This window comes from Methanococcus voltae (assembly GCF_017875395.1).
Taxonomy (GTDB): Archaea; AGJL01; Methanococci; order Methanococcales; family Methanococcaceae; genus Methanococcus; species Methanococcus voltae_C.
Genome location: NZ_JAGGMO010000003.1, coordinates 57,672 through 115,342, shown reverse-complemented (window position 1 = coordinate 115,342; position 57,671 = coordinate 57,672). Strand labels below are relative to the sequence as shown.

Sequence of the window (57,671 nt, the reverse complement as noted above, 5' to 3'; positions counted from 1 at the left end):
TGTTTCACAACTTAAATTTTCATTGTATATTACATAGTTTGACTTATTCGGGTTTTCTTTGTTATGTACTGCATTATCTGAAAAATTACAAAATAAATTATCTTCAATATATTTTTGAATGCTTAATCCTTCAGAATTTCCTTCAGAATTGGCTATTTTTTTTGAATCATCTGATATATTAAGTTCTAAAAGTGCTTTTAGCTCTGCAAATGGCAGTTCAATATGCTCACCGCTTAATAAAAAAGCAGTTTTATAATTAAATTTATTTAAATTTCCTATTTTATTTTTAAAATCGTCTGATTTAGTTAATTCCGTGTTATTAGATAATATGTCCATATTTGCACCAATTATATTTAATATATATTTAATATAAATTTTAAATTGTATAATTCATAAATGTATTATATTTTAATAATAATGAATCGTATAATTGTTTAACAATAATGATATACTACATGATATATATAATTCTTTAAATATGTGTAATTTATAATAGAAATATAATAATTAATAAAAAATACATACAATTTAGTATAATTTACAATAACTTAAATCTTAGTAGAATATATCGTAATATTATAATACTATAATATCATATCTTGACTTATAATCTACTAATACACTTAATAAGGGATTTTATGAATTTATACATTTATCACGCTAAGCAATGTGACCCAAAACGTTGCACCGCTTTAAAAATGGGTAGGATGGGGTATGCAAAAATACTTACAAATCCTAAAAGACTACCGAGGAATGCCATATTACTTAACCCCTATGCTGAGAAAACAGTATCTTTTGAAGATAGGGATATTATCGAAAAAAATGGGATTATGGCATTAGATTGCTCTTGGAAACAAGCTGAACAAGTATTTAAAAAGACAAATTCGAAAACACAACGTAGTTTACCTTTTTTAGTTGCAGGAAATCCAGTAAATTATGGTAAACCTTGTAAACTCACGACTTTGGAAGCTACAATAGCCACTTTATATATTGCAGATTATAAAGAGGAAGCTTATGAACTTTTAAATGGTTTTAAGTGGGCTCACACCTTTATAGAATTAAATAAAAAATTGTTGGACTTTTACTGTGGTAAAACGTCTGATGAAATTATTGAATTCCAAAAAGAGCTTTTAAAGGATGTTAAATAACCTAAAAAATATAATAAATACAAATTTTTAATCAAAAATACATTTTATTAATTTTTAGCAATAATATTATTTATATATTATAATGGATAATATCTTACTAAATTAATAATATTGGTACACTTTAAGTAATACTTATATAGTACAATGGTAATGTTTAAATATCTTATGAAACAATACCTATGAAGATATTTATTATACATTATATTGCTATACAATTGTTATACAATATTTATTTATATTGGACGTGTATATTTATTATAAACAATGATAAATTATGATTTAGCATATAATTTTGAATTTTAAGTCTGAACAAAATTTAAAATTGGATATAATAATAGATATTGAATAAAACACAATTAAATGGTGAAATTATGGCATTTGACGAAGCTATAAAAAGAGTTTTTACAAAAAAGATTTGCATGAAATGTAACGCAAGAAATGCTTGGAAAGCTACAAAATGTAGAAAATGCGGTTACTCAAATTTAAGACCTAAAGCTAAAGAAGCAAGAGCATAATCGAGCTACTTTGAATATAATTACTAATTTTTATATTTTTTATTAACTATTATCATATTTGTTTACTATTTTTGATTTTTTCGTTTAATTTAATTTAGTTTATTCTACCTCAGTCGTAGTTTAAATATTAGTTTTAATTCTTTTATTTATATTTATAAATCTATAAATTTATAATAAAATAGTATTATAATAATACTATCTCCGATATTTTATTTTAGTAATATTACTATTTTGGAATTTTTATTCGTTTTGTATTATTTTTAGAATGATATTTCATAAAAATAGTGAAATTAAATAAATAATAATATATATTATTAGCACAATGTTATATTAGATGTTTTAAAACGTCGCTAATTTTTCTGTTTTGAATTTGTTATCTTTCTATGCTATGAATTTGTAATCCGGGGTGATTACAGTGGATAGTATCGAAAAATGTCAAAACAATTTCTTGAATATAGTAACTATTATAATTAAAATCTTTAGATTGCTAACTTACTTATAAGCATATGAGTAATAAATTAATCCGTATATTCTTTAATTGAAATATACTTAAGATTATTAATTTTGTTATTATTCTGAGATTTAAACTGTGAAATATTAATATTTTCGAAGTTTTAGGCTATAAAAGTGAATTTTAAACCATTAATTTAAAAAAATTCGCATTTTTGTGAATTTAAGGGCATTTAAAATATAAAAAAGAATATACTAATTAAATTTAATTTAATATTTACTTCTGAAACAAAATAGTAATATATAAAAATATCGTCCTATAAAATAATAAAAATAGAGACAATATTAAAAATAAATTAAGTTAAATAAACTAAACTATGTAACCTAGTTAAAAAAATTCTTAATATATTTAAAATAATTAAAATAATTAAAATAATTAAACTGTAAAAGATGGCGTATAATTTTTATTATTCAATTGAATTATAAATTCGAGGTGAAATGGACATATGGTATAGAATAAAGGAGGTGTAAATTTGAAAAAAGCAATAGTATTTTTTATAATATTTTTATTGGCCATAGGAGCCACAAAATACGCATTTAGTGGGGAAAGTACCGAGGACTTAAAAGCTGGCGACTTTCATCAGGAAAAAGCAATATTAACACTTATAATTTTAGTAGTTGCAGCAGCAATGTTTTTTACCGAAGCAGCACCATTGGCAGTAACCGCGATGTTAGTGCCCGTAGCGCTGAGTTTTCCCGGGATAGATATACTATCGAGTGCAGACGCATTCAGCCAATTTGGGAATAAATGGGTAGTATTGTTCATGGCAGCCTTTATATTGGGTGACGCTGTGTTTAGAACCGGCTTTGCAGATAAAGTTGGACAATTAACCGTTAAAGGTGCGGGAAAAAATAAAAATTTATTATTAATATTAGTTATGACAGCAGTCGGTGGAATGTCAGCATTTTTATCAAATACTGGAACTACTGCGGTATTCATTCCTATAGTAATGGGAATATGTGCTTCTGCAAGTATAAGGCCGGGTAAAATATTGATGCCGATGGCTTTTGCAGCGTCTTTGGGTGGTACTATGACTTTAGTAGGTACGCCACCAAACGGTCTTGTAAATAGTACGTTAGAACAAGCAGGATTGGCACAATTAAGTTTCTTTGACTTCGCACAGATGGGTCTCGTACTATTTGTTGCAGGAATTTTGTATTATGCGTTAATAGGGCATAAATTTTTACCTGATTCAGATTCTGAATCTACATTTGAGGAAGGAGATATTGTATATAGGCGAGAAAAAATGTGGGTTTCTATGCTTATATTCTTGTTTGTATTATTGGCAACGGTTTACAATGTAATTCCAATTACTACGGCATTTATGTTAGGGGCTTGTTTAGTAGTTATAACAGGCTGTATAACAATGCAAGAAGCCTTTAATAGTATTTCATGGACAACTATATTCTTATTTGCAGGTATGTTGTCATTAAGTATCGCATTAACAAATACGGGTGCGGCAGCAATGATTGCAAACATCTGTGTTGCACATATTACATCACCAATGGCTTTATTGGCGGTTACATATGTATTAACGGCAATAATTACTAACTTCATGTCGAATACTGCTACAGCAGCTTTGGTAATGCCAATAGGGTTAGCTTTGGCAGATGCGTTTGATGTAAGCGCTAAACCAATATTAATAGCAATAGCTATGGCGGCTTCAGCTTGTTTCCTTACGCCAATTGCTACGCCACCAAATATGATAGTTTTGGGGCCTGGCGGTTATAAATTCAAAGATTACTTTAAAGCAGGCTGGCCATTACAGTTAATTTGTGGAATATTGGTAATAACAGTAACACCATTAATTTGGCCGTTCTAATACCATAAATTGGTTATGGCTAATCTGAAAAATAAATAAAATAAAATATACCCAATCTTTTTTGTTATATCTATTTTAAAAAACTTAAAATTAAGTTATAAAATGATATAAAAATATATGATAAATTAATATAAATTAATATAAATTATAATAAATTAATATAAATTAAAGTAAAATAAATATTGTAAAAAAAAAGTTTATTTTAAGTTGGATTTGATTAATTGGTTATTATTATCTATCCATAAGGTGTTTTCTTGAACGTAAACTCTCGAATTCTTCGATATATTTATCTCCAGTTTTAGCAGTTTTTGGCTTGCATGTCGTGTATTTTTTCCAGCCTTCTTTTGGCTTAAATAATGTAACAACATTACCTACGATTGAAACAACTTCTGAATCTGTTGAATCCGTTATTATTTTGGCAATTTCGTCTTTTTCCATGCCTTCTATTGCACTTTTTCTGATTTTAACTTTTATAAGGCTTTTATCTTTTAATTGCCTTCTTACTTCTTCTATAACCTTCTCAACGCCTTCTTTTCCAACCCAAACAACTGGTTCTATAGCCTGGGACTGGCTTCTGAGTATTTTTTTAGCTTTTGAGGTTATAACTTTGTTATTTTCTTTTGAATCCATATTATCACCGATAAATAACTATAATTTTAATATAACTTATTATAAAAGTAATAAATTAACATATTTAATTTTAAAGTCTTAACCGCCGTTATTTGACGTATTGCAAATAACAAGTTAGATTTTAATATAATAGACATAGTATAGTAGAATTATTTCTATAATTATTTATTATATAATATATATAATATACAGTTGATACTTATAAATTAATATCAAAATAATATTATTATATAAACAATGTATGTTTAATTATATATTCTTATTGAAAATTGCGATTATTTAAAATATTTAAGTTAAACATTTATTCCAATCTATATATTATAAAATTAGTATATAAACATATAATCATATAAAAATTATATAAAATTATATAATATTATATAAAATTATATTTTTCAATTATTAAAGTTTATTTTTAGTATCTGGGAGCGGTTAATATGGCAAATAAAAAAATTAAAATAAAATTAAACGATGTAGAAAAAGAGTTGGAATCTAAGGGCTCCTTAACATTAGGAGAAATTATCGAAGGGGAGCCTTATCTCGAAAATTCGAACATAGCCATAGTTAAAGGAATTAAACAGGAAATATCCGAAAGTGCTATGAAATACAGGGTAAAAACTACAGGGGGGGCTTTTATATTAAAAGTAACTGAAGAAAGCTCAGTAGTTGACTTTTGGAATAAAAATTATAAAAAATTTGAAGATAAAAATTTACGATGGAAATCAGTTTCTGATGTAGCTTTTGGTAATATAACAATTGAGTTAGATGTAAATACGGAATCAGCGGATTTTGAACGTTGGGATGTATTATTAAGTATTTCAGGTCTTGATAAATCAGAAGGACACTTAGTATTTATGAGAAAAGATAATACTGAAGCTTATGGTCTTCACAATCCTAAATTAGGAATTTTAATCGGCGGTAAAAGACAATTGGCTAATTTGAAACCTTCTGACAAAATTATATCAATAGATTTACTAAGGGAATCAAAAGAATCTGTGGACTATGAAGTTACAAATGATTTAAGTACTATAATAGAAGATGGCTGGGAAATTTATACATATTGTGAATTAAACTTAAATGGTCCTGCTAAAACAACAGAGCACGCGCTATCTATCTTTGAAAATGGATATATCGAAGTTTCTCAAAGTTCCAATACGTTTATATCTGATTCAAGACTACAAACTTTAAAAATAGATGATTTAAATACTTTACCTCGTGAAAAAGGTACAATAACCGTTAGAAATACGGGTGTAGGTATGGGTAAGGTATACATCTACAAAGAAAGCAGAACTTCTTCATTATCTCATACAAATATTGGAAAAGTTATAAATGGTCAAGAATTGGTTAATTTCTCAACAGACGGTATTATTACAACAATTTCTAAGCCTGAACGTATTAATTTAATTGGAAAATCCATAAAAGACGCTTTAAAGGTTTTAAATGAGTATAAAATTGAATTAGAGAATAAGGAAGATTTCTCAGATTCAGATGCCGAAAAAATAATTGTGGAGCAAACTCCAAATTATACCTTAGATTTATTGGATGCCAAAAAAGTCTCCATAAAAGCAGTTAATCCTGATAATATACTTCATATAAGGATATATGATAAAGAAGCACCAAAAAGTGCCTGGTACTTTAGAAAATTAACCGGACTAACTACTAAAAGAATAGGTGTTCTCAAGACATACTTTACACACCAAGATATGGCGATGTTTGAAAGAAATTTGGAGTATGCAAAAGCTTTATTGCCTGAAAATACACCAAAAGAAAAATTAGATGGAAATAAAATTGCTATTACAAATATGGTTAAGAAATATAAGGGATATGCGGGAATTAGGACTAGTAGTAGTGATAAATATGGACCTACCGGGGAAACTTTCGAAGGTACGAACATTGTGGGCGAAATTGTGAAAAATGAAAGTGTTTTAAAAAGTTTAAAACCAAAAGATGAAATATACATATACGAGGAAATTGAATAAAATAATTATATTTATATTTATAGTTATATTTCTAATTTCTACCTTATGAAAAATTATTAATACTATTAAACATCATTTTGATATTTAATAAACATTATTTCTAAACATTAAAATATTTTTTAACTTCGCTATTATTTTTATAAATATTTAAGCTATTTTAAAATATGAAACAATAATTAAAACAATAATTAAAACACTAATTAAGTGATTGTCAAATTAATTTAAACAGTAATTGCAAGAATTGGGAGGAATTCTTTATGGAATGGAAAGCCACATGTCCTTATAATCCTAAATTAGATTTAAAGGACTGTTATTTATACGATACAACACTTAGAGATGGTGAACAAACACCGGGAATATGCTTTACAAAAGAGCATAAGTTGGATATTGCTAAAAAGCTTGATGATATGGGTGTTAAACAGATTGAAGCAGGTTTCCCCGTAGTATCTGCTTCTGAAAGAGATATTATCAAGAGCATATCTTCTGAAGGCTTAAATGCAGAAATTTTGGCGCTTTGTAGGGTTGTAAAGGATGACATCGATAAGGCTTTAGAATGCGATGTAGATGGTATTATCACATTTATTGCAACATCTCCTATGCACTTGAAATATAAATTACACAAAGAATTGGATGAAGTAGAGCAAATGGGAATGGATGCCATTGAATATGCGAAAGACCACGGACTTTTCGTGGCTTTTTCAGCAGAGGACGCAACAAGGACTCCTATTGAAGACATACTTAGAATTCATAAAAATGCAGAAGAGCACGGAGCAAATAGGGTGCACGTAGCAGACACTGTGGGATGTGCTACACCTCAAGCTATGAATTTTATATGTTCAGAATTAAGTAATACTCTTAAAAAAGCACATATTGGCGTACATTGCCATAATGATTTTGGTTTAGCAGCTATTAACTCCATATATGGACTTATGGGTGGGGCAAAAGCTGTATCAACTACCATAAATGGTTTAGGAGAACGTGCAGGAAATGCACCTTTAGAAGAATTCGTAATGACTTTAAAGGCACTTTACGAGCATGATATGGGTTTAAAAACTGAAAAATTAAAATCATTGTCTCAAACTGTTGAAGAATATTCTAAAATAAAGTTAGCAGAAAATAAGCCAATAGTTGGTAATATTGTATTTTATCACGAAAGTGGAATTCATGTAGACGCCGTTTTAGAAAATCCATTAACATATGAACCAGTATTGCCTGAAGTAGTTGGACAAGAGAGAAAAATCATATTGGGTAAACATTCTGGTTGCAAGGCAGTAGCAAGCCGATTAATGGAACAAGGAATTGAAACAGATAGGGAGCATTTATGGGAAATTGTTAAAAAAACTAAAGAAACCCGCGAAAGTGGCGTAGAAATAACAGACAATGTATTTAAGGACATTGTACATCAAATATTGGATGATAAAAAATAATTTACGTAAATTGCGAATATACTGTAAGATATTTAATATTTATTACATATCTATTTATTAAATACATTTATCATATAATATTATTATAAATAGGGGAATTAATTAAATATTATATAGAATTATCGTAATTAATATGATATTTATAAAAAGTAATTGTGATAACATGTTTGATTTTGTATCTATAATAGGAGTACTCATCGTAGCAATTATAGTTTGGGTATTATTAAGTTTATTCTTCAAAACAATGAAGCTAATGATTAAAGTTGCTTTAATTTTGGTTATTGTATTAGTTATAGCTCATTTTGTATTGGGTATTTTCTAAATTTTTTTATTTATTATTTTTATGTCATATTTTTTTAATAAGCTTATAATAACAATGATATAACAACGGCATTATAAAATTTTTTAACGAATCAAAAACTTTTAATTTATCAGATAATAGCTATCAAAGCTTAATTTATCAGATAATGGCTTATAATTTGGTGTATGTCCATTATATCTCAATTATATCAATATTATATCACTATTATTAGATGGGGGAAACTATTATATACTTGTACTACATAGTAAAACTGCTCGGTATTTAGGAAAGATTAATAATATATTTATTAGTTCTACGAATCCATGATCGTCAGCTATTCGAACGATGGATCATATTAGAAAAAGAGGTGTTTACATGGTAACAGTTTACGAAGTATCTCCAAACGAATTAATTGAAAAATTAGCAGAAGAATTAAAAGAAATGGGCGTTCAAGAGCCAGAATGGGCATTATATGTTAAAACAGGTGCACACAAAGAAAGAAGACCAGACGATTCAGACTGGTGGTTTGTAAGATGTGCTTCAATCTTAAGAAAAGTTAACATGAACGGACCAGTTGGCGTTGAAAGATTAAGAAGTGCTTACGGCGGAAGAAAAAACAGAGGATGTGCTCCTGAAAGATTTGTAAAAGGTAGCGGTAACATCATCAGAAAAGCTTTACAGGCATTAGAAGCAAAAGAGTTAATCTTAAAAGCTGAAAATGGCGGTAGAATCATTTCACCAAAAGGACACGCATTATTAGACAACGTAGCTAAAAAAGTTTCAGACGCTTCAAACGAATAATTATTCAACACTACAAAATGATTGCATTTAAATTTAAATTTTTAATTAAACATTTAAATAAACTTTTAAATTTAAAATACTGCCATAATATTAGCAAATATGTAATTACAACTTTAAAGCTTTTAATTATTTAAATGGCTAATATTATATAGTTACATAGATAATTATAATACAAGAGTTACGGTATAATTATATTAATGTAACATAATAAATTCAATATTATGCAATTATTGATTGGTAGTTGGTGATTATATGGATCCTGAAGAGATAAAAAGGCAAAAGTTAGCAGAAATGCAACAAAGAATTCAGAATGACCCTGAAGCTCAAGCACAAATGCAACAGCAACTTGAAGAACAAAGGGCACAACAAGAAATGCAAAAACAAAAGATAATGAGACAAATATTATCTGAGGAAGCAAGGTCAAGATTGGCAAGGATAAAAATGGCAAAACCTCAATTTGCAGAACAAGTTGAGTACCAATTAATTCAATTAGCACAATCTGGAAGATTGCCTATTCCTTTAGACGATAACAACTTTAGAGTTATTCTTGATAAAATTCATGAAAGCGCTAAACCTAAAAGAAGTTTCAGCATAACAAGACGTTAACTTTGTGAGACAATGGATGCAATTAATACCAATAATATGGATAGTAAGGCCCATGTATTGTTTAGCGGCGGTAAAGATAGTTCCTTATCGGCTATAATTCTAAATAATCTAGGATACGATATAGAATTAGTGACCATAAATTTTGGAGTTTTGGATTCCTATATTCATGCTCAAAATACTGCTAAAATATTAAATTATTCTCATAAGGTTATAAGCTTGGATAGCGAAATTCTTGAAAAATCTGTTGATATTATCTTAAATGATGGATTCCCATCAAATGGAATACAATACATTCACAAAGAAACATTGAATATTATTTCTGATGATTTTGAGGTTATTGCAGATGGTACGAGGAGAGACGACAGAGTCCCTAAGTTAAGCCACGCAGAAGTTCAAAGTTTAGAGATGAGAAAGAATATTCAGTATATAACTCCACTTATGGGTTTCGGACATAAAACTTTAAGAAATCTTGTTAATAATTATTTCGAAATTTCAGAAAAAGAGAGTGAAGAACTCTTAAAATCGGATTATGAAACCGAAATAAGGGCAGTATTGAGGTCAAGAGGCGAAAATCCTTTGGATTACTTCCCTAAACACATCCAATCAAGAGTGGTCGGATTAAAAAAGAGGTGAATTTTATGGCAAGCAATAAACCATTAGGTAAAAAAATAAGATTGGCTAAAGCTTTAAATCAAAACAGAAGAGTACCTTTATTCGCAGTAGCTAAAACAAAAGGTGCAGTAAGAAGCCACCCAAAAATGAGAAACTGGAGAAGAAAAAACCTTAAAAAATAATTGAATAGTTATTTTATATTTGATTATCTTTTTTATATAACTTATTTTCCAAATTATTATTATTTTTTTTATCACGTAATCTAATCTATATAGTAATGTATGATCTAATCTATATTATATCCAATATATTTAACTTATTTAGTTCATTCTAGTAATTTAGATACGTTTACAATTTTAAAAAGCGATTTTATAATATATTCTCCTTTTTTTGATAAATAGTAATTTCCTTTTTCGAATTTTTGAAATATAATACCCGAATTTTGCAGTTTTTGTAAATGGAATAATAAATTGCCAGATTTTAGTCCTGTAATGTTTGAAAGTTCTGAAAAACTATGATTTGCATATAATAGTGATTTTGCAATTTTTAACCTGTGAATGTTTGAAATTGGTTCTAATATTTCGTAGGTTTCTTTTTCCCCTATATTTATAAATTCTTTGATTTCATTTTCCGTATCTTTAACGCCTAATGATTTTATAAGTGCGTGCTGTTTTTCAAGGGCGTCACTATTTTCATAGTTACATTCTTTGTTAAATAGTGGTATTTTTTTGCTAAGTGTACTTCTATGTTTATAATGTTCTATGATCTCATCGGGGCTTTCACCTTCAAAGTCTAAAAATTTGTTTTTCTTTAAAAATTTTTTAAACTCTCCCATATACTTTTTTTTCAACTTTTCTTCATTCTGAATATTTATGTATAATTCATCGTCATTATCTTCTTTATCTTCCTTATATTCATTATTCTTAAAATCGCTTATTATACTTTTTTTGCCACCTTCATCTTCTTCAAGTGTAGTTAACTCCATATTTTCTATTAATTTATTTAATTTCCCATATAACGTTACTATATCTTTTTTAATATCTTTTATTGATTCATAGTCTGAATTGTATTCTCGTTCTTGTTTCATAGTCTACCCGAGATTTTGATATCAATTATTTTAAGTTTATTTTATTTTTAAATTTAATATTTTATTCTATAATTTTATAATATCTAATATTTTAATAGGGTTATTTAAATATACTAATCTCAAAATTGAATATTTCGCTGACAATTAAGTATATGTGTACTTCCTTGAATATATAATTCAAGTATTTGATATTTCAAATCAAGAAAATTTTAAAAATAAATGAATAATATTGAAATATAAAAAATATTTTGGTGAAATTATGGAATGTTGTATAAAGAATGAAAATTGTAATTGCCCTAACACAGAGTGTCCTCACTATGGTAACTGTAAAGACTGTATTAATGCACATTTAGAAGGCGGTACTCCCGTATACTGTATGGCAAAACTCTGCAATTGTTGTGACAATTAATTAATTACTTAACTATTGATTAATTAGTTAATTATACCATTACATGACTTACTAATATTGTTCTATACAAAATAAATAATCTATTTGTTATATTACAATATTATTAACTTATTATTTATTCCGTATTTTTAAATTTTAACTAATAGTATTTGTTTATTTAAATATACTAATCTCAATAATTTCTTTATAGTTTATCCTATTTTTTGACGATTTAATCCCTCAAATATTATCATTTTTAAAAATATATTAAAACTAACTTTATTTTAATTAAAGTACTTCTTAATAGATTTCTTTACATCCTTATTCGATATTATGTTTTCTAATGAAAATTATAAATATATTGATTACCATAATATGGGGTGCTATAATCTAAACATTAATAAATATGATTACCCTATTAAAAATCTTAATATATGAGGCCAAATATGACAGAGTCACAAGAAAATATGATAAAGCAACTTTCAGATGCCGTTTTAGAAATGGATGAAGATTTAACAGAAGAATTATCTGAAGCATATATTAAAAATGGATACGACGCATTTGAAGGAATTTCAAAAGGATTAGCAGATGGAATGAATAGAGCAGGTGTTATGTACGAAGAAGAGGAATACTTCATACCTGAATTATTAGTATGTTCTGACGCGATGTACAAAGGGTTGGATATTTTAAAACCTCATTTAAAATATTCAGAAAATGATGAAAAAATGAAAGCAGTAGTAGGTGTTGTAGAAGGGGATACTCACGACATCGGTAAAAACTTGTTTAAAATAATGTTAGAAACACAAGGTTTCGAAGTTTACGATTTAGGTAGGGATGTACCACCTATTGAATTCGTAGAGAAAGCTAAAGAAGTAAATGCAGATGTAATCGGATTGTCAACACTTATGACAACTACAATGGATAACATGAAAGTTGTTATTGACATCTTAAAAGAACAAAAAATGAAAGACAATACCATCGTAATGGTTGGTGGCGGTCCTATCTCACAAAGCTTTGCTGATAAAATTGGCGCAGACGGTTATGCTCCTGAAGCTTCAAAATCTGCAAGAATTGCAAAAGAATTAGTTTCAAAATTAAAAGATTCAAAATTAAATTAATTTTTTGAATTTATTTTTAAGTTTAAAATTGATAGTAATATTTAGCATTAGCATTTAATTTAATAATTAAGTAATTAAATCTAATTAGATTGTGATATAGATGATTAGCGACAAAATGACCCCTGCTCAAAGAGCCAAGGCAAAAGCAAACGGTGAACCAATTGATAGGTTACCTTGTAACCCAAACATTGGAAATGGTATTGCAAGAATTGCAGGGTACAAAATTTCAGAGTTTAATAGTAATTCTGATGCTTTAGCGGATGCTGTTATAAAATCTTACAAGATGTTTGGAATGGATGGTACAAGAGTTTTTACCGATTTGTTCTTAATAGCTGAAGCAATGGGTGCAAAGGTTAATAAACCTGAAGATAACACTGCAGATTTGGAAGAACCTGCAATTGACGATATTTCAAAAATAGACGATTTAAAGATAATCGACCCGTACAACGATGGCAGAATACCTGTACATTTAAGGGCCATGAAAAAAGTTAAGGATGAAATTGGCGACGAAGTTTCAGTAACGGCTTCAGTTGTTGGTCCATTTACAAATGCCTTCTTTTTAATAGGCATCGAAAAAATGACTAAAATGTTATTAAAAGACCCTGAATCAGTTCACAAGTTATGCGAAATTTCATTAAAAAGCTGCATGAAATTAACTGACGCGGCTTTGGAACAAGGCGTGGGTGTTACAATTTCAGAACCATTATCTTCTTGTACTGTAATAAGCCCTAAACACTTTAGAAATTATTCCGCACCATACCTTAAACGTTTGATTGATTATATGAAATCAAAAGGTGTAGGAAATATTGTATTACACATCTGCGGTAAAACTGATCCAATATGGGATGATTTGGTAGATATGGGTGTCAATGTATTAAGTATTGACGATATTGCTGATTTAAAACTTTGTGCTGATAGAGTGGGCGATAAAATGGCTGTAGCCGGTAACGTCGACCCTTCTGCAGTGATGTTTGCAGGAACCAAAGAACAAGTTAGAAAAGCAACTTTAAAAAGTATTAAAGAAGGTTACAAGGCTAAAAAAGGCTTTATTATAATGTCAGGATGTAGTTTACCTGTAGAAGCCCCTATTGAAAACATACAAACGATGATGGATACAGTAAGGGAAGTAGGATGGCCAGTAACTGATGAAAAATTAGAAAAATTAATGGCTATTACAAAATACGAGTAATTTAAAATCAAAAATCAAAAATCAAAATAATGATTAAAAAAATTATTGGTTTAACATATATTGTTATTATTTAAGTCTCTCAATCTTTAAATATAACATTAATACTCCTAAATATTAATTCAATAGTAATTTAAACAATTTAAATCCATATTTTACATATTTTAAATACTCCCAATAAATATCCATTCATTTAAAGAATTTTTTAGTTTTGGTTTAATTTTTAATTTTAATTTTATTTTAATTTCAATTAACAAAACATACGAAAAATTACTTACTAGTAGCATGAGGCAAACTATGAAAGATAAGATGACTCCTCTTCAAAGAGCTAGAGCAAAAGCAAACGGCGAACCAGTTGATAGATTACCTTGCAACCCTAACCTTTCAAACGGTATTGCAAGAATTTCAGGTTGTAAAATTTCAGATTTTAATAAAGATCCAAGAGCTTTGGCTGATGCAGTTATTGCAACCTATAGAAGATTTGGTGCAGACGGTGCCAAAGTATTCACCGATTTATTTTTATTGTCAGAAGCAATGGGCGCTAAAATGAAAATGCCTGACGATGATACAGTTGATTTATTAGAGCCTGCAATAAACGATATCTCAGAAATTGATAAAATACCTTTAATTGACCCTTACAATGATGCAAGATTGCCTATTCACTTAAAAGCAATGGAATACGTTCATGAAGAATTAAAAGACGAAGTTCCATGTACTGCACTTATTGTAGGTCCATTTACAAATGCTTGTTTTATCATCGGCGTTGAAAAAATGACCAAATTAATGATAAAAGACCCTGAATCAGTTCACAAGTTATGTGAAATATCACTCGAAAACTGTATCAGATTCACCGACGCAGCTATAAAAACTGGCGTAGGCATAAGCATTGCAGAACCTATGGCTTCATGTACTGTTATAAGCCCTAAACACTTCAGAGAATACTGTGCTCCATATTTATCAAAATATGTAGACTTTATAAAATCAAAACTCAATGGGGTTTCAATTCACATTTGCGGTCAAACTAAAGCAATATGGACTGATATAGCAGATATGGGTATTAACGCATTTAGTATTGATGATATAGCAGATATGGAAGATTGTGTTAACACAATAGGCGATAGAATGGTAGTAACAGGTAATGTTGATCCTTCCGCAGTAATGTACGCAGGAACTAAAGAAGAAGTAAGAAAAGCTGTTATAAAATCCGTTCAACAAGGTTACAAAGCTAAAAAAGGCTACGGAATCATGTCAGGATGTGGTTTACCTGTAGAAACACCTATTGAAAACATAGACGTTATGATGGATACTGCTAGAGAAATAGGATGGCCAGTAACTGATGAAAAATTAGAATATTTGTTAAGCATTAACAAATACGAAGAATAATTTGCAATTAATTTGATTTCAGAATGAAATTTTATGACTATATTTAATTTATTATTTTTAATTTTAATATTTTTATTAAAATTAGATTATTTTTAATGTATTTTAAAGAATTTATTTCAAATTTACTTAATTACTTAAAAGTATTCTAACTTACAATTAAAATTATGATTACAATTACAACATACCATATTATACATATATACAATATACCATACAACATGTTACGGTGATTATGTGATATCCCCTAAAGAACGATTAAAAACAGTTTTAAAAGAGAAAGAAACCGTAGATAGGCCTCCTTGTATATGTCCTGGCGGTATGATGAATATGATAGTTAAAGATATCATGGATATTACAAACATATATTGGCCAGAAGCTCACAATGACCCCCAAAAAATGGCGGATTTAACATATGGATTATATAAAAATGGCGGATTTGAAAATGTCGGCGTTCCTTTTTGTATGACTGTAGAAGCAGAAGCAATGGGCGCTAAAGTTAAAATGGGTACTGAAACAACTGAACCAAGAGTTACAGAATATCCAATAAATTCAGTAACCGAATACACGAATTTAAATGAAATTTTATCGACTAAAAACGATGAAAAAGATGAAAAAGGAAATATAAGCAGAGAAAAAGTAATATTGGACTCTATACAAATTTTAAAGAATAAAGACAAAGATGTACCTGTGGTTGCAAATTTAACTGGCCCTATAAGTGTAGCTTCATCATTAATGGAGCCAATTACATACTATAAAGAACTTAGATCTAAACCGGAAAAAGTTCATGAATACATGGATTTTGTTACAGATAATTTAATAAAATTTGGTAAAGCTCAATTAAAAGCAGGTGCTGACGTTTTGGCAATTTCTGACCCAAGTGGTACTGGTGAAATTTTAGGACCTAAAATGTTTAAAGAATATGCTATGCCTTATTTAAATAAATTGGTAGAAGAAACACAGGATTATGCTCAAACTGGTACTATAATTCACATTTGCGGTAGATTAAAAAGTATATACGGCGAAATAAAAACTTTAGAAAGTGATGCAATCAGTTTTGATTCAATAACTGATGTAAAGCAAGTTGTTGAGAATGTGCCAGGTAAAGCAATTATGGGTAATGTGAGTACATTTGCTTTAGAAAATGGTAACCCTGAATCAATAGGTAGAATGAGCAACGCTTGTATAAAATTCGGAGTAGATATTTTATCCCCTGCGTGCGGTATTGGCGTTAGGACGAAATTAGAAAATATCCAAGCAATGGTAAATACGGCAAAAAATTCGGATTCGAATTTAAAAGATTAAAATGTCACAATAATAAAAATAGAATCTAATAAAATCTAATAAAATCAAATAAAATCAAATAAAAATACTTAGATATTTAATAATTAAATATCTAATTTAAATTTTTCTATATAACTACATTTAGAGGCTTAAAATGGCAATAATTACAGTAATTAATTCAAACATTGAAAATAATGTTTTAAAATTTTACAATGGTGAATTACTGCTTAATATTCTCCAAAGTAATAGTTTAAAGGTAGAAAGTCCATGTGGCGGTGCCGGAACTTGTGGAAAATGTAAAGTTAAAATTTTAAATCAAAATGAAAACAATGTTTCAAAACCTTCCCCTGAGGAATTAAAATACCTTTCAGAAGATGAATTAAGTTCTGGAGTTCGTTTAAGTTGTTTAACTTATGTTTATGATGATTTAACAGTAGATTTACTACATGACGCTAATTTATCTAACAATGAAGAGAGTAGCTCCCATAAAATTTTAGCAGATGGATATATCCCAGAATTTAACTATAATCCAAACATTATGAAAATATCTTGTCCTATAACAAAAGATACGCTAAAAATGATGGATATTGAAAATTTAACGAATAAAAATATTAAAACTTTTGAAGAAATATTTTTAAAATTATTAAATGATACTGTTAATAATATGGATAAAAATGATGGATATTGTTTAGATGTTAATAAATTACATTTTAATTTAAATGATTTGGGTATCTTAACATCAGTACAAAGATTGTCTGAATTACTATCTAAAAATTTAAACCCTGAATCAGAAATAGCTGTTGACGTAATTTTTTCAGAAAATAACTTATTAGGAATAGAAATTCGGGATAACGAAAATTTAAACGAAAATAACTCAAAAAATATAGATTCAAATTCAGATTTAAATTCGGATTCAATTTTAAATTCTAGTTCAAATTGCTACGGAGTAGCCATAGACATTGGAACAACTACTGTAGTGTCTTCTTTAATCGATATACAAAATGAAAAAGAACTTTGTTCAGAAAGTAGAATCAATCCACAAAAACAATACGGATTAGACGTACTTTCAAGGATAGATTTTACAAAAAAGAATGAAAAAGGTCTAAAGTTATTACATGATAGTATAATTGCATGTATTAATGAAATGATAACCGATTTAGCTAAAAAACAAGGAATATCTAAAGAATATATTTACGAAGTTATAATATCTGCAAATACTACAATGTTGCATTTTTTACTAAATATTGATGCCAAAACCATTGGTAAATCCCCTTATTTACCGATATTCTTAAATTCAAAGTATTTGAAAGCAACCGATTTAAATATTGATATCTCAAAATTTGGTAACATATATTGTTTACCCGGAGTTTCTGGATACATCGGTTCAGACATAGTTGCTGGCGTAGAAGTATCTGATTTGGAAAAAACCGATAAATTAGTATTATTTATCGACATTGGAACTAATGGGGAAATAGTTTTATCAAATCATGGCGAATTATCTGCATGTTCTTGTGCAGCCGGTCCTGCATTAGAAGGTATGAATATTAGCTGTGGTATGAGGGCAGCAAACGGTGCAATAGAAGGTTTTAAATTCAAAGAAGCTGACAATAATGAGTCTAATGACACAAACGAATTAAACGTGGATATAAAAGTAATTGGGGACTGTGAACCTTTGGGAATTTGTGGTAGCGGTATTTTAGATATCATTTCTGAAATCGTAAGAGTTGGATTAGTTAATAAGACAGGACGTATAAAATCGCCAAATACTGTAGATGATATTTATAAAAATAGTATTATCGAAAAAGATGGCAAAAGAGCCATATTAATTTACGCTAATCCAAATTCAAACCATAAAGACATCTATATATCTCAAAACGATATTAGGCAAGTACAATTGGCTAAAGCAGCAATTGTATCAGGTTTTGAAGCTTTATTAAATGAATTAAACGTTTCAATGCAAGATTTAGATGAAGTTATAGTTGCAGGGCAATTTGGAAAACACCTGAGTGAAGAAAGCTTAGCGGGAAGTGGCATAATTCCGAAAGAATTAAAGAATAAAGTTCGATACATTGGTAATTCTTCCAAAATGGGTGCGCTAATGTGCTTATTATCTAAAGATTCTAGAAAAAATATGGAAAACGTAGCAAATAAAATAAAATATTGTGAATTATCTACGAAAGATGGGTATGAAGACTTATTTATCAAAGCTTTAAATTTTAACAAATAATGTATAATAAAATATAAATTAAAATACGAATTATTTAAATTAATTTGAAATTAAGGGGTGTAATATGAACAAAATAAAAATAGACGTAATATCTGGGTATTTGGGTTCTGGCAAAACTACATTTATTCAAAAATTGGTTAAATCTACAGAAAATGAACGAATTGTAATCATAGAGAATGAATTTGGGGATATTGGTATCGATGGTGATATCTTAAGAGATAAAGGTTTAGATGTTGTAGAACTTGAAAAAGGTTGTATCTGCTGTACTTTAAAATTAAACTTTTTAAAATCTCTTAAAAATATCATTGAATACATGAAACCTACTAGAATCATTGTAGAACCTACAGGAATGGGTCTTTTAAGCCAAATAATTGGGATTGTACTTGACGATAATAACAAAGAGATTCAAGATAATTGTACGTTAAATTCTGCAATTACTGTAATTGATGGTGAAAATTACCTGGATCAAGTTGAATTGTTCGGTGATTTTTTCAACGACCAAATAAAGAATGCAGACAAGTTAATTATCAGTAAATCTCAGTATATAACTCAAAATGAATTAGATAATATTGTAAATTCTTTAAAAGAAACAAATGATAATGCAATAATTATTTCTGAAAATTGGGATGATATAGACTCTGATAAGTTTTTAAAAGTCATTGATGATAGTAAAGAAACAATTTCAAAAGAACTTTATATCGGAGATGTCCACAAGGCTATGCAAGGCGTTTCAAGTGTTTTAGTTAGTTTTAACAATCCTTTAAATGTAGAATCTTTTAAAAATGCTGTAGAATCTTTAAAATCTAATGATTATGGATTAATTATGCGGGGAAAAGGATATATTAATTACATCGATGAGAAAAATCCAGAAGTTCAACGTTATGCAGAATTTAACTATGTTGGAAATAACTACGAACTTGAAAATTTAAATACTAAAAAATCTTCTGAAATTTGCATAATTGGTAAAGATTTAAACGAAAAAGAAATCATCGATTTATTTAATTTTTAATTTCATATTATCTTTACATTATCTTATATTATTTTTTTTACTTATTTTTATATTATTTTTATATTATTTTTTACTTTATTTTTTAATTTAATCAATTTTTAGTTATTAATAAATCTAATGCCCATATTATATATATTAGTTAGATATAATAGAATTACGAGAGACTTGGTGATAACAATTATTGAACCGAAAATTGATTAATCATAGCTTAATTCAATTTTGAGGTACTATTATGTTATCGAAAGAAAATATATCTAAAATGATGAAATACAGATGGGTAATGTTTGCAGTTCTTGCAATAGTTTATTTCTTTGTTTACTTCCACAGAACATCTCTTGCAGTTATGGCTGGAGATTTAATGAGCACTTTCGGCGTAGGTGCTGGACAAATAGCATTATTAGGTTCAGTATACTTCTATGCTTATGCGTTAATGCAGATACCTTCCGGTGTTTTGGCAGATAAGTATGGACCTAAAAAGGTTGTTTCAGTATTCACCTTAGTAGCTGCTATTGGTGCTTTATTGACTGGTATAGCAACAGATTTTAATATGGTAATCTTAGGTAGATTATTAATTGGTATTGGTGTAGCAGCAGTATATATTCCAATTATGAAGGTACTTGCAACCTGGTTCAGAAAAAACGAGTTTGCAACACAAAGTGGTGTGATGTTAGCTGTAGGTAACATCGGTGCTTTATCAGCAGCGGCTCCTTTAGCTATGTTAAACACTTCATTAGGTTGGCAAACCGTATTCTTAGGATTGGGTGGATTTTCAGTATTATTGGCAGTTTTATCCTACGTTTTCATTAAAGATAAACCTTCAGATAAGGGATTCCCAACAATAGCAGAAGTTGAAGCTTTAGAAAGCGGTAAAGAGGTTTCAAAACTAGCTGTAGAAACTCAAAAGGCTGAAGCACCTAAAGCTGAAGATACTATTGGTATTAAAGATGCTATGAAAATGGTAGTTAAAGAAAAATCATTCTGGGCATTAGGTATTTGGTTCTTCTTCTTCTACGGCTCTTTAATGGCTTATCAAGGTTTATGGGCAGGCCCATACTTCCAAGATGTACTAGGCTGGGATAAATTAACATATGCAGGACTTTTAATGTTTATAGGTCTTGGTCTTATCTTTGGATGCCCTGTTGCAGGTTACTTAGCAGATAAAGTTTTAAAATCAAGAAAAAAGACATTAATAATTGGTACAGTACTCTACACTGCATTATGGTTTGCAATATGGGCTTTAACTGGCGTAGATAATCCTTTGATTTACCAAGTTTTATACTTCTTATTTGGTTTCTTCGGTGGTTTCTTCGTTGTATCATATGGTCAGGTAAAATCATTATTCCCAATATCAATTGCAGGTACTTCAACAGCTATCTTAAACTTCTTCCCATTCGTGGGTGGTGCAGTATTACAACAAGTTTGTGGTGCTATAATTGCAAGTTACGGTATAACAGCAGCAGGTGGCTTTACAATAGCAGGTTACCAAACAGCATGGTTAACTTTAGCTATAGGTATGGCAATAGCAACTGTTTCAGTGTACTTCTCAAAAGAAAAGGGTTTATAATTAATGATATTTGCTAATAATATAACATGATTAAATTGATTAAAAATTAATTAAGATTATAGCAACCCCTAAATTATTTCAAATCAACCCCCCATGTTATTAATTCAAATAAATCATAATTATACCCCAAAATTTTATTTTTATTTTTATTTATTTTTTACTTAATTTTAAGTATATACGTATAAGATTAGAATTTAAACAATTAATGGCGTTATTGTTTAAGTTGGTGAAATTATGGATAATATGAATACAAATAATAAAGAAAATTCGGATTTTAAATGTATTAGTGATAATTTCGAAACAATACCTGATTCTATAGCCAGTGATTTTAAGTTTCCTGAAGCACACAACAACCTCCAGGACATGATTAACTTATCAAAGGCCATGAAAGAAGTTAAAAAAGACATGTTTTGCAGACTTCCTTTTTGTAATACTATAGAAGCTGAAGCATTTGGTGCAATTATTAAATTGGGCGATAATAAATACGGTCCAAGAGTTGATAAGTATTTAATAAGTTCAAATGAGGAATTGGCTGATTTTGAAAGTATTTTGGATATAGATTTGAGTATGAAAAAAGGTAGGATAAATAACGTAATAACTGCAGCTCAGGAATTAGTTAATTCGGGAGAGTATGTAATATTGAACATTTGTGGACCTTTTACCGTAGTTTCTGCATTAATGGATCCTAAAATATTCTATAAAGAACTTAGAAAAAATCCAGAAAATGCTAAGAAGCTATTAAATTACATTGAAGACGGTATCGTAAATTATATGGTGGAAGGAGCGAAAAGCGGCGCTAAAATTATATCCTATTCTGATTCTGTAGGTACCTTAGATATCGTAGGACCTAGAATTTTTAAAAATTATAGCGGAATATCTAATAAAAGAATAATTGAACAATATAAATCAATCATGGAAGGATTACCAAGTTATAATCCGATATTACATGTTTGTGGTAAGTTATCTTGCTCATTTGAAAATGTTGATATGTATTCACAATGTCCTGTGGATTGCAATACTACTACTAAAAATTATGGTGAAGTGTTATTGGATATCACCAATTCAAATGATGCAGATAAAAATAAGACAACTACCGTATTGGCTAATGCGTGCATAAAAAAGACACGTTCCAGATTAAAAAATAGTACAATTTATGAGTTAAAGTAAAATAATTATTTTTTTACTTTAAATATCGTTTTTATCGTATCCTTTTAATGATATTCGATTGGTATTTCCATAAGGTTTTCTAACTATCAGCCCATATAATTCTAATTTTCTAATGGTTCTCGAAACTTTTACTTTTGAAAATCCTGTTTCCAAAACAATTTTATTTTGTAGTAATTCCTTATTTTCACTATCGTACAATAAATTATATATTTTTAATTCATCTTCTTTTAAATTCTTCAATTTTTTCTCATCGACTTTAAATTCAATTTCCTTTTTAGTTTCTTTTTCAACTTCTTTTTCAGTTTCAATTGTTTGTAGTGGTTCCGATTCTTCGTTAAAGTTCTTATCAATATTGGTATTTTCCAAATTTTCAAATTCGGCATTTTCTTCAAATTCTAGATGTGAAGGTTCTTCTTCAAAATAATTCAAATTTTCGTTTTCCACAGTTTTTACAGTCCCTACAGTTCCTGCACCGCCGATTTGAAGCGGTAGTGATTCAACAGTACTCTTGTTTTTAAATTGTGCTTCATCTAAATTTTCACTGGTTTTAAGGTTTCTACCATCTAAACTCTTTATTAGCTCATATTTAATGTCACCAATGCAGGTAAGTTTTGAAAAGCAATTCGTGGCAATAGCTGAAAGCGCTAACATCAATATTACTTCATTAAGCGGATACATTTTTGGCGTGGCTATTGCTACAGGGTCTCCGTTACCAATGGCTACTGAAACGGAAGTGATTCCTTTTGAAAACAGCATAATTGATATGGAGAATACCGAACCTGCTAGTATAACCGCATATGCCAAATCTTTTTTGTTCATATTACCACTTAGTTATGATTTATAATATGTTAGTTGCTATATTGATTATTCATTTTTGTATTTCCATAACCTTTTGCATTATGGTTTTGAGTTTGAGGATTTAAATTTTTTTGAACAGTGTTGTTTAAATATTCCTTTTGTTCACTCGATAGGTTTAATTGATTAATTTCTTCATCAGATAATGAAACAAACTGATAAATTTCAAATATTTTTTCCATTTGTTGTTTTGATAAATTTAAATTACTTATATCTTCATAGGTGTAAATTCTATATATGATATGATGTGCTGATGAATTTTTACTATATTCAATATCTGGCACTAAAACCCAATTTAATTCTTTATCATCTTTTTTCAACATCTTATTTAATTTTTCATAAACCGATTTGTTCATGATGTGTATGTTACCTTGTGCATCATAAGCCACACTATCAGGGTCTTCTTCAGAAATATTTATGAGTGCATACTTTATTTCTACATCTAAAGAATCTCCAGGTATTGTGGATACATATAGTTCTCCACTACCAACCGTATATGGGGGTGAAATGTCTTTGAAATTTTCATCCAGATTCTCTCCAAATACATTCCATAATATGTTGGCAGATATCATTGCTCCACTAACAAATGCAATGATGCATATTAAGGTTACAAGAATTATTTTCTTCATTTTATTTACCTCCCAGCATATTTAGGGTGAAATACACTTTATACGTTATGTTGAAACGAGTTTTGAGTAATTTTAAATCTTGAAACCACTATTCTAAATTACAAAATAACTGAAACGAGTCTATATTTTTAATTTTTAAAAGTAATTACTAACTTATATATTATATACTTAACGATTTAGTTGTATTTTAACCAATTTCTAGCATTATTTTTGAAAATTTAGTGTATTTTAAAAATAATTTATAAAATAGAGTTTATAATATAGTGTTTCAACCAAGTATTCTTCGGGAGTAAGTCCCGGGGGCCAATAAATGAGTAAATTTACAAAGATTACAGCGTCCTTATTGGTCATATCAATTTGCCTTGCAGGAGTTTTTGCAAATGGCTTTGACAATTCAAACGGTCAAAGAATGAAAACAAATGCTTTACAAATTGAAAATTGTGATTGTACCCAATCAGGCACAGAAGGTTGTCAAAATTATGAAAATAATTATAATCATAATTATAATCATAACTATCAGCACAAATACAATTTAAATAATGCAAACTGTACCTGCGATTACAACTGTGAAAATAGAAGTGAATTTAAAAACAACAACTACCAACACAACTATAAAAACAACCGTAATCAAAAAAATAACGATGTAGGAGCGATTGAATCAGCAATCGGTTCAATATTCTAATAAAGTATTATCATAATTAAAATATGAATTAAGGACAATATTTACACAAAACCTCTATTATTGAATTATAATAGATTTTAGTTTAATATATTATGTATAAATTGGTTGTATTACATTACATAATAGGACATGCGTATAAATGAATTTACACAGAAACACTAAACTATGCCATATAATCAAAGATAGATTAAAACGTACTATATCTACTTATTGAAAACCTATACCTATCTAATTAAAACACACTCTCTATATACATACCATATGGGAACAATAAGCTGATGCTTATCTATAAACTATTGCTATTTCAAAAGAATACAAAGAATAAATACATATGCTAAATAGAAAGCTAGACAACACTAGATAATATAAAAAAATAAAAAATAAAAAATAGAAAATTAAATAAATTTACAAAAACTTAAATAAATGGATATTTTAAGTTATCCTTTAATATTTTATAATATTCCTCCAAGTATTATAAAGTTTGAAATCAAAAAAGTTTAAAAAGATACGAAATATTCATTTATAAATTTACATGCCTAAAATAATTTAAAAACATTTTCATAGATTTACACACTTAAAGTTAATTTACACATTAAAATTTTATTTTTAAAAAAAAGTTATTTTAAAATTTAAGTTTCATCTTAAATTTAAAATTTTATACAATTTTATATTTTACACTATAATTCATTTTATTTTATCATTAGTTATTCATGAACGCCATTTTCCATAATTGCTACATCATGTGTTAGTTTTGCTATTTCTTCGTCAGTTAAATCTTCTTCGATAACTCCATCCCCAATTATTGCGCTATGCCCTAGGGGGTCTTCTATGATAAGTGTAACTGATAATTTACCTTTTTTAACCAATTCTAATTTATCAACAAGTTCATTAGCTTTTTTTATTTCATTTTCATCTTCTACCCAGCCAATAAGTGTTTTTAAGGCATCTTCTAATCTTGTAAGTACGCCTTCTACATTGGATACGTAAGCTTCTGAAGCTGGTCCTGGGGAAACTTCAAATCCAAGTTCGGGGATTAAAATATGACCTGTGGAACCTCTAATTACTCTTTTGTTTAAATCGTATTCTTCGCTTATTTTTATTATAAATCTTTTAGGTTCTTTAACTTCTGAAGGGAAGATGTCACTTTTTTTGTAGTTACAATTTTTACAAAATAATGTAGTTTCTATAACCTTTCCAAAATAAGGTATCTCTAATTCCTGAGTTACCATTTTTAAGCCATTTTCCGCATGACATATGGGGCAATCCATAACGCTAACTTGATTAATTCCGCTTTTTATATTCTCATCTTTTTTAGATTCCATATTTTCACCCATAAAATAATAGTAATAACAATAATTACTAACAATAATAGTTTATAAATAATATTCATATTTCTATTTAAATATTATATTAAATTAACATATTAAATTAACATATTATACTTTGTATTTTTATTATTTTTATTTTTATTTTTATTAGTCATCATCTACTTTATCGGATCAAATATAATTAGATATTAATTAATGATAATTAAATGGGTCATAATACTAATTTTCAATTAAATATTACCGAATTTTAAGTAAAAAATTATATATACAACATCCTACAAGAATATTAATATTCTTAGGAAATAATATTTACACATATTTCAAGGACATAACCCAAATATGATAATACTTTCAAAATAGTATAAATTGTATTATTAAATTAGGTATAATTGAAGAATACGCGTAATTAATCCTATAAAAGAAGTTACTGAGTATTATGGAAGATAATATGTATTCTAAGCTTAATATTATTGAAAGAGTAATTTTACTCGACCCAAAATACATAAAAGTATTTAGAAATAAACTAAAAATAACCCAATCTAAATTAGCAGATGAAAGTGGTGTTAGTCAATCACATCTTAGTATGCTTGAAAAAGGTAAAAGGGAGATAGGGGAAGCCCATGCGGCGGCATTAACCTTGGGTTTGCTGAAATCCTCTACTGCACTATCTAAAGAAGACCCCATATCTTATTTACTGGATGTATTATCACTTACTAAATTAGAATCTGCTATAGTTGAGTTTATATATGATATTACGCATGAGAAAAACCACAAATGTCGCCGAGAGGTAGAAGGATACCCGGTTTACATCATTGATAAAAAATATTTTTCTGAAGAATTGAAAAAAAGAGTAGATGTAATCGAAATTGAAAAAGTAGATTTTTTCAGGGGAAAAATGAGAATTGAGGGTAAACACTTTGATAAAAAGGAAGTGGTACTTCTAGATTGTGCAGATATTAGGAGATTGGAGAAAAAAGTTTCCAATACTTTAAAAAATAAGACTATAATTCAAATATTTCCAAAATCCGAACTTCCGCCGATATATTCGTGCAGGGGAGATTGTATAATCTTACATTGTTGGTAAATTAATGATATAGCGAATTATTATAATTCAATTATAAAATACTAACATTCCAAGTGTTAGATATCAAACATATCTATGTAATAAAATGATAAATATTTCAAATATCATAAATATATTAAATTTTATTAAATGGTGTAATCATGGTAGAATTATTTGTTATAGCAGTTTTAGTTTCAATGACAATTGCGTACTTATTGAAGCTAAAAATTAGTTATGATATGAATTCTTTCGAATCTACGGCTTTATTTCCCACTCCATTCGTAGCCGTCGGTTTAACTGCAATAATGCACAGATTCATCGAGATAGATGTAGTTGTTGCAGTATCTATTGGAATTATTTCCGGCATATTTTCAAAATATGTTAATAAAATCTTTTAATGGCTTTATTAAGGGTGTTTAAATGTCATCAATACTTTTAGAAGCGGGCTATATTCTTATGGCATCTATAATATGTTGGTTTAATTTTGTAACTGTTGATACAATTTTTGGACTTCCAAAGGCCCCAGGTGTTCAAGGTGCCGATGTAATTGGAAAAAAAATACAATCAATCGGTGGAAACCTAAATGGCGGGTATTTCATGGGTAATATCGTATGCTCACCAGATGCTTCGGCAGGTACGCTTATGGCCTCAATCTTTTATTACACAATGGGCGTAGAAGGTGGATTAATCGCCATATTTTTGATATATATCGGAAATAGGCTATGCCACGATACTGGTTATGCAGGAACTATCGGAGCCACCACAATGACTTTTATACTATATTTATTAAGTGGTTTGACCGGTTTAGTAGAACCCCAGTATTTTATTGCAGGAATGGTGGTTGCAATATTTACAATACAAGGTTTAAGCCATGAAAAAGCTTCTAAAGTACTATATTCTGTAGGTAAAACTTTAAAAGTTTTGTAAATTTATAATTTTATAAACTTGATAATCTTAGTAATTTAATAAAAATTAGTAATATTCTTAGAATAATTGTTGATACAGTAAATAAATACATTAAATATCATCATGTGTGATAGTATGGAAAGCTTAGTAATTCTAACAATAGGGTTTATAGGCATAATTTGTGTTGCAAGGATGTTTTTAACAAAGAGTAGGGCATTAAAATTGCCAATACTTTGTTGTTTAAATTTTGCAATTGCAGCACTAATTGCGCTATACATAAATTCACCAATGGGAGCATTAGTTTCGATAATTTACTTCGTATTTGCTACCTTATCGAGTAATGCAATAGCTCATACAATTGGTGAATTAGATAAATTTCAAGATATTGATAAATTTGAAAAAGACGACGATGAATTTTTCAAATAATATCTTAAAATTAGAAATTAAATCAATACTTAAACTCAATAAATATCTATAATTATCAATTCTTTACCAATTAAATCGATTTTTATCGATAATATTAAAATAATAACAATAATCACATTAATATTCATAATATGGATAATTATACACAAATAATGATTTTGGTGATTAAATGGAACTATTGGCTATAGTCGCAATTGCTTGCTGTTTGCTTGGAGGTATTGGTACCATAGTTCACACAGATAATATTAATAAAATAATAATGTTTGCATTATTAGAAACTGGTTTAATAGGTCTTATAGTTTCTTTTAGGTATTTGGACGTGGCAATTGTTTCATCTCTTCTAGAACCAATCGGAACTGTGATACTTTTATTAGGTATTGTAAAATACGAATATATTTTGAAAAATAAGAAAAGATATTCGAAAGAAATTCCTGTGTTGACTAAGTAATTAATCGAATACTTAATTAAACAATCAATTTAATTAAAAATATCTAAAATAAAAAACATATAATCTCAAAACTCGCTAAAATTGTGATATCATGGAACTTGTGCAATATACCTTATATACAGGTTATATTTTGTTAATATTGGGCACAATAGGGGCAGTAATGGGTCCAATGTCAAAGGATCCCATAAAAAAACTTCTAAATGTGGAAGTCCCTTCGATAGGTCTTAGTCTTATATTGCTTGCATATAATCATACATTGGCATTAATGACCTTTTTAGCAGTTAATGCAGCAATTGGTTTGGTTTTAATTAGGGCAGTTATAAAAACAGTAGAAAATACGGAGGAATAACATGAAAAAAATAAATGACGCTTGGAACTACATTTCAAAACCAAGTACTGTTTCAAGATTATTTTCAGGTTTTCTGTGTTTGTCGTTATTTATAATGGTTTTTATGCCCCTTGAATTTAACAGCGACCAGTTATATCCTAAGGCAGATATTCAGAGCCAGGTTTTAAAAACGCCATTGGCACCCTATGATAGAGGTGGGATACCTCTCGAAGAGCCTGCAAATATAAAGTCTCAATATCCTGAAAATGAACCAATTTTGGGGCAAATAACTGCATATCTAACCCCTTTAGCAACTTGGATTTCTCAAAATACTAATTATTTCGGAACAACCATAGTTTCAACTCCTGGTGGAATATTGGATGAAATATTGTACTATACAAGAGGTATGGATACAGTACTTGAATCCTCAACACTATTAATCTCATTTATGGTATTTGGATGGTTATACGTAAATAGGAATAGGGATGAAGACGAAAACATGGAAGAAATAGATAATAAAGTATAAAATAATTTTAAATAAAAAAATAACCATTAATAATTCTTTAAATAAATATTAAAATATTATAGGCTACTAAAATAATAAAATAATAAAATAATAAAATAATAAAATACGAAAATAAGGAAATAAGAATATAATAAGATAAGAATACAAGTAATTAGATTTACGATTAGGTGTAAAAATGCCACTCGACATTGTAAGTATGTTTTATAGTAATTCGATAATAGTAGGCATAATTGTTGGTGTTATTTCATTATATGCCATTTCTCGCGAAAAATGGGATGTAAATATGATAATACTTAGTGACGTCGTTGAATTGGCTATGCTAATAATTGTAGCGTCTGTAGGTTCCGACCTTGCTGAAGCTTTAATCCTCCCTGGTTTGGTTGTAGGTATGGCAGAATTATTGGCCGTTTCAGAGATATATATTTCTAGGAAAAATATTTCTGACGAGAAAATACGATGTAAATCAAAATCCCGAAAGGTTAAGTTATTAGAAGAATTTACAATCAAAGAAAGTCCCAATTTAAACGTGAATTTTACCAAAATGCAAATTTTGGAAACAAGTCCTAAATTTTTAGCAGTAATTTTAATAATATATGGGGCAATATTGAGTGGTTTCACGGGCGGGGCGGTAATGGCGTCAGGTTTAATTTATTATTTACTTTCAAAGCGAGTGCTTGGTGAACAGATTACTAAAGCAGACTTTTTGAACATATGGGATGGTTTTATCTCGTTTTCAGGTATTGCATGGGCACTTTGGGTATTGGGCTTTTTGGGCTTTTTTATAATGCCTTCAAAATGGCCCGTATTCCTTTTAGTTGCGTCATTAGGGCTTGTATTGAAGGTAGGTTCTAAATTAGGACTAATAGGTCACATTTGGAAACCTTAACTTTAATTATCCTTTATTACTTAAATTATTGATAAATATTAATTATTCATTATTAATATATTCCATTATATTGGACATTATATTAATTAAAATATCAAATAATTGTTATAACCTAAATATATTGTTGATATTGAACACTTTTTAAGTTTTAAGTGTTTATTGGTGATTTGATGGTGTTTAGTACAATTTCTGGATTTCTCTACGGAATCATACCTCTTGGCGATATCCGGTTTTATGTAACTGATTTCTCTATAATTGGCTTCATTGTTTCTATTATTTTTACAATAATAGTTTATTTCTCAAAACCTGAAAAACAAGTTGTAGCCCAATTTAACAGTTTTGGAGATAAGTATAATTACGTAACTCCGAATGAATTAAAGATTAGACGACTAATGTCGGTTATATGTGGTGTTGCAACAGCTTTCGCAATGCTAACCTGTGACATATTCAATTTTGCCCTATTTTTGGCAGTAATTGGATTATCTAACATAGGTATTGTAGCAGCAGTAAAAAAAGAATGGGTTTTAAATGCGGCTTTCCATTACGGAATCATAGCAATGATTTCTTCACTACCTTTATTCGGTGCAGCAGCTTTAATATTGGCAAAATCAGGTACCTTGTCAATTTTAGAGTTAGCAAAACAAAATAATGATTTATTATTCCAAAAGGCAATATATGCGATAGGCATGGTTGGGGAAACTGGAGTTGCACCATTTTATGCAGCAAAAGCAGAAATGTTTAGGGCTCCCGGGGCACCTTATATTCTTATGATACACTTGTCATCATTGCTGATAATTATAAGAACTGTAGAAATTTTATTGACTATATCATAATTAATAATTAAATAAATTAAATATATGAGATTTATCCTAATCTATCGAATTAATCACTGTAAACAATATTGACTTTAAAATAATAACTACTTACAATATTAAAATTTATAAAATTACTTATTAGAAATAAGTTATGAATAAATTACAACTTAAATTACAACTATATTATAAGTAAATTACAAATAAAATTACAAGTACTCATCATTTTGGTGAAAATGTGAAATTGACTCCAGAATTCAAAAGTGGTATAATTGCTCTTATAATCGGAATTGTAGGCTATTTATATATTTATTTGGCAAATTTGGGCGATTTGTTTTCTTATTTAGGAATGGCGGTATCTACACCATTTTTAATATATGGAATAGGAATTTTATTAAACCCAAGTACTAAACGGAAAGAAATGGGCAAAATTCCATTTAGGGGGTGGTAATTATGGAAACTATCAGTTATATGATAAATTCTTTGGCATATACGCTATATGCTTTTTTAATAGGTGGCACCCTACTCGGATTCCATCGTAAAGTGATAGCTCGTATACAAGGAAGGCCAGGACCTCCAATAATCCAGTATTTGATACAAACAACTAAATTTTACTTCAAAGAAATTACCTTTCCTTCAACTGCAGGTAATCCGTTGTATGTTTTTGTAGCGCTTATGGATATGATGGTATGGATGAGTGCTCTATCTATCGCCGTAATATTCCAATCGTCCCTCTTAATTATGATTGGGCTATATATCCTTCAAAAAATCGTTGAACACGGATGCGGGTTAAGTAGTGGTTCCCCTTACGGAAAAATGGGTGGTGTGAGAAGTGTTTTCTCAGCAGCGGCAGAAGTGCCACTTTTTGCAGCAGTTGGTATAATCTACATAGTTACAAACACTTTAATGATTGGAGATATTATTAATTACCAAGTTATAAATGGTCCTTTAATTTTCCAATTACCACTCTGTGCATTTGCATTATTTGTGTTGGTGGTTTCAAAAGCTCCTTTTAGCCCTTTTGGTATTGTAAAAGGTAAAGATATCGTAAGCGGTTATATGACGGAACATTATGGATTATTACATGGTATAATTATGATAGGTGACGCTTTAGCCTGGTTCGTACTATTATGGTTGTTTATAGCATTATTCCTAGGACCTTTAGTGTTAAATCCTGCTGTAGCCCTGTTAAGCATGGTAGTATTAACTTTTATAGTTTCATTCATCTGTGCATTATCGCCACTGTTAACGCCACACCATTCAGTAATGATTCAAATTTCAATTGCTTCGCTTACATTAATTGATTTAGCATACAGATTAATTCATTAAATAAATTTTAAAATAATATTTTAAATTATTAGATTACTAAATCACTAAATTATCTAATTTAAATAAATTAAATAATTTATCAAATATACAATTAAAGACCGACTAATATTATATAAAAAAATAACCCGGTGTTATTATGAAAAAATACGGCCATATGATTGGATTAGCATCTATAGTAGTATTTTTAATGGTACTATCTGTGAATACTATACAAATTGACGTAACCTGGGCATTGGCTATATTTACGGCTTTAGCACTAATTGCATTAATGATACCTAAATTAAAAATAGCCCATAAATTAGAAAATTTGGAACATTTATTAATGTTTTTGGTATTTTTAGCATTTATATACGCAGGTTTTACGTTATTAGGGTGATTAAATGGTTACAGTACCTTATTATTTACTATACTGTGTAATAGCATTTATAATTGGTTCTTCCTTTGGATTATCATACAGTTACAAAAAATACAGTAGTCCATATTCTGAAAAAAAACTTGATAAATTAGCTTTATCGATAGCTTTACTCGGTGCCATATTGTTTAATATATACATGCCGTTATCAATAGCATTTCTCTCATTTCCTTTAGGTATGAGGGGAGGTTATGGCTCAAAAGAGTTTTATACTGGTATTTTAATCACTTTGCTAGCGTATTTCTTAACATTGATTATATAATTAATATGACAATTGGTTATGTCAAATCATTGATTTTAATCAATCTATAATTATGGTGAAATCATGGCTGAAGAAGACAATTATGTTGATAAAAATTATGATAAGGACAGTTTAGCACAAAAATACAATATAATAAAGGATAATCGGTACATAATGGAAGACGCAATTATGCCAATTGCAAGAGCCCTAAAATTACCGATTGATGATGTTGTCGGAATATTTGCAAGTCATTATGATGGTATCTCATTATATGAGATTCATGCTTACATTGAACAAGCAAAAATGGGTTGTTTGGGCAGAAAGGTGGATATTGATTTAGGTTTATGCTGGCTATCTGATTTTTTAGGAATAATTTCTAAAAATGACGCAGACTTAATTAGAAAAAAAGTTGTGGAAGATACGTTAATCAATAAGATTGATTATGAAAAAGCACTCGATAAAGGGCGTAAATTGACCATAGCTTTAATGAAAGAATAATTTACTATTAATATAATTAAATTAAAAATAAAGATAAAATTAGGAAAATTAAAAATAAAAATGTTTAAAATATACTTATTTTAGCAAAATAACAGGTTAAATAATGTTTATTTAATTTATATAAGTATATACTACATATAATTTATATTAATCTATAATAATTATTAATATTACAAGTGGTAATATGATTAAAGATTTTGCAAGAAAACGGTCTATAAACGTCTGTATCGTGAATACGGGAGGTTGCAACGGTTGTGATATAGAAGTAGTATCCACTTTAGCACCAAGATATGATATTGAGCAATACGGTATTTATGTACACAACAACCCTCGTGAAGCGGACGTTTTAGTAGTAACTGGACCTGTAGTCTTACCCTGGAAAGAAAGATTAAAAGAGATATTTGAAAAAACACCTGAGCCAAAAGTAGTGGTTGCAGTAGGTGCATGCGCATTAAGTTGTGGTATATTTAAGGAAGGTCATGTTTACGGACCTGTGGATAAAATAATCCCCGTAAATGCGAAATTACCAGGATGTCCTCCAAGACCTTCTGAAATAATAGAAGCAGTCGTTTCAATTGCCCCAGAAGCATTGGCAATGAAAGAAAAAATGATGAAAGAAATGGAATTAAAAAATAAAAATAATCAAGATACTGATAATAATCAAGATAATCAAGATACTAACAAATAATAAAAATAATATTTTAAGTTTTTTAAAATATTTTATAATTTATCCTAAATTCTCATAATTAGCCTAATTATCAATCAATTGTTGAAATATTCAATAATATGTTATAACCAATTTTAATTAAATGGAGATACTATGAACGTAATACCAATTGGACCAGTACATCCGATTTTAAAAGAACCTCTAAGAATAAAGCTTTTAGTAGAAGGGGAGAATGTAAAAGGTGCCGAAATAGATATGGGGTATGTACATCGGGGAATAGAGCGTATAATGGAAGGAAAAAGTTATATGAAAGGCATACACCTCTCTGAACGAGTTTGCGGGATATGCTCCTATATTCACACTCAAACATTTGCAGAATGTATTGAACACATCTGTAATATTGAAACACCTGAAAAAGCAGGGCATCTAAGAGTTGTAACAACTGAATTAGAAAGAATCCACAGTCATTTAATCGCTGCAGCAGTTTATAATTTAACCATCGAGCACGAAACTCTTGCAATGTGGATGTTAAATGCAAGGGAAACTGTAATGAACCTTTTAGAAATGATAACGGGTAATAGAGTTAATATGGGTTATAACGTTGTAGGCGGGGTTCGTTTAGATTTAAAAAAGGAAATAATAGACCAAATAATCAAAGAACTTGATAACTTCGAAGATGATATCCACAATATCATTGAAGTATTTAGATCTGGACCTATGATAAATTTGAGGAGCAAGGACATTGGAAAGCTCGGATACAAAGAATTAATGAAAACAAGGGCTGCAGGACCTGTCGCAAGAGCTTCGGGAATTCCTGAAAGTGACTGGAGACTTAGATCTGACCTTTATAAGCAGTATAAGTTTAAACCGTGCTGGAGAAGCGAAGGCGATAATTTTGCTAGGATGATGGTAAGACACGAAGAAGTATTAGTCAGTATTGACTTAATAAGGCAAGCATTGACTATGTACCAAGAATGTTCAGGACCTGTACGTAATAAAGCCATTATTCACGCAGCAGAAGGGGAATATAGAAACGAAGCCCACAGGGGTGAAGTTTATTATAAAATAGCAATTACTGAAGGCGGAATAATCAAAAGAATAATTATTAGGACCCCTACGGTAATGAATCTAGAAGCTTACAAATACATGTTAAAAACATGTCCAACAGTTCCTGATGCTGTAGCTACTTATACCTCAATAGACCCTTGTGTATCCTGCACTGAAAGAACAATCGTATTAAAAGATGTAATAACTGGTAAAACTACCAATTATAAAGACTTTTAATAAAAATACAATAATAAAGTAATATAATAATATATTAATAAATAATATAGTAATATAATAATAAAATTTAATAAAATTTAATAAAAACTTAAAAATAATACATATCATGCAAATTTTATTCAATAGTTGATTAATCAAGTGTTTAATTAATATTAAATTACAATTTACTTATTATTTATCATATAATCATCTAATCATCATATATTTATAAAAGTGTTAGGGAATCGTATTATGTCATCTTCAATCTGGTATCTTTACGAATTTGTAAGGAAAAAATGGTTAAAAAGATTTGCAAACGCAAAAACAGAGAAAGAAGCGTACATACCGCCAAAAAGATACCGAAAAATTCCGGTAATCATTGATCAACCAGACAATTGTATAAGTTGCAATGGTTGTTATCAATCCTGCCCCTCTGAAGCCATTGAAATGAAGTATTCTGAAGAATATGATAAAGTTTTACCGGTTTTTTTCCCAGGTTCTTGCATATCTTGCGGTAATTGTGTAGAAACTTGCCCAACAGGAGTTTTAGAGCAAGGTACTTTACGAAAAGAAGCTAAAGAATATAATTGGACTGTGCCAAAAATAAACAACTACAGAATCGACGATGAATTATGTGTAAAATGTGATAGTTGTAAGAGAACTTGCCCTGTTAATGCAATAACTTATGATAATAACGTTTACAGGATAAAAACCAATGATTGTGTAGGTTGTAATCGTTGTGCAACTGTTTGTCCTGTAGAAGGCGCAATAAAGGTTTATAATGAGTATAATTTATCTGAAAAAATAAATAGAGCTCAAAATTTAAAGTTTTTAAAGAAGAGTAAAAAAATAAAATATGAAACTTTTAAAAATAATACTAATGATAACGATAATGTAGAAAATAACGAAGAAAACAACGTATCAGTCGATAACGGAGTTATTAGCGATATTAAACATATTATCGTAGCTGAAGAATATCGCCCTGATTCTATAGATGAAATTCCAAGGATTGTGCCAAGTCTTTGTATCAAATGTAATAATTGTACCGATGTATGTCCTGGAAAAATAGATTTGGATACCTTAGAAGTTTTAGAATGCGTAAAATGTGGTTTGTGTATTGAAGTATGCCCTACTATGGCAATTAGAACTGGGAAGGTAGTAAAAAAGACTTTAAATACAGAAAACTGCTATATTGTAAATGAAGACAAATGTATCGGCTGTAGAATCTGTAGTAAAGCTTGTAACGTTGAAAATGCTATATCCATATCTTTGGAGACCAATATGCCTTATATAAACCCATATTATTGCGTAAGGTGTGGTTTGTGTCACAGAGAATGTCCTGTAGATGCAATAGATTTCCCTGAAACGTTAGAATCTGAAAAATTAAGTAAATATCGCTCTGTTAGAAATAATTTCCAACTATTGATTGAAAAAGATTTGGAAGATTATGCTAAAAATTACGTTATTGCAAAGGATGAAATTCTTGAAAAAGGTAAAGAAGAATTAAATTTATAATATATTTCATAAATTGCAATTGGTGTTACTATGTCATCAGAAATTTTAAAAAAATATTTTGGAGATTTAAATGTCGATTTAAACTTAAGTAATCAATATATTAAGAGTTATATCGATATAGACAGTGAAAAATGCGTATTTTGCAATAGATGCGCTGAAGTATGCCCTGTTGATGCCATAGATTTAAATTTTCCAGAAAATTCTATAATAAATGAAAAATGCGTACATTGTGGGACTTGTATATCTGAATGCCCCGTTGATGCCATATCCCTTACACAAATAAAGCTTAAAATTAAAAATAATGAGCTTAAAATTAAAAAAAGCCACGAAAAGCATAAAATACTAAACTATGACACAAAAAAATGTATAATGTGCAATATCTGTCTAAAAAATTGTCCTTTTGATGCAATAGATATCGATAAAGGTCAAAATAGGATGTTATTCACCGAAAAATGTGTTTTATGCGGACACTGTGGTCAAATATGCCCTGCAAGTGCAATTACATACGATTAATGAAATATAAATGTAATTAAACAAGTAACTAGCTAAATTTATAAGTTTATTATAATTCTTATTAATTATTATTAATTACTTTTAAATTTTAATTAGGGTTTATATTTATTCGTATAAGTTATGTAGAAATTGTTAGGTGTAATATATTATTATCCTTGGGTGAATATATGATAAAAATTAAAAAACCTGTTGATGAATTAGTGGATGTAATTTCTAAAGATTTAAAGTACACTAAAGAGGAAATTAAGGGTCAATTAACAGATGGTTTAAAAATTCCTTTGCAAAAAAACCTATATATCCAACCTAAAAAGTGTGTACATTGTGAGTTATGCTTAGAGGCGTGCCCTGTTGACGCAATTGAAAAACCAAATTTAAAAAATTCTGCAAAAATAATCCCTGAAAAGTGTATAAAATGTGAAATTTGTGCTAAAACTTGCCCTGTGGGGGCAATAGAAGTTTTAAAGGGAGAAGCATTTTTGGATGACGATAAGGAAAACGTTATTTATAATATTGAGGAAATGCCTGTAGAACACCGTAAAATAAAATTGGTAAAACATAATTTAGATATGGATAAGTGTATAAAATGTGCAATCTGCGAGCGTTTTTGTGCCCCTAAAGCTATTAAAGTCGAAAGAAAAGTATCTATCGACGTAAACGAGGACTTATGTATGGGTTGTACAGCCTGTGAGAAAGTATGTCCTGTTGACGCAATAAAAGTGGACTACGAAATAAGCGATATTAACTTTGAAGACGAATTTGTGGTAAATAACGATAAATGTATCGATTGTATGGTTTGCTATGACTTATGTCCCGTATCTGCAATATCTTACGATGGAAAAATTGAAATCGATGGAAAAACCTGCGTACATTGCAGTATTTGTGAAAAAAATTGTCCAGTATCTGCAATATCTAAAATAATTAATAAATAATACTAAAAATTTAATTATAACTTAATTACCCTACAATTTAAAGTTTTTTTAAAATATAATTTTTATTTATCCATTATTACATTATTGAAAATATTAAACCAAATAAATTATAACCTATAATTTACAAATATATTTATAACTGCATCTCATAATACTATATTTAAAACATCTTAATCAAATAGTTATGATACTACTTATTAGTCATAATTAAAACTGATTAATCGATTAATTATTAATTGGTTTACAAATTAATTTTATTTTCTATGTTGGAGGCGTAAAATGAAAGTAAAAGCATTAATGGACACAAAATTTATAAAGGTATATCCTGAGGATACTGTAGAAGTCGTTTCAAAAATTATGCACAATCGTAAAAAATTTAGTACGCCGATAATTGATAGAACGGATAAATTAGTAGGCTGGGTAAATTCAATTGATTTATTGGTCGTAGATGATAAAAAAATACTAATAAAAGATGTTATGCACAAACTGGATACTATAATTGTTTTAAATAAAGAAGAACCTGCAAAAAATGCAGTTTTAAAAATCGTAAAACATAAAGTTGTTAGTATTCCTGTTTTAGCGGATGATGGTACATTAGTGGGTTTAGTCAGAAATTGCGATATAACTAAAACTTTGGCAAAAATGTACGACATACCCGTATACAACATATTTAAATCACTAAATGCTGAATTAAAGGGTATTTCATGGGATGAATTAATGGATTCCGCAGCAATTGTAACGAAACAAATAACTGGGGAACGAATAACGGGTAAAGAATACGAGTCGCGAATTAAAGAATCTACATTTGGGCAAGCTATTTGGGCATGTGGCGGTTTAGAGAAATTTTTCACAGGTTTAATAAAAATAGGTGAAATTGCCGTAGCTCGTAAGGTAAGTCATAAGGTTTCAGTTCGAAAATAAAGTTATGTTACAATAACTTAAGTTATAACGTATAATATTTTTAATACAATATTAATTTAATAGATGTTAAAAAAACTAAATTCTTCTTTTAATTTTTAATTAAAGATAAGTTAAATCATATTTAATAATTTTTGACAATACTTATAAATAGCCATTAATACTTAATTTACTTATTAATTATATTTTTATTCAAACATGGCCATACCTATGGCTAAGTGTAAGGTATATTGACTGTATAACTTTTGGTGTTGTTTAATGTTGAATAAATTAGAGATACATAAGAAAAGAGAGCTTGAATTTTGGACTTTTCTTGAAAAAGCTTTTGAAATTAATTTAAAACTAGATTTGGGTCATTTTAAAATTCTTTGTGTTTTTTTAGATATTAATGACTTTTGTGAAGAAATGTCTGAGAATGGATTATCAAGTACTGAAATTATTGAAATATTACGAACTAAAGGTATTTTATCCAAAAATTCACAATATATTTCTGGAGAATACTTAAAGAATTATATTGAACGAGATAGCCGAGTTGCTGTACACAACAGAATAAATGACTTGCGAAAATTGGGATTTGGAATAACTACAAAACCTGGACCTTTAGGCGGTTATAAATTATATGAATTCCCAAATTGGTTTGTTCAATAAAAAAATAACTATAAAAAAATATAAAAATATAAAAATATAGCAAATGTAAAAAAAATGTTAAATTATAATCGAATATATTATTTTAAATTTAGTCGAATATATTTTTAATATATTTTTCAAAAGGTATTATTTCGTCTTTTTTTCTAGGGCTTATTGAAGCTACTTTTAAAGTTTTTGAATCATGGTCTAAATCAATAGTTAAAGTACCTGGAGTTATGGTGATACTACAAGCTAATAAAACCTGACCGTATAAACTGTTTATTTCAGTTTCGATATCCATTATTTCGGGATTTATTTGGTTATTCGTACATCTTTTAAATACATCCACCCAAGCCTCTGCTATTGCTTTTATCATAACTAAAATATATTCGAAAATACTCAATAACTTCATTATAACACCTTTTAACAAAATTTACGAGAGAGTTAACACTGATACTTTGATAATATAACCATACGTTTGATGTAATGATATTATGTAACACGTAATATATAATTATTAATTATACTTATTATTTATAATTATTAATAATTATAATTTATACAAATATATGGATTGATAATTTATAAACTATTCGATTATTATTTCATTTTAAATGCAAAGTTAAATAAACAAATACCATAGTAATTTAATTACAAATGCAAATAACTTGAAAAAATAAATATTAATAAATATGTAAATGTCAAATAATCATAAAGTATGATTTAATAAGATAATAATTTAATATTAGTATTTTAATAGTAATTCATAGTACTTCAATAGCATAAGATAAATAAATGTAAAACATACTATGTATAAATTATATTAGCGGTGAAACTATGCAAAATCAAGAAACTCAAAATCAATTCATGGCATTAGATGTTTATGGAGAACAAGTAAAAAAATTACAAGAAGAATCATCAGGTATTGAAGTAATGATATCAGAACTTGAAAAAGGTATTGATTCAATGTATGCTACTAATACTGAAGGTGAGATTATTATACCTTTAGGTGGTGGAGCTTTTGTAAAAGCAGAAGTTAAAACACCGGGAAAAGTAATTGTAGCAGTAGCTTCAGATATATTCATGGAAAAAGACGTGGAAAGTGCCGCAGATGACTTTAAACACAGTATCGAAGAGTTACAAAAAACAAAAGATGTAATAAATCAGCACATTGCAAAATTAAATCAAGAAATAACAAATATAAGAGCAGATTTGGAAAAAAGAGCTCAACAAATTGAAAAAAGACAAAAATTGATACAAAGAGGCAGAAAAGCTCCAAATCAATAAGTATCGGTAAAATAACTAAATTACTAAATACAAATAAACTAATAATAATACCTAAACTAATAATACTTAAATAAATTAAATAAATTTTTTTAATAAATCATTCTTTTAAATTTTAATCTTAATCTTAATCTTAATTTTAAATCTTAAAGTAACTTATAAGGCGTAGGGAAAATATGATAGCAATTAAAAATATATTAGTTTTGAATAATTTTGAAGAACCACAAAAATGTAAAAAATCAGATATTTTAATCGAAAACAACATAATAACCAAAGTATGCGACGCAGGACAACTTAAAACACCCGAAGGTGCAATAGTAATCGACGGTACTAAAAAAGCAATAATGCCTGGTTTGATAAACACCCATACCCACATACCTATGACAATATTTAGGGGGGTAGCGGATGATTTACCATTAATGGACTGGTTAGGTAATCATATTTGGCCATTAGAAGCTAAATTGGACGACGAGATAATTTATGCAGGCACCATGCTTGGATGTATGGAAATGATTAAAACCGGAACTGTTGCATTCAATGATATGTACTTTTTCACAGACTCTATCATAAAAGCCGTAGAAACTGCAAATATGAGATGTACATTATCCTATGGATTAATTGACTTGTGTGATGAGGAAAAAAAACAAACCGAAATAAGGGCACAAAAAGATGTTTTGAACTCCTTAGAAAAAGCACATAATAGAAATGGGCTTATAAATGCAGCAGTAGGTCCTCACGCACCTTATACATGTTCAGCAGACTTATTGCAACACGCTCATGAATTAGCAAAAGAACACAACATTCCTATGAATATCCATATGAATGAAACAGAAGATGAAATAAGACAAATAAAAGAAAAAACAGGAATGAGACCTTTCGAATTCTTAAATTCATTAGGTGTATTTGACGATATAAATGTAGTTGCAGCACACTGTGTTCACTTATCGGATAATGAAATAAATATTTTAAAAGACAAAAATATCTACGTTTCACACAACCCTCTCAGCAACTTAAAATTGGGTTCGGGAATTGCACCAATTCCAACATATTTAAAAAACAATATAAATGTTACATTAGGTACCGACGGATGTGCAAGTAATAACAATTTAAACTTGTTCGAAAGTATAAAAGCTTGCGCAACAGTCCACAAAGGAGTTCAACAAGATTCAACTGTTGTAAAAGTATCTGAAGTTTTAAACATGGCGACTAAAAATGCAAGTAAAGCTTTAAACTATAACTCCGGAGAAATAAAAGAAGGTATGTGGGCAGATTTAGTAATTTTGGATTTAAAAAATCCTACGTTAATACCTAATAAGAATATAATTTCGCATTTAGCATATTCATTCAACGGCGTCGTAGAAACTGTTATAATCAACGGAAAAATAGTTTTAGAAAATGGAAAAATGACAACAATGGATGAAGATAAAGTTTATGAAAAAGCAGAAGAAGCTTATTTAAATTTAGTAAATTAAATAACTTTTTTTATTTCTTTTTTAAATTTTTCCAAAAGTGTTAGTAAATATTCATTAAATTCTCTTTCATTTTTTATATTTATTTCGTCTTTTTCAATATCTTTTAAATTTTTAATATAGTTTTTACGGTAATTTGATAATTTTTTAATATTCTCTTTTGATAAATTCTTGTTATTTTTGATAAATTCGCCTACAATATGTCTAGTTTCTACATCTAATTTATTTTTAAAATTATAATTATCATTGTTATCAGAATTTTCAATATCTTTAGATTTAAACTTGCAGTTAATACTTGATTTTTCATTATCTAATTTAATAATTTTATCAACTATTTCATCAAAATTTATATCTTCCAAATGAGTATTTATCTCCAAATCTGGTTTGTCCCATTTGTATTTTGTACCCATTTCGTCAAATTTTAAATACATATCTTCAATAACTGAATTAGGGATTTTAGCTCCTCTTTCTATGTTCCTAGCAAGTAAAACCTCTAATGGAGCTTTCAAATAGATAGATATGCAATTTTTATCTTTTGAATTCGCCAAGTGTGTCAAATCTCTTCTTTTAGAGTTGTAATAATTAGTGTCATCTACAATTACGGTAAATCCTTCTTCTAAAGCTTTGCTTATGAGATAAGTGTTCATTTTTTTTATATAGTCTTCGTAATTTTCCTTCCAAATGGGAAAACTTTCCCTAATTAAGTCCGTTCCTAATATAACATTGTCAATATTGTTTTCAATGAGTTTTTTGGATAAATTCTTTGAAAAAGTAGATTTCCCAACAGATGGTAATCCTACAAGCATAATAAGCATATTAGCACCTATTATTTTATTATTTTATTATTTTATTCCTTTATTATCTTATTATATTATTATCTTATTTTTTTTATTAATTTATATATCATTTAAATTAAGTATTGATTTTAGTATTATTTATTACTTGATATCTTAAATTTAGCGATATTTGTAAATTAATTAAATAATATTATATGAGTATAATTACATAATTAAACTCATAAATTTACATTCGTAATTTATACCTATATTCGTATGTAATATGAAAATAACGATCTTATAATATTATATGTATCACATGGGTGAAAAGAATGGCTGAAGAAATGCTTAAAATGGCAATAAAGGTAACAGAAAATTTGGAAAGAAGTATTCGCCCGTTAATCGGATGGGAAAAATCCAACGAAATCGTGAAAATAGGTGCTGATGGAACACCTACTAAAAGAATAGATTTGATAGCTGAAAATATCGCTATAAGTTCCCTTGAAAAGTTCTGTTCTGCAATCTTAATCAGCGAAGAGATAGGTTTTAAGGTAATTGGTAGGGGAACACCTAAATATATTGTAATTTTGGATCCAATCGACGGTACGTATAATGCTTTGAATGATATTCCCATATATTCAGTTTCGTTAGCAATGGGTAAAATTAGCAACGATAAAATGGAAAAAATCAAAAAATTAACTAGTATTGATAACACTGGTGGGGAATTAGAGGAATACCAAAAAAATTTGAATAAAATTTTAAAGGAATTTGTAAAAGAAAATTTTACAATAAATGATTTAAGCATCGGGGTTGTGAAAAACATATCCACTGGGGACACTTATTACGCAGAAAAGGACAAAGGAGCTTATGTTTTAAAAAATGGCAAAGAAAACGAAAAAAGAAAAATCGGAATCTCCAATATTAAAAATTTAAAAGACTCTTCTATGGGTGTATTTGCATATGGTTTATCATCTGAAACATTAAATTTCATAAAAGACCGTAAAATAAGGAGAATAAGGATATTTGGTTCCATAGCTTTAGAAATGTGTTACGTAGCAAGAGGTTCTCTTGACGCATATATCAATGTCAACGAAACAACTCGTTTATGTGATATGGCAGCAGGTTACATAATTTTAAAAGAAGCAGGTGGCGAAATAACCACTAAAAATGGAATGCCAATGAATTTAAGGTTAGACATCGCTGAAAAAAGCTCATTCATATGCTCTAATAAAGATTTACACAAGAAATTAGTTGGTACCTTTGGAAACAAATGGAGGTTAAAGCCTACTAAAATAGGAATAATTTCTAGACATGATAACGAAGAATCCTTAAATGTGGCATATAATACCGTTAAATATTTGGAAAATAAGGGGATAGATTATAAATTGGATAAAGGAATCCATAATGCACTTAAAGATAGGCTAAATGCTACCTTAATGGATGAAGTACAGGATATTTCTCATATTATATCGATAGGCGGTGATGGAACCGTATTAAGAGCTTCCAAATTGATCGAAGGTAATGAAATACCTATAATATGCGTAGATATGGGTACAGTAGGATTTTTAACTGAATTTGGAAAAGAAGACGTTTACAATGCAATTGACAGTGTATTAAATGGTAATTATACAATTGAAAAGCGTACCAAGTTGTCAGGATTTATAAATTACGGTTTAAAAGGAGTTAATAAAGCTGATAATAGTAATGACTCAAATAAACAGAAGTTTATATCTGACGCCTTAAATGAGGTGGTTATTACAACCAATAATCCTGCGAAGATAATGGATTTTGAGGTTTATATAAACGGTATATTGGCAGAAAATGTTCGTGCAGATGGTATTATAGTTTCAACTCCAAATGGTTCAACAGCTTATTCATTAAGCGCAGGTGGGCCAATTATAGAACCGACTGTAGACGCTTTTATCATAGTACCAATATGCCCATTTAAGTTATCTTCCCGACCACTCGTTGTAGACGGAAATTCTGAAATAAAGCTCAAAGTGATGAAAAAATCCGCAATGGTTGTGGTTGATGGTAGTAAAGAAGAAGGTTTATTGTCGAAAGGCGATGAAATTACGTTTAGGAAATCAAATTCGTATACTTACTTTGTAAAGGGAAGTAATTTCTATAATAAAGTTAAGAAATTAAGTTTAATGGAATAATAGATTATTTACTTACTATTTACTTATTAATTAGTTATTAGTTATTAGTTATTAGTTATTAGTAATTAGTTATTTATCCAATTTTACTATTTTTTAAATTCTATTTTTAGCACAATATTTGTATTTATTTATCGATTTAAAGGTTATTTTGTAATTGTTTATGCCTTTCAATTTTTAATCTATTTTTATGATGTAATCAAAAGTTGTTATATTTATATAGGAGATTAACATAATATAATTACTGTAATTATTATATATTAATTTATTAGTTCAAATGTAATTATAATATATTACAATTTTTGGTTTAAATGCTAAATATCCTATAATATGGAGTTTCTTTATAAAATATAAAATGGTGTATTTATGAAACTAAATAAAAATATGAAAAAGACTTTAAAAACTATTATATTGACAATGTTTTTATGCGTTATCTTGACAATGTCTGGTTGTACTACTACACAAACTGATACTACCGATAATACAAGTGTAAAAGGTAACGAAATCACTAAAATTTCAACTATTTCATTATTAGATGGTTTAAACAATAATGTAACTGTAAATTACCCCTGTAATAGTGTAGTTTCTACATATGGAATGGTACCCGCTGTAATATATTCATTGGATGCTCAAGACACCCTTAAAGCAGGTAAGGGTATAATGGGTAGTGACGAATTTTTAAGAATATTAAACCCTAATTTCGACGATATGGCGCAAGTAAACACGGAAAACGTAGAGGAAATTAAGAAAACTAATCCTGACGTCGTTTTTGCACCATACTGGAACGAAAAGAATGGTATATACACACAATTGAACAGTTTAGATGTACCTGTATTTTTTGTAGATATTGAAACAGTACCTAATTACTACAAATTATTATCAAATATGGGTAAAATGTTTAATAAATCCGAAAAATCCGATTATTTAATCGATTACTATAAAGGTAAAATCCAATATATTCAAGACACTGTAAAAGACAGCGAAAAACCTAAAGTATTGGTATTGGCACACAGTGCTAAGAAAAACTCATTTTGGACACCAGGGGGAGATTTCTGGGGTAATGAAATGGTAGACATTGCAGGTGGGGTAAGTGTTTCAAAAGATCTTGAAACTGGTAAAATGCCCGTAAACGTAGAGCAAATTTCAAATTGGAATCCTGATAAAATTATTATCATTACCTATACGAGAGATTTCTCATCAATAGATGCTAAAAATCAATTAATGAACGACGAAGGATGGAAAGAGATAAACGCTGTTAAAAACGGTGAAGTTTATGGAATGCCAAACGATGGGGATTCATGGGATGTATTAAGCCCTAAATTTACATTGGGTTTAATGTGGACTGCAAAAGTTATCCACCCTGAAGTTATGAACGTTTCATTAAAAGACGAAGCAATGCAACAATATGTTGACGTATACGATATGACTCCAGAACAAATTTCCAAAGTAAAAATTGTCGGAGACGCAATTAATTAAGTGATAAATATGGAAAAAATGAAGAAATTATCTACCAAAAATTCAAAGGAATTTAAATTTATTAATTATTTACTTATTGCACTTAATTTGGGTGGTAAATCAGAAAATACTAAAAAAATTAATTATACTTTAACCTTATTTCCTTTAATTTTTATAATTTCTTTCATTTTATCATTATTTATTGGAAGACTTTGGTTTGAACCAAATAGTATATTTACCGATTCATTAGCAAAAAATATTTTATTAAATGTAAGATTACCTAGATTAATAGCAGTTTCGCTGTCAGGAGCTTGTTTAGCATTATCTGGGGTGGCATTACAAAATTTATTTAAAAATTACTTGGCAGGACCTAATATATTAGGTGTAACAAGTGGTTCAGCGTTTGGTGCTGTTTTGGCAATTCTTTTGATATCTTACAACCCTTATGCAATACAGATATCCGCCTTTTTGTCTGGTATCGTAGCAATGGCATTGACATATACTGTAGGGAAAAAATTAAATGGTAGTTTAAGAACTGAATCCGAATCCAGCATTATAAACTTGGTTTTGGCAGGTATCGCAGTTTCCGCACTATTTTCCGCAGGTGTGGGACTTATAAAATACGTTGCAAACCCAACTGACAAACTACAAGCAATTACATACTGGTTATTGGGTAGTTTTACTGGTATCCGTTGGGATGATGTTTATATTACTGTAATACCTTTAATAATATGTATAATTGGTTTAAACCTCTTAAAATGGCAATTTAATATATTATCAATGGGCGAGGAAAACGCCAAATCTCTTGGTTTAAATGTTAAAAAATACTCCGTAATTATAATATTACTTGCAACACTTGGGACTTCTTCCGCTACTGCAATGGCAGGTATGGTGCAATGGATTGGATTGGTAAGTCCACACATAGCTCGTTTAGTTGTAGGTGTAGACAATAGACGTTTAATACCTGCATCAATGTTCACAGGAGCGTCATTGTTGTTAATATGTGACACTATAGCGCGTTCTTTAACACCTTCAGAATTACCATTAAGTGTCATGACTTCAATAATCGGAGTTCCAATACTGTTAAAAATATTGATTAGAAATCAAAATAAGCTTTAATTTTGATTTTATCAACAATTGTTAATTTATAAACTTCTAAATTTCTAAACTTCTAAATTCTCATAATTATTAAAATACTAAATTAATATCAGACAATGGTGGGATGATTAATATGGCAAAAAAACTAATGCTAGACGTTTCAAATGTTAATTTTAACTATAAATTCGAAAACCACAATGTATTGGATAAATGTAATTTAGAATTAAAAAAGGGCGAAGTTGGTTGTATTTTAGGACAGAATGGGGTAGGAAAATCTACTTTATTAAAATGTATCACCGGTTTATTGAATTACACCGGTAATGTTAAGGTAGCAAATAAAGAAATATCTCAGATAAATCCCAAAGAACGTTCTAAACTCATAACTTATTCCGCACAAGAATTTAGCATTAATTTTAATTATTCAGTATTTGAAATATTATTAATGGGCAGAAATCCCTATGTTAACTTTTTCAATGGTCCAACTATCGAAGATGAAGAATTAGTGTATAAAACATTAAATAAGTTACAAATTGAGCATTTGGCAAACAAAAGTTTTTTATCATTAAGTGGCGGTCAAAAAAGACTGGTAATGATTGCAAGGGCTTTAATTCAAGATAGCAAAGTTATGATATTTGATGAACCAACGAGTTTTTTAGATTTTAAAAATCAAGTATTAATATTGGATGTAATCAAAAAAATTTCAAAAGAATATGAAAAAACAATTTTATTCTCATTACATGACCCTAATTTAACATATTTTTCAGATAAGATATTTACAATGAAAAACGGAACAATAGTAAATAGTGGCGGTCAGGATTTACTTAATAGGGATACTTTCATGGATATTTATGGATTATCCACTGATATACTCCAATACAACAATAAAAAGATTGTGATTCCGAATATATAAATACCCCCATGTATTTTTTTAACGAATTCATTTCGTAACTCTTATATGTAACCGATATTAATTAAATATTGATATTAATGTATATTAGTTTCATAATTAATAATTAATAATCTAATTCAATTACTTTAGGATGATCTAAAGTAAAATATAACTTAAAATCAAAATTAAACTAACTAAACTAACTAAATTAATTAACCTAAATTAAATTAAATCAAATTAAATCAAAACTCAAATTTGGAAATAAAATATATAATAATACATATGTGACATATTTAATTATAAATCCCCTGGGTGGCACTATGATTGTAGAACAAATGAAAGAAAAAGCAATAAATTTAATAAAAAAAGACATAGAAAGCGGAAATTTAAAGGAAGTAATCTTAAAGGACTTTGCACTAGGAATACCTTACGCTTATACGGTTTTAGAGTTTGTTAAAACTGACGGAACTTCTAAAGAGGTTTTGGGGGCAGGTATGACATTAAATGAGGGGGGCTCCTGTAATAAGTTGGAGAACAAAACACCAGATTTATATGATTTACTAGAAAAAGTCTCAAGTTTTTCATACACTGACAGAGCTTTGGGTATTTCTGCTATAAATGCAATTTCGCAGTATTATATAATGGCACAGGATTTAAAGAAACAGGATGCCGTAGAAGTTATATTAAACTTAGATGGTGTAAAAAACATAGGATTTATTGGAAATATAGCACCTATTGCAAATGAATTGAAAAAAAAAGGCGACTACAATATCTATGTTTTTGATAGAGGTGGCTCATGTTGTTCAGGTGGTTTCTTAATGGATACGTTTGAATATAGGTTATTGCCAGAAATGGACGCTTTATTTATAACTGGCTCAACCATGGTAAACGATACAATCGACATGGTATTAGATAGGGCGGTAAATTCTAAAATAAATGTTTTAACAGGACCTACGGCACAAATGCACCCTGAATTATTGGAAGGAACAAAAATAACGCACATGGGTTCTATAATGGTAAACGATGTTGAAAATACCGTAATGAATTTAAAATTAGGCTCTTCATGCGGATTATTCCAAAAAGGAACTAAATATACTATAGATGTGAAAAATTATAAATTATAAATTATAGATTATAATAAACTCTATATTAAACTCTTAAAATTTTATTTTTAAATATATTCTATTTTTACAGAAATATAATTAATACAATAAAAAAAAATTAAAAAATAGCTATTTTATTATATATTATACATTATACCGAATAACTTAACACAAAGTGGTTTTGGTTCTTATAAAACCGCCACCGTCTCCTACCGGTACACTTTGACCTCCTTTTCCACAGTAACCTTTGCTAAGGTAGAAGTCATCTGTAACGGCATTTACGTCATGTAAAATTGACATAATTTCGCCACTAAGTCCTGCATCTTTGAGTGACGTGGTTAATTCTCCATTTTCAATCATAAATGCTTCTACGGAGTTGAACTGGAATAAACCTTTACCTGTGTCGACCTGTCCACCTCTAGAGCCAATTAAGTAAATACCGTCTTTGGTATCTTCGATTAATTCGTCGAATTTCCAGTTTTTAGACTTTATGTATGTATTACTCATTCTTACGATAGGCTTATTAAGTGCTTGAGCTCTAGAATTACCTGTTACATCCATACCGAGTCTTCCTGCAGTTTCTCTTGAATGCAAATACCCTTTTAAAACACCGTTCTCAATAAGTGTTGACTTTGTTCCCTTAACACCTTCATTATCGTATTTATAAAATCCAAACGAACCTTCAATTGTAGGGTCGTCAATAACAGTTACTTCTTCACTACCGATTACGTCTCCTATTCTATTTTTAAATACGCTATCATTGGATAAAACCAAGTCCGCTTCAGTAGCGTGTCCAACCGCTTCGTGTATAAATACTCCCGCTAATTCAGGGTCTAAAACTACGTTAAATTCTCCTTTTGGACAAGGTTTTGCACTAAGTAATCTTAAAGCTCTTTCTTTGACTTTTATACTTTTTTCTTCTAAATTATCTTCAGAAATGGCTTCAAAACCATCGCCACCTGATTTATCAAATGCAAATTGTAAAGATTCCCCTTTTGAAACTGCCATCATTCTCATAAGTGTTTTTATCCCTTCACTTTCAATACATGTTCCCTCACTTGTAAGGAGTAAAGAAGCACCCTCTGCATCGGAATAATTAACGGATTTGCTTACAATTTGATTATTCTCGTCGCTAAGGTTTTTATTTACTATGTTCATATATTCCTTTTTTTCTTCGATTGAAATATCCAAAGGATTTATTTTAACCTTTGTTTTTATCCTATCGCTTACTATTGGAACTTCTTTCATTATAACTTCCTTATTAGTATGAATATCAGATAATTTGGCACTTTTATACGCGCTAGTAAATAATTCTTCAATATTGGCCATATTTATGTCGTTAGACGTTGCTAAGCCCCAGCCATTATTTTCAAGCACTCTAACGATAACGCCCCCGTAGTTTCCACTGGATATTTCGTCCACTTCCCCATCTTTCATTACTATGTTGTTAGAACAACTTTTAATGACTCTTATATCTGCATAAGTTCCTTTTTCTAGTAATTTTTGAATTTTTTCGACATTCAAACAATCTAAATTTAAAACCATAATGTCACCAATATTTTTATAAATTATTTTGATTTTTAAAACTAAATATAGTTTAAGATAATTGATATATTACTATGTTTAATATCGTTAAAAGATAATTTAATATATCTTATTTAGCCGTCTTTTTATTTAAAATTATTAATATTTTATGTAATGTATAATAAATAAATTAGTAAAATTAACCCTAAAATCTAAAATCTAAAATCATTGTGAATTACAATAGTTTTATCTTCGGTCATCTCTTCTACAGTATATTTTATTCCTTCTCTCCCTAAACCACTATTCTTGACGCCTCCAAAAGGCATATTCTCCTGTCTAAACGTGGGGCTATTATTTATCATTACCCCGCCGTAATTCAGATTTTCTGCAATATACATGGCTTTATTTATATCTCGCGTAAATACGCCCGCTTGTAACCCATAATTGCCTTTATTGGCTAATTCTAGGCCATGTTCCATATTTATAATTTTTGTAACTGGTAAGACTGGTCCAAAAGTTTCAACATTCAATAATGTGTTATTTTCTTTAACCGAAATTATTGTAGGACTTATTAATGAATCTCGCCTCATTCCGCCAGTTATTAGTTCCCCACCTTCTGAAATAGATGTTTTTATTAAGTTTTCCACCCTATCTGCATTTTCTGAAGTTATGAGTGGCCCCATATCGGTACTATCCTCAAGAGGATTTCCTATATTAAAATCACGCGTTTTATCAACTAATTTTTCAATAAATTCATCGTAAATCTGTTCATGTACTAAAACTTTACCTACTGATATACATACCTGCCCAGAATTTAAAAATTTGCTTCTAACTGCATTTTCTACGGCTTTATCAATATCGCAATCTTCCAATACTATCAATGGATTATTGCCACCTAATTCAAGAGCAACTTTTTTCATGCCAGCATTTTTAGCAATATTTTGACCTACTTCTACACTGCCCGTGAATGAAATCATATTAACATTTTCATTAGTGGCTATTTCGTTACCTACAACTTCACCATGACCGGTAACTAAATTAAATACGCCTAATGGTATTTTCATCTTTTTCAAGGTGTTTTCTATTAGCTTTGTAAGTAATATTGCAGATAATGGCGCCTTAGACGAAGGGTGTAATACAATAGTATTCCCTGTAGCTATTGCAGGCGCTATTTTGTGCACTACTAAATTTAAGGGATAATTGAATGGAGTAATTGCACCTACAACTCCCAAAGGTTCCTTTTTAGTATATATGAGTCTATTTTCCGAATTTATAGTTTCTCCGCGTAATTCTTTGGCATAGAATGCGGATAATCTAAGTGTGGTAATACTACGGTCTACTTCTATTCGACCTTGACGGACAGGTTTTCCTGCATCTATCGCTAATAACTTTACAAAACGGTCCTTATTGTTTGAAACAGCGTCTGCTAATCTCATTAATATTTTATACCGATTGTTTGCCGATAATTTGTGCATATGTTCCTTATTTTCCATGGCAACTTTTATCGCATTTTTAGTCTCGTCCCTACTATTTGCAGTAATTTTTTCAATGACTTTGTAATCATACGGATTTATAACGTCAATTTCATCTCTGAGTATCCATTTGCCATCAATAAACATAAAACCACCTATTCGTAATACAATAATTGTAATATTCCGTAATTAATATTTAATAAATAAATATACTATGACATTTTTTAGTTAATTGTTTAAGATATTATCTATTTTAAAATATTAATAATCTTCGTAAAATAGGATACAAAATGTGTAATAAAAATTAGAAAATAATAAAATACGAATATAAACATAATAATAATAATAATAATAATAAAATAGAACTAAAAATAAGAAAATAATAAAAATAAATTTTTTTATTCGATATGTCCTAAAATATGACCACTTTCCTGTTTAATTATTTTCAAACCTGTTTTACAAGCATTAATTGACCCGGGTAATGAATAAATGAGCTTTTTCTTATATATTCCTGCTGAAGCTCTTGAAAGTATTGTGGAGAATTGGACTTCATCATAACTTAATTTATGGAATACTATACTAAATCCTTCTAGTTTTTTATCATATAGCCCATTTACTACTTCTGAAGTATTATCTCGGCTAGATAATCCTGTACCTCCAGTTAAAACAATACATTCAACGTCTGAATAATCTATAATATGTTCTATAAGTCCTTTTATCATTTCAGGATTATCTGGGATTAATTCATATATTTCAGCGTTTAATTCATCGCTTAATAATATTCCAGAACCGTCTTCGACAGTTAAACCCCTTAATTTTTCCATATATCTACTATCACTAATAGATACTACTGCATATCTAATATTTTGTACTTTGGTATGCATAAAATCCCTCATTTTATATTAATAATTTTATAATATTATTATATTTCTATTAATTTTTATACCATATTTATTCTATATTTATATTATTTTTAACATATTATATTTATTATCCTTTAATTTCACTTTTGTTCATATATTCTAACAAATTTACGCGGGCTTCCCCAATTGTATAACTCATATCAATATTTAATTTATCTTCACGTTTTAGTATTTCCAATAGGTGAGATATACGCGGTAATCTTAATTTTGAATTTCTGATAGCTTCTGTATCGTTAAATATTTCTTTAGGAGTTCCATTTTTTATAATTTTTCCATCACTTATTAAATAAACTTTATTGGCATAAACAGGAACTAAATCAACGTCATGAGTTGATATTATAATTGTAATACCTTGCTTATTTAATTCATAAAGCAATCGCATGATTTGAGAAGCACCGAGTGGGTCAAGACCTGCAGTAGGTTCATCAAGAACTATTATTTCGGGTTTCATTGCTAATATTCCTGCAATGGCCACTCTCTTTTTTTGACCCCCACTCAAGTGATGAGGCGGTTTTTCATCATAACCTTCCATATCTACGGCTTTTAAGGCTTCTTTTACCCGTTTTGTTACTTCTTCTTTATCTAATCCTAAATTCATCGGACCAAATGCAACATCCTGAGCAACGGTAGGGGCAAAAAGTTGGTCATCGGGGTTTTGGAATACTATTCCGACAGTTTTCCTAACTTCAAGTAAATCTTTATTTTTGTATGATATCGGTTTTTCCTTAACTTTGACAACTCCCTCTTTGGGCTTTAAAATTCCATTAAAGTGTAAAAATAAGGTTGATTTGCCAGCGCCGTTAGGTCCTAAAATTGCAATCATATCTCCTTCTTCTGCTTTAAAGTTAATTCCTTTTAAGGCAGATGTTCCGTCGGGATACTTATAAATTAAGTCATTTACTTCAAGAATTGGCAATTTATCACCATAATGATTTAAAATCGTGATTATAATTTAAATTTTAATAATAGTAATACTAATAGTAATAATAAAGTATTATAATATAAAAAATATGATATTTCAGTTTTAGAAATAAAAATAAAAATAAAAAATAAGGTAACAATTATACTTAATTAATAATTATATAATTAAATAATTTACAATATTAATGACGGTAATAACCCTAAAGAGATAATAATTCCCTCAAATAAGAATATTCCAAATATTTGAGTTTTTTGGACAGGTTGTTCTTCTCCAAAATGGTAAATATTCCCATTATAACCCCTTGAGCACATTGTAGTGTATAGATTATCGCCTTTGTCTAAAGAACGTACTAGCATCACACCTGCAAGTGTTCCAAGTGACTTATATGTATTCTTAAATCCTGAATATCCAAATCTAGTTTTTTGGGCGTGCTCTATCAAAAGCGCCTCATCGATTAATATGAATATATATCGGTATACTAACATCGTAATTTCTATGACACTTTCCGGTATTTTCAACTCTTTTAAAACGGTCAATAGCTGAGTAAATGGAGTAGTTAGCGCTAAAAATAGCGTACAAGTAACTCCTGCAAACATCCTAAATAAAGCATGATATCCTAAACTAAAACCATCAGCGTATAGCGGGATTGAAATAGTTCCAACATCCAAACTGAACCAAACATCGGAACCCAACAATACTGTCATGAATATCAGTGAAAAAATCCCAAATAACACGGGAATTGATAGTAATTTGAAGTATATTCCTTTAGGAACTTTTGCTTTAAAAATTGTTAAAAAAATCATTGAAATAGCCATTAAAATACAAATACTTGGAGAATTGAATACTAAAACTACAAATAATGATATAATTGAAAATATTACCTTTAATTTAGGGCTTGTGGCATATAATCCATTAGAATGTGCTATATCATCGATTATCAATTTTTGAACCATTATAATCCCCATGATTTATTTTTTAAGTTATTTTCAACTTCAAATTTTAAATCCTAAATTTTTATTCTATTTTTTTAGTTTTTAGTTTTTAGTTTTGTTAGTCTTATTAAGTGGTTAATATTATTAAAACTTAATTGATAGATATTAAGTAATCTTTAATAGAATTTTGGTAAAACTTTAATTAAAATCATAAATTAAAAATCATAAATAAATGTTCAAAAAATAAATTATAGTAAATCAATAAAAAAATAAGTAAAAAATAAGTAAAAAATAAGTAAAATGTTAAATCAAAAAGAAAATAAGGTATAAATAGTATTTGTCTACCATTCGTACATTATCTTTAAGATACTACTTGGAATTACTCATTTTCAGATTTTTCAGTCTTTTTAAGTCCTTTAAAGTATCCAATGTAGTATCCAATTATTATGGCACCCAAAGCAGCTTGTAAAGCAAATAATAGACTTTCTATTTCTCCACTAGGTGGTTCCCAAAATGAGCTGAACCATGGTTCGTATTCTGGATTTATTACTGTAATGTGATCTTCAGCAGCCCCATCGGCACCGCCAAAGTAACCTTCATCTTCTCCAAGACCGTTAAACATAATTAAAGGTGCTACAATAATCGCAATAAGTGCTAAAATCATAAAGAGATGCTTATTACTCATTATTACCACCTTTTTTAATGTTCATTACTTTCTCAAATAATTCAGGTCTTAATTTGGATAAGTAATCCCACAATAAACCTGTAATAAGACCTTCTGCTATTGCTAAAGGTATCTGTGTTATTGCGAATATTGTTCCAAAGTCTGTGAATGATGACATAAAGTTTGGATGAGGGAATGCCAAAGCCAATTGTATGGATGTAGTTAAGTATGTAGCCCAATCTGCAAATATTGCAGTGAGTACAACAACCCATGTGATATTTAATTTGCCTCTAAGGGTCTTAAATACTAAATATCCTACAAATGGTCCCATAATACCCATTGAGAATATGTTTGCACCTAATGTGGAGAGACCTCCGTGTGCAAGTACTAACGCTTGGAATAACAATACAATGGTTGCTAAAACTGATGTAATCGCAG

63 protein-coding genes (2 of these 63 cut by a window edge) are annotated in these 57,671 nt (G+C 28.9%); 48 read left to right on the top strand and 15 right to left on the bottom strand.

What is annotated here, in order from left to right; translation table 11 throughout:
- Positions 1-336: the 5' portion of a THUMP domain-containing protein gene (locus J2127_RS04745; protein ID WP_209732418.1), read on the bottom strand. 924 nt of this gene lie to the left of the window's left edge; only the first 336 of its 1,260 coding nucleotides appear in the window; it begins with the start codon at positions 334-336; its stop codon lies off the left edge, out of view.
- A 302-nt stretch (positions 337-638) separates the two neighbouring features.
- On the opposite strand from J2127_RS04745, the gene J2127_RS04740 reads away from it, so the two are divergent.
- The 3 genes from J2127_RS04740 to J2127_RS04730 all read left to right on the top strand — a co-directional run bounded on the left by J2127_RS04740 (position 639) and on the right by J2127_RS04730 (position 3,996).
- Positions 639-1,148 (top strand): DUF367 family protein, encoded by a 510-nt coding sequence (locus tag J2127_RS04740; RefSeq protein ID WP_209732417.1) that lies wholly within the window; start codon positions 639-641, stop codon positions 1,146-1,148.
- A gap of 371 nt (positions 1,149-1,519) precedes the next feature.
- A complete protein-coding gene (locus J2127_RS04735) occupies positions 1,520-1,663 on the top strand; it encodes a 50S ribosomal protein L40e (RefSeq protein WP_013180947.1) in 144 nt (47 codons plus the stop codon).
- Between the two features lie 983 nt (positions 1,664-2,646).
- Positions 2,647-3,996 (top strand): SLC13 family permease, encoded by a 1,350-nt coding sequence (locus J2127_RS04730; protein WP_209732416.1) that lies wholly within the window; start codon positions 2,647-2,649, stop codon positions 3,994-3,996.
- 231 nt (positions 3,997-4,227) lie between these two features.
- Here the strand turns inward: J2127_RS04730 and yhbY are convergent, their stop codons facing one another.
- On the bottom strand, positions 4,228-4,626 hold the full coding sequence (gene yhbY / locus J2127_RS04725; protein WP_209732415.1) for a ribosome assembly RNA-binding protein YhbY: 399 nt from the start codon (positions 4,624-4,626) through the stop codon (positions 4,228-4,230).
- A gap of 437 nt (positions 4,627-5,063) precedes the next feature.
- On the opposite strand from yhbY, the gene mmp3 reads away from it, so the two are divergent.
- From mmp3 to J2127_RS04690, 7 genes are all read left to right on the top strand, one after another.
- Complete coding sequence (gene mmp3, locus J2127_RS04720) at positions 5,064-6,605, top strand: methyl-coenzyme M reductase-associated protein Mmp3 (protein WP_209732414.1); 1,542 nt, start codon at positions 5,064-5,066, stop codon at positions 6,603-6,605.
- Positions 6,606-6,862: 257 nt separating this feature from the next.
- Positions 6,863-8,032, top strand: a complete 1,170-nt coding sequence (locus tag J2127_RS04715; protein WP_209732413.1) for a homocitrate synthase family protein — start codon at positions 6,863-6,865, stop codon at positions 8,030-8,032.
- Between the two features lie 163 nt (positions 8,033-8,195).
- On the top strand, positions 8,196-8,354 hold the full coding sequence (locus J2127_RS04710; protein WP_209732412.1) for a hypothetical protein: 159 nt from the start codon (positions 8,196-8,198) through the stop codon (positions 8,352-8,354).
- Between the two features lie 354 nt (positions 8,355-8,708).
- Positions 8,709-9,134, top strand: coding sequence for a 30S ribosomal protein S19e (locus J2127_RS04705; RefSeq protein ID WP_209732411.1), 426 nt, complete (start codon positions 8,709-8,711; stop codon positions 9,132-9,134).
- Between the two features lie 252 nt (positions 9,135-9,386).
- Positions 9,387-9,740 (top strand): DNA-binding protein, encoded by a 354-nt coding sequence (locus tag J2127_RS04700; protein WP_209732410.1) that lies wholly within the window; start codon positions 9,387-9,389, stop codon positions 9,738-9,740.
- A gap of 12 nt (positions 9,741-9,752) precedes the next feature.
- Positions 9,753-10,373 (top strand): DUF7411 family protein, encoded by a 621-nt coding sequence (locus J2127_RS04695; RefSeq protein WP_245326465.1) that lies wholly within the window; start codon positions 9,753-9,755, stop codon positions 10,371-10,373.
- A gap of 5 nt (positions 10,374-10,378) precedes the next feature.
- Positions 10,379-10,534 (top strand): 50S ribosomal protein L39e, encoded by a 156-nt coding sequence (locus J2127_RS04690; RefSeq protein ID WP_209591228.1) that lies wholly within the window; start codon positions 10,379-10,381, stop codon positions 10,532-10,534.
- A 143-nt stretch (positions 10,535-10,677) separates the two neighbouring features.
- Here the strand turns inward: J2127_RS04690 and J2127_RS04685 are convergent, their stop codons facing one another.
- A complete protein-coding gene (locus J2127_RS04685; RefSeq protein WP_209732409.1) occupies positions 10,678-11,439 on the bottom strand; it encodes a winged helix-turn-helix domain-containing protein in 762 nt (253 codons plus the stop codon).
- Positions 11,440-11,698: 259 nt separating this feature from the next.
- On the opposite strand from J2127_RS04685, the gene J2127_RS04680 reads away from it, so the two are divergent.
- From J2127_RS04680 to J2127_RS04640, 9 genes are all read left to right on the top strand, one after another.
- Positions 11,699-11,848, top strand: a complete 150-nt coding sequence (locus tag J2127_RS04680) for a hypothetical protein (protein ID WP_209732408.1) — start codon at positions 11,699-11,701, stop codon at positions 11,846-11,848.
- A gap of 425 nt (positions 11,849-12,273) precedes the next feature.
- On the top strand, positions 12,274-12,945 hold the full coding sequence (locus tag J2127_RS04675) for a corrinoid protein (protein ID WP_209732407.1): 672 nt from the start codon (positions 12,274-12,276) through the stop codon (positions 12,943-12,945).
- A 100-nt stretch (positions 12,946-13,045) separates the two neighbouring features.
- Positions 13,046-14,134: a uroporphyrinogen decarboxylase family protein gene (locus J2127_RS04670; protein WP_209732406.1), complete on the top strand. Its 1,089-nt coding sequence runs from the start codon at positions 13,046-13,048 to the stop codon at positions 14,132-14,134.
- Between the two features lie 294 nt (positions 14,135-14,428).
- On the top strand, positions 14,429-15,514 hold the full coding sequence (locus J2127_RS04665) for a uroporphyrinogen decarboxylase family protein (protein WP_209732405.1): 1,086 nt from the start codon (positions 14,429-14,431) through the stop codon (positions 15,512-15,514).
- A 234-nt stretch (positions 15,515-15,748) separates the two neighbouring features.
- Complete coding sequence (locus J2127_RS04660) at positions 15,749-16,816, top strand: methylcobamide:CoM methyltransferase MtbA (protein ID WP_209732404.1); 1,068 nt, start codon at positions 15,749-15,751, stop codon at positions 16,814-16,816.
- 133 nt (positions 16,817-16,949) lie between these two features.
- Positions 16,950-19,022, top strand: coding sequence for an ASKHA domain-containing protein (locus J2127_RS04655; protein ID WP_209732403.1), 2,073 nt, complete (start codon positions 16,950-16,952; stop codon positions 19,020-19,022).
- A 64-nt stretch (positions 19,023-19,086) separates the two neighbouring features.
- A complete protein-coding gene (locus J2127_RS04650; RefSeq protein ID WP_209732402.1) occupies positions 19,087-20,031 on the top strand; it encodes a CobW family GTP-binding protein in 945 nt (314 codons plus the stop codon).
- Positions 20,032-20,263: 232 nt separating this feature from the next.
- Complete coding sequence (locus tag J2127_RS04645; protein ID WP_209732401.1) at positions 20,264-21,595, top strand: MFS transporter; 1,332 nt, start codon at positions 20,264-20,266, stop codon at positions 21,593-21,595.
- A gap of 234 nt (positions 21,596-21,829) precedes the next feature.
- A complete protein-coding gene (locus tag J2127_RS04640; protein WP_209732400.1) occupies positions 21,830-22,762 on the top strand; it encodes a uroporphyrinogen decarboxylase family protein in 933 nt (310 codons plus the stop codon).
- 18 nt (positions 22,763-22,780) lie between these two features.
- On the opposite strand, the gene J2127_RS04635 is transcribed toward J2127_RS04640, so the two are convergent.
- On the bottom strand, positions 22,781-23,581 hold the full coding sequence (locus tag J2127_RS04635; protein WP_209732399.1) for a helix-turn-helix transcriptional regulator: 801 nt from the start codon (positions 23,579-23,581) through the stop codon (positions 22,781-22,783).
- 29 nt (positions 23,582-23,610) lie between these two features.
- Positions 23,611-24,246, bottom strand: coding sequence for a hypothetical protein (locus tag J2127_RS04630; protein ID WP_209732398.1), 636 nt, complete (start codon positions 24,244-24,246; stop codon positions 23,611-23,613).
- Positions 24,247-24,556: 310 nt separating this feature from the next.
- Between J2127_RS04630 and J2127_RS04625 the strand changes: the two genes are divergently transcribed.
- Positions 24,557-24,928 carry a hypothetical protein gene (locus J2127_RS04625; protein WP_209732397.1) on the top strand — a complete coding sequence of 124 codons (372 nt, stop codon included), beginning with the start codon at positions 24,557-24,559 and terminating at the stop codon, positions 24,926-24,928.
- Positions 24,929-25,632: 704 nt separating this feature from the next.
- Here J2127_RS04625 and J2127_RS04620 read toward each other — a convergent pair.
- The gene (locus J2127_RS04620; protein ID WP_209732396.1) at positions 25,633-26,250 is read right to left on the bottom strand and encodes a ZPR1 zinc finger domain-containing protein; all 618 of its coding nucleotides are present in this window, start codon (positions 26,248-26,250) and stop codon (positions 25,633-25,635) included.
- Positions 26,251-26,704: 454 nt separating this feature from the next.
- On the opposite strand from J2127_RS04620, the gene J2127_RS04615 reads away from it, so the two are divergent.
- The 21 genes from J2127_RS04615 to J2127_RS04515 all read left to right on the top strand — a co-directional run bounded on the left by J2127_RS04615 (position 26,705) and on the right by J2127_RS04515 (position 40,584).
- The gene (locus J2127_RS04615; protein WP_209591213.1) at positions 26,705-27,340 is read left to right on the top strand and encodes a helix-turn-helix domain-containing protein; all 636 of its coding nucleotides are present in this window, start codon (positions 26,705-26,707) and stop codon (positions 27,338-27,340) included.
- A 119-nt stretch (positions 27,341-27,459) separates the two neighbouring features.
- Positions 27,460-27,717, top strand: coding sequence for an energy-converting NiFe hydrogenase A subunit EhaA (gene ehaA, locus J2127_RS04610; protein ID WP_432442926.1), 258 nt, complete (start codon positions 27,460-27,462; stop codon positions 27,715-27,717).
- Between the two features lie 22 nt (positions 27,718-27,739).
- Positions 27,740-28,246, top strand: coding sequence for a hypothetical protein (locus tag J2127_RS04605; RefSeq protein WP_209732394.1), 507 nt, complete (start codon positions 27,740-27,742; stop codon positions 28,244-28,246).
- Positions 28,247-28,360: 114 nt separating this feature from the next.
- Positions 28,361-28,651, top strand: a complete 291-nt coding sequence (locus J2127_RS04600; protein WP_209591210.1) for a DUF2109 domain-containing protein — start codon at positions 28,361-28,363, stop codon at positions 28,649-28,651.
- Between the two features lie 169 nt (positions 28,652-28,820).
- Positions 28,821-29,099 carry a DUF2108 domain-containing protein gene (locus tag J2127_RS04595; RefSeq protein WP_209732393.1) on the top strand — a complete coding sequence of 93 codons (279 nt, stop codon included), beginning with the start codon at positions 28,821-28,823 and terminating at the stop codon, positions 29,097-29,099.
- 91 nt (positions 29,100-29,190) lie between these two features.
- The gene (locus J2127_RS04590; RefSeq protein WP_209591208.1) at positions 29,191-29,448 is read left to right on the top strand and encodes an EhaE family protein; all 258 of its coding nucleotides are present in this window, start codon (positions 29,191-29,193) and stop codon (positions 29,446-29,448) included.
- Between the two features lies 1 nt (position 29,449).
- Positions 29,450-29,953 carry an EhaF family protein gene (locus tag J2127_RS04585; protein ID WP_209732392.1) on the top strand — a complete coding sequence of 168 codons (504 nt, stop codon included), beginning with the start codon at positions 29,450-29,452 and terminating at the stop codon, positions 29,951-29,953.
- A 175-nt stretch (positions 29,954-30,128) separates the two neighbouring features.
- Positions 30,129-30,839 carry an EhaG family protein gene (locus J2127_RS04580; RefSeq protein WP_209732391.1) on the top strand — a complete coding sequence of 237 codons (711 nt, stop codon included), beginning with the start codon at positions 30,129-30,131 and terminating at the stop codon, positions 30,837-30,839.
- Between the two features lie 170 nt (positions 30,840-31,009).
- Positions 31,010-31,672, top strand: coding sequence for a hypothetical protein (locus tag J2127_RS04575; RefSeq protein ID WP_209732390.1), 663 nt, complete (start codon positions 31,010-31,012; stop codon positions 31,670-31,672).
- Positions 31,673-31,889: 217 nt separating this feature from the next.
- The gene (locus J2127_RS04570; protein WP_310572594.1) at positions 31,890-32,102 is read left to right on the top strand and encodes a hypothetical protein; all 213 of its coding nucleotides are present in this window, start codon (positions 31,890-31,892) and stop codon (positions 32,100-32,102) included.
- A 2-nt stretch (positions 32,103-32,104) separates the two neighbouring features.
- Positions 32,105-32,980, top strand: a complete 876-nt coding sequence (locus J2127_RS04565) for a respiratory chain complex I subunit 1 family protein (RefSeq protein WP_245326464.1) — start codon at positions 32,105-32,107, stop codon at positions 32,978-32,980.
- Positions 32,981-33,116: 136 nt separating this feature from the next.
- Complete coding sequence (locus tag J2127_RS04560; protein WP_209732389.1) at positions 33,117-33,356, top strand: hypothetical protein; 240 nt, start codon at positions 33,117-33,119, stop codon at positions 33,354-33,356.
- Positions 33,357-33,360: 4 nt separating this feature from the next.
- Positions 33,361-33,654 carry an energy-converting hydrogenase subunit EhaL family protein gene (locus tag J2127_RS04555; RefSeq protein ID WP_209732388.1) on the top strand — a complete coding sequence of 98 codons (294 nt, stop codon included), beginning with the start codon at positions 33,361-33,363 and terminating at the stop codon, positions 33,652-33,654.
- A 63-nt stretch (positions 33,655-33,717) separates the two neighbouring features.
- Positions 33,718-34,131 (top strand): DUF1959 domain-containing protein, encoded by a 414-nt coding sequence (locus J2127_RS04550; RefSeq protein ID WP_209732387.1) that lies wholly within the window; start codon positions 33,718-33,720, stop codon positions 34,129-34,131.
- Positions 34,132-34,300: 169 nt separating this feature from the next.
- Complete coding sequence (locus tag J2127_RS04545; RefSeq protein WP_348635415.1) at positions 34,301-34,819, top strand: NADH-quinone oxidoreductase subunit B family protein; 519 nt, start codon at positions 34,301-34,303, stop codon at positions 34,817-34,819.
- Positions 34,820-34,951: 132 nt separating this feature from the next.
- Positions 34,952-36,082 (top strand): nickel-dependent hydrogenase large subunit, encoded by a 1,131-nt coding sequence (locus J2127_RS04540; RefSeq protein ID WP_209732385.1) that lies wholly within the window; start codon positions 34,952-34,954, stop codon positions 36,080-36,082.
- Positions 36,083-36,313: 231 nt separating this feature from the next.
- Positions 36,314-37,576 (top strand): 4Fe-4S binding protein, encoded by a 1,263-nt coding sequence (locus J2127_RS04535; RefSeq protein ID WP_209732384.1) that lies wholly within the window; start codon positions 36,314-36,316, stop codon positions 37,574-37,576.
- A 30-nt stretch (positions 37,577-37,606) separates the two neighbouring features.
- A complete protein-coding gene (locus tag J2127_RS04530; RefSeq protein ID WP_209732383.1) occupies positions 37,607-38,089 on the top strand; it encodes a 4Fe-4S binding protein in 483 nt (160 codons plus the stop codon).
- Between the two features lie 167 nt (positions 38,090-38,256).
- On the top strand, positions 38,257-39,018 hold the full coding sequence (locus J2127_RS04525) for a 4Fe-4S binding protein (protein WP_209732382.1): 762 nt from the start codon (positions 38,257-38,259) through the stop codon (positions 39,016-39,018).
- A gap of 279 nt (positions 39,019-39,297) precedes the next feature.
- The gene (locus J2127_RS04520) at positions 39,298-39,939 is read left to right on the top strand and encodes a CBS domain-containing protein (RefSeq protein WP_209732381.1); all 642 of its coding nucleotides are present in this window, start codon (positions 39,298-39,300) and stop codon (positions 39,937-39,939) included.
- A gap of 255 nt (positions 39,940-40,194) precedes the next feature.
- Positions 40,195-40,584, top strand: coding sequence for an HTH domain-containing protein (locus J2127_RS04515; protein ID WP_209732380.1), 390 nt, complete (start codon positions 40,195-40,197; stop codon positions 40,582-40,584).
- 88 nt (positions 40,585-40,672) lie between these two features.
- Here J2127_RS04515 and J2127_RS04510 read toward each other — a convergent pair whose 3' ends face one another.
- The gene (locus J2127_RS04510; protein ID WP_209732379.1) at positions 40,673-40,975 is read right to left on the bottom strand and encodes a monovalent cation/H+ antiporter subunit E; all 303 of its coding nucleotides are present in this window, start codon (positions 40,973-40,975) and stop codon (positions 40,673-40,675) included.
- A 425-nt stretch (positions 40,976-41,400) separates the two neighbouring features.
- Between J2127_RS04510 and pfdA the strand changes: the two genes are divergently transcribed.
- A complete protein-coding gene (pfdA, locus tag J2127_RS04505; RefSeq protein ID WP_209732378.1) occupies positions 41,401-41,850 on the top strand; it encodes a prefoldin subunit alpha in 450 nt (149 codons plus the stop codon).
- A gap of 173 nt (positions 41,851-42,023) precedes the next feature.
- Positions 42,024-43,319 carry an amidohydrolase gene (locus J2127_RS04500; RefSeq protein WP_209732377.1) on the top strand — a complete coding sequence of 432 codons (1,296 nt, stop codon included), beginning with the start codon at positions 42,024-42,026 and terminating at the stop codon, positions 43,317-43,319.
- Here J2127_RS04500 and pstK read toward each other — a convergent pair.
- Entirely contained in the window at positions 43,316-44,131 is an 816-nt protein-coding gene (pstK, locus tag J2127_RS04495; RefSeq protein WP_209732376.1) for an L-seryl-tRNA(Sec) kinase, read from the bottom strand. The genes J2127_RS04500 and pstK overlap by 4 nt on opposite strands.
- Positions 44,132-44,424: 293 nt before the next feature.
- Between pstK and J2127_RS04490 the strand changes: the two genes are divergently transcribed.
- From J2127_RS04490 to J2127_RS04470, 5 genes are all read left to right on the top strand, one after another.
- Complete coding sequence (locus J2127_RS04490) at positions 44,425-46,254, top strand: bifunctional NADP phosphatase/NAD kinase (RefSeq protein WP_209732375.1); 1,830 nt, start codon at positions 44,425-44,427, stop codon at positions 46,252-46,254.
- A gap of 363 nt (positions 46,255-46,617) precedes the next feature.
- Positions 46,618-47,727, top strand: coding sequence for an ABC transporter substrate-binding protein (locus J2127_RS04485; RefSeq protein WP_209732374.1), 1,110 nt, complete (start codon positions 46,618-46,620; stop codon positions 47,725-47,727).
- Positions 47,728-47,736: 9 nt separating this feature from the next.
- A complete protein-coding gene (locus tag J2127_RS04480) occupies positions 47,737-48,825 on the top strand; it encodes a FecCD family ABC transporter permease (RefSeq protein ID WP_245326463.1) in 1,089 nt (362 codons plus the stop codon).
- Between the two features lie 112 nt (positions 48,826-48,937).
- Complete coding sequence (locus J2127_RS04475; protein WP_209732373.1) at positions 48,938-49,714, top strand: ABC transporter ATP-binding protein; 777 nt, start codon at positions 48,938-48,940, stop codon at positions 49,712-49,714.
- A gap of 299 nt (positions 49,715-50,013) precedes the next feature.
- The gene (locus J2127_RS04470; protein WP_209732372.1) at positions 50,014-50,817 is read left to right on the top strand and encodes a Rossmann-like domain-containing protein; all 804 of its coding nucleotides are present in this window, start codon (positions 50,014-50,016) and stop codon (positions 50,815-50,817) included.
- A gap of 144 nt (positions 50,818-50,961) precedes the next feature.
- Here the strand turns inward: J2127_RS04470 and J2127_RS04465 are convergent, their stop codons facing one another.
- The 7 genes from J2127_RS04465 to J2127_RS04435 all read right to left on the bottom strand — a co-directional run.
- Entirely contained in the window at positions 50,962-52,344 is a 1,383-nt protein-coding gene (locus J2127_RS04465; RefSeq protein ID WP_432442925.1) for a TldD/PmbA family protein, read from the bottom strand.
- Between the two features lie 188 nt (positions 52,345-52,532).
- Positions 52,533-53,939 carry a lactaldehyde dehydrogenase gene (locus tag J2127_RS04460; protein WP_209732370.1) on the bottom strand — a complete coding sequence of 469 codons (1,407 nt, stop codon included), beginning with the start codon at positions 53,937-53,939 and terminating at the stop codon, positions 52,533-52,535.
- A gap of 251 nt (positions 53,940-54,190) precedes the next feature.
- Positions 54,191-54,676, bottom strand: a complete 486-nt coding sequence (locus J2127_RS04455; protein WP_209732369.1) for a MogA/MoaB family molybdenum cofactor biosynthesis protein — start codon at positions 54,674-54,676, stop codon at positions 54,191-54,193.
- Between the two features lie 106 nt (positions 54,677-54,782).
- On the bottom strand, positions 54,783-55,631 hold the full coding sequence (locus tag J2127_RS04450) for an ATP-binding cassette domain-containing protein (RefSeq protein WP_209732368.1): 849 nt from the start codon (positions 55,629-55,631) through the stop codon (positions 54,783-54,785).
- Positions 55,632-55,810: 179 nt separating this feature from the next.
- Positions 55,811-56,590 (bottom strand): cobalt ECF transporter T component CbiQ, encoded by a 780-nt coding sequence (gene cbiQ, locus J2127_RS04445; protein WP_209732367.1) that lies wholly within the window; start codon positions 56,588-56,590, stop codon positions 55,811-55,813.
- Positions 56,591-56,948: 358 nt separating this feature from the next.
- The gene (locus J2127_RS04440; protein ID WP_209732366.1) at positions 56,949-57,254 is read right to left on the bottom strand and encodes an energy-coupling factor ABC transporter substrate-binding protein; all 306 of its coding nucleotides are present in this window, start codon (positions 57,252-57,254) and stop codon (positions 56,949-56,951) included.
- A protein-coding gene (locus J2127_RS04435; RefSeq protein WP_209732365.1) for an energy-coupling factor ABC transporter permease crosses the window boundary here: on the bottom strand, positions 57,247-57,671 show its 3' portion. 244 nt of this gene lie beyond the right edge of the window; only the last 425 of its 669 coding nucleotides appear in the window; its start codon lies beyond the right edge, outside the window; it ends in the stop codon at positions 57,247-57,249. The genes J2127_RS04440 and J2127_RS04435 overlap by 8 nt, the downstream gene beginning before the upstream one ends.

Bases quoted from the DNA above. Each gene is read 5' to 3' on its own strand.
- J2127_RS04580 (WP_209732391.1), top strand. From the start codon at position 30,129: ATGCCACTCGACATTGTAAGTATGTTTTATAGTAATTCGATAATAGTA.
- J2127_RS04490 (WP_209732375.1), top strand. From the start codon at position 44,425: ATGGCTGAAGAAATGCTTAAAATGGCAATAAAGGTAACAGAAAATTTG.
- pfdA (WP_209732378.1), top strand. From the start codon at position 41,401: ATGCAAAATCAAGAAACTCAAAATCAATTCATGGCATTAGATGTTTAT.
- J2127_RS04645 (WP_209732401.1), top strand. From the start codon at position 20,264: ATGTTATCGAAAGAAAATATATCTAAAATGATGAAATACAGATGGGTA.
- J2127_RS04510 (WP_209732379.1), bottom strand. From the start codon at position 40,975: ATGAAGTTATTGAGTATTTTCGAATATATTTTAGTTATGATAAAAGCA.
- J2127_RS04550 (WP_209732387.1), top strand. From the start codon at position 33,718: ATGGCTGAAGAAGACAATTATGTTGATAAAAATTATGATAAGGACAGT.
- J2127_RS04700 (WP_209732410.1), top strand. From the start codon at position 9,387: ATGGATCCTGAAGAGATAAAAAGGCAAAAGTTAGCAGAAATGCAACAA.
- J2127_RS04690 (WP_209591228.1), top strand. From the start codon at position 10,379: ATGGCAAGCAATAAACCATTAGGTAAAAAAATAAGATTGGCTAAAGCT.
- J2127_RS04665 (WP_209732405.1), top strand. From the start codon at position 14,429: ATGAAAGATAAGATGACTCCTCTTCAAAGAGCTAGAGCAAAAGCAAAC.
- J2127_RS04710 (WP_209732412.1), top strand. From the start codon at position 8,196: ATGTTTGATTTTGTATCTATAATAGGAGTACTCATCGTAGCAATTATA.
- cbiQ (WP_209732367.1), bottom strand. From the start codon at position 56,590: ATGGTTCAAAAATTGATAATCGATGATATAGCACATTCTAATGGATTA.
- J2127_RS04635 (WP_209732399.1), bottom strand. From the start codon at position 23,581: ATGAACAAAAAAGATTTGGCATATGCGGTTATACTAGCAGGTTCGGTA.
- J2127_RS04535 (WP_209732384.1), top strand. From the start codon at position 36,314: ATGTCATCTTCAATCTGGTATCTTTACGAATTTGTAAGGAAAAAATGG.
- J2127_RS04600 (WP_209591210.1), top strand. From the start codon at position 28,361: ATGGAAAGCTTAGTAATTCTAACAATAGGGTTTATAGGCATAATTTGT.
- J2127_RS04530 (WP_209732383.1), top strand. From the start codon at position 37,607: ATGTCATCAGAAATTTTAAAAAAATATTTTGGAGATTTAAATGTCGAT.
- J2127_RS04475 (WP_209732373.1), top strand. From the start codon at position 48,938: ATGGCAAAAAAACTAATGCTAGACGTTTCAAATGTTAATTTTAACTAT.
- J2127_RS04715 (WP_209732413.1), top strand. From the start codon at position 6,863: ATGGAATGGAAAGCCACATGTCCTTATAATCCTAAATTAGATTTAAAG.
- J2127_RS04740 (WP_209732417.1), top strand. From the start codon at position 639: ATGAATTTATACATTTATCACGCTAAGCAATGTGACCCAAAACGTTGC.
- J2127_RS04680 (WP_209732408.1), top strand. From the start codon at position 11,699: ATGGAATGTTGTATAAAGAATGAAAATTGTAATTGCCCTAACACAGAG.
- J2127_RS04590 (WP_209591208.1), top strand. From the start codon at position 29,191: ATGGAACTTGTGCAATATACCTTATATACAGGTTATATTTTGTTAATA.
- J2127_RS04500 (WP_209732377.1), top strand. From the start codon at position 42,024: ATGATAGCAATTAAAAATATATTAGTTTTGAATAATTTTGAAGAACCA.
- J2127_RS04615 (WP_209591213.1), top strand. From the start codon at position 26,705: ATGTATTCTAAGCTTAATATTATTGAAAGAGTAATTTTACTCGACCCA.
- J2127_RS04620 (WP_209732396.1), bottom strand. From the start codon at position 26,250: ATGGAATCTAAAAAAGATGAGAATATAAAAAGCGGAATTAATCAAGTT.
- J2127_RS04640 (WP_209732400.1), top strand. From the start codon at position 21,830: ATGGATAATATGAATACAAATAATAAAGAAAATTCGGATTTTAAATGT.
- J2127_RS04655 (WP_209732403.1), top strand. From the start codon at position 16,950: ATGGCAATAATTACAGTAATTAATTCAAACATTGAAAATAATGTTTTA.
- J2127_RS04685 (WP_209732409.1), bottom strand. From the start codon at position 11,439: ATGAAACAAGAACGAGAATACAATTCAGACTATGAATCAATAAAAGAT.
- J2127_RS04525 (WP_209732382.1), top strand. From the start codon at position 38,257: ATGATAAAAATTAAAAAACCTGTTGATGAATTAGTGGATGTAATTTCT.
- J2127_RS04470 (WP_209732372.1), top strand. From the start codon at position 50,014: ATGATTGTAGAACAAATGAAAGAAAAAGCAATAAATTTAATAAAAAAA.
- yhbY (WP_209732415.1), bottom strand. From the start codon at position 4,626: ATGGATTCAAAAGAAAATAACAAAGTTATAACCTCAAAAGCTAAAAAA.
- J2127_RS04625 (WP_209732397.1), top strand. From the start codon at position 24,557: ATGAGTAAATTTACAAAGATTACAGCGTCCTTATTGGTCATATCAATT.
- J2127_RS04595 (WP_209732393.1), top strand. From the start codon at position 28,821: ATGGAACTATTGGCTATAGTCGCAATTGCTTGCTGTTTGCTTGGAGGT.
- J2127_RS04480 (WP_245326463.1), top strand. From the start codon at position 47,737: ATGGAAAAAATGAAGAAATTATCTACCAAAAATTCAAAGGAATTTAAA.
- J2127_RS04650 (WP_209732402.1), top strand. From the start codon at position 19,087: ATGAACAAAATAAAAATAGACGTAATATCTGGGTATTTGGGTTCTGGC.
- J2127_RS04695 (WP_245326465.1), top strand. From the start codon at position 9,753: ATGGATGCAATTAATACCAATAATATGGATAGTAAGGCCCATGTATTG.
- J2127_RS04460 (WP_209732370.1), bottom strand. From the start codon at position 53,939: ATGTTTATTGATGGCAAATGGATACTCAGAGATGAAATTGACGTTATA.
- J2127_RS04540 (WP_209732385.1), top strand. From the start codon at position 34,952: ATGAACGTAATACCAATTGGACCAGTACATCCGATTTTAAAAGAACCT.
- J2127_RS04455 (WP_209732369.1), bottom strand. From the start codon at position 54,676: ATGCATACCAAAGTACAAAATATTAGATATGCAGTAGTATCTATTAGT.
- J2127_RS04565 (WP_245326464.1), top strand. From the start codon at position 32,105: ATGGAAACTATCAGTTATATGATAAATTCTTTGGCATATACGCTATAT.
- J2127_RS04555 (WP_209732388.1), top strand. From the start codon at position 33,361: ATGGTTACAGTACCTTATTATTTACTATACTGTGTAATAGCATTTATA.
- J2127_RS04440 (WP_209732366.1), bottom strand. From the start codon at position 57,254: ATGAGTAATAAGCATCTCTTTATGATTTTAGCACTTATTGCGATTATT.
- J2127_RS04485 (WP_209732374.1), top strand. From the start codon at position 46,618: ATGAAACTAAATAAAAATATGAAAAAGACTTTAAAAACTATTATATTG.
- J2127_RS04735 (WP_013180947.1), top strand. From the start codon at position 1,520: ATGGCATTTGACGAAGCTATAAAAAGAGTTTTTACAAAAAAGATTTGC.
- mmp3 (WP_209732414.1), top strand. From the start codon at position 5,064: ATGGCAAATAAAAAAATTAAAATAAAATTAAACGATGTAGAAAAAGAG.
- J2127_RS04515 (WP_209732380.1), top strand. From the start codon at position 40,195: ATGTTGAATAAATTAGAGATACATAAGAAAAGAGAGCTTGAATTTTGG.
- pstK (WP_209732376.1), bottom strand. From the start codon at position 44,131: ATGCTTATTATGCTTGTAGGATTACCATCTGTTGGGAAATCTACTTTT.
- J2127_RS04630 (WP_209732398.1), bottom strand. From the start codon at position 24,246: ATGAAGAAAATAATTCTTGTAACCTTAATATGCATCATTGCATTTGTT.
- J2127_RS04585 (WP_209732392.1), top strand. From the start codon at position 29,450: ATGAAAAAAATAAATGACGCTTGGAACTACATTTCAAAACCAAGTACT.
- J2127_RS04670 (WP_209732406.1), top strand. From the start codon at position 13,046: ATGATTAGCGACAAAATGACCCCTGCTCAAAGAGCCAAGGCAAAAGCA.
- J2127_RS04520 (WP_209732381.1), top strand. From the start codon at position 39,298: ATGAAAGTAAAAGCATTAATGGACACAAAATTTATAAAGGTATATCCT.
- J2127_RS04560 (WP_209732389.1), top strand. From the start codon at position 33,117: ATGAAAAAATACGGCCATATGATTGGATTAGCATCTATAGTAGTATTT.
- J2127_RS04605 (WP_209732394.1), top strand. From the start codon at position 27,740: ATGTCATCAATACTTTTAGAAGCGGGCTATATTCTTATGGCATCTATA.
- J2127_RS04675 (WP_209732407.1), top strand. From the start codon at position 12,274: ATGACAGAGTCACAAGAAAATATGATAAAGCAACTTTCAGATGCCGTT.
- J2127_RS04575 (WP_209732390.1), top strand. From the start codon at position 31,010: ATGGTGTTTAGTACAATTTCTGGATTTCTCTACGGAATCATACCTCTT.
- J2127_RS04705 (WP_209732411.1), top strand. From the start codon at position 8,709: ATGGTAACAGTTTACGAAGTATCTCCAAACGAATTAATTGAAAAATTA.